This window comes from Candidatus Accumulibacter cognatus (assembly GCF_000584975.1).
In the GTDB taxonomy this organism is placed as follows: domain Bacteria; phylum Pseudomonadota; class Gammaproteobacteria; order Burkholderiales; family Rhodocyclaceae; genus Accumulibacter; species Accumulibacter cognatus.
The window spans coordinates 6,236-62,226 of record NZ_JDST02000033.1 but is presented as its reverse complement, the minus strand read 5'-3'; the positions used below and the strand labels follow the sequence as shown (position 1 = coordinate 62,226).

Annotated in this window: 51 protein-coding genes, 1 tRNA gene and 3 pseudogenes (1 of these 55 cut by a window edge); 36 read left to right on the top strand and 19 right to left on the bottom strand. The window is 65.3% G+C overall.

Going from position 1 to position 55,991, the window contains the following annotated elements:
• Nucleotides 1-95: the end of a ribonuclease HI gene (rnhA, locus tag AW06_RS07530; RefSeq protein ID WP_034948001.1), read on the top strand. Its footprint begins 367 nt before the window's first position; only the last 95 of its 462 coding nucleotides appear in the window; the start codon falls outside the window, past its left edge; its stop codon occupies nt 93-95.
• Between the two features lie 18 nt (nt 96-113).
• On the top strand, nt 114-833 hold the full coding sequence (gene dnaQ, locus AW06_RS07525; RefSeq protein WP_034947998.1) for a DNA polymerase III subunit epsilon: 720 nt from the start codon (nt 114-116) through the stop codon (nt 831-833).
• 553 nt (nt 834-1,386) lie between these two features.
• Here the strand turns inward: dnaQ and AW06_RS20110 are convergent.
• Nucleotides 1,387-1,902: a hypothetical protein gene (locus tag AW06_RS20110; protein ID WP_246148488.1), complete on the bottom strand. Its 516-nt coding sequence runs from the start codon at nt 1,900-1,902 to the stop codon at nt 1,387-1,389.
• Between AW06_RS20110 and dusB the strand changes: the two genes are divergently transcribed.
• The 5 genes from dusB (at nt 1,901) to hemF (ending at nt 7,211) form a co-directional block, all read left to right on the top strand.
• Entirely contained in the window at nt 1,901-2,941 is a 1,041-nt protein-coding gene (dusB, locus tag AW06_RS07515; protein WP_034947992.1) for a tRNA dihydrouridine synthase DusB, read from the top strand. The two genes, AW06_RS20110 and dusB, sit on opposite strands and share 2 nt — an antisense overlap.
• Entirely contained in the window at nt 2,938-3,183 is a 246-nt protein-coding gene (locus AW06_RS07510) for a helix-turn-helix domain-containing protein (RefSeq protein WP_034923434.1), read from the top strand. The genes dusB and AW06_RS07510 overlap by 4 nt, the downstream gene beginning before the upstream one ends.
• Before the next feature lie 40 nt (nt 3,184-3,223).
• A complete protein-coding gene (gene purH / locus AW06_RS07505; protein ID WP_034947989.1) occupies nt 3,224-4,789 on the top strand; it encodes a bifunctional phosphoribosylaminoimidazolecarboxamide formyltransferase/IMP cyclohydrolase in 1,566 nt (521 codons plus the stop codon).
• Between the two features lie 138 nt (nt 4,790-4,927).
• Nucleotides 4,928-6,208, top strand: coding sequence for a phosphoribosylamine--glycine ligase (purD, locus tag AW06_RS07500; RefSeq protein ID WP_034947985.1), 1,281 nt, complete (start codon nt 4,928-4,930; stop codon nt 6,206-6,208).
• A gap of 52 nt (nt 6,209-6,260) precedes the next feature.
• On the top strand, nt 6,261-7,211 hold the full coding sequence (gene hemF, locus AW06_RS07495; protein WP_273704486.1) for an oxygen-dependent coproporphyrinogen oxidase: 951 nt from the start codon (nt 6,261-6,263) through the stop codon (nt 7,209-7,211).
• Here the strand turns inward: hemF and AW06_RS07490 are convergent.
• The 3 genes from AW06_RS07490 to AW06_RS07480 all read right to left on the bottom strand — a co-directional run bounded on the left by AW06_RS07490 (nt 7,206) and on the right by AW06_RS07480 (nt 9,333).
• The gene (locus AW06_RS07490; RefSeq protein WP_034947982.1) at nt 7,206-7,982 is read right to left on the bottom strand and encodes a uroporphyrinogen-III synthase; all 777 of its coding nucleotides are present in this window, start codon (nt 7,980-7,982) and stop codon (nt 7,206-7,208) included. The genes hemF and AW06_RS07490 overlap by 6 nt on opposite strands.
• Complete coding sequence (hemC, locus tag AW06_RS07485; protein ID WP_034947979.1) at nt 7,979-8,926, bottom strand: hydroxymethylbilane synthase; 948 nt, start codon at nt 8,924-8,926, stop codon at nt 7,979-7,981. Before hemC ends, AW06_RS07490 begins: the two co-directional genes overlap by 4 nt.
• Nucleotides 8,927-9,246: 320 nt before the next feature.
• Nucleotides 9,247-9,333: transfer RNA gene (locus AW06_RS07480), tRNA-Leu, on the bottom strand.
• A 126-nt stretch (nt 9,334-9,459) separates the two neighbouring features.
• On the opposite strand from AW06_RS07480, the gene queA reads away from it, so the two are divergent.
• The 3 genes from queA to chrA are packed head-to-tail and all read left to right on the top strand — an operon-like array spanning nt 9,460 to nt 16,107.
• Entirely contained in the window at nt 9,460-10,500 is a 1,041-nt protein-coding gene (queA, locus tag AW06_RS07475; RefSeq protein ID WP_034947976.1) for a tRNA preQ1(34) S-adenosylmethionine ribosyltransferase-isomerase QueA, read from the top strand.
• A 41-nt stretch (nt 10,501-10,541) separates the two neighbouring features.
• Nucleotides 10,542-14,753 carry a DEAD/DEAH box helicase gene (locus AW06_RS07470; protein ID WP_273704484.1) on the top strand — a complete coding sequence of 1,404 codons (4,212 nt, stop codon included), beginning with the start codon at nt 10,542-10,544 and terminating at the stop codon, nt 14,751-14,753.
• 1 nt (nt 14,754) lies between these two features.
• The gene (chrA, locus tag AW06_RS07465; protein WP_034947974.1) at nt 14,755-16,107 is read left to right on the top strand and encodes a chromate efflux transporter; all 1,353 of its coding nucleotides are present in this window, start codon (nt 14,755-14,757) and stop codon (nt 16,105-16,107) included.
• A 197-nt stretch (nt 16,108-16,304) separates the two neighbouring features.
• On the opposite strand, the gene AW06_RS07460 is transcribed toward chrA, so the two are convergent.
• From AW06_RS07460 to AW06_RS07445, 3 genes are all read right to left on the bottom strand, one after another.
• Complete coding sequence (locus AW06_RS07460) at nt 16,305-17,150, bottom strand: DUF3313 domain-containing protein (RefSeq protein ID WP_246148493.1); 846 nt, start codon at nt 17,148-17,150, stop codon at nt 16,305-16,307.
• 171 nt (nt 17,151-17,321) lie between these two features.
• A complete protein-coding gene (gene rlmJ / locus AW06_RS07450) occupies nt 17,322-18,173 on the bottom strand; it encodes a 23S rRNA (adenine(2030)-N(6))-methyltransferase RlmJ (protein WP_034947970.1) in 852 nt (283 codons plus the stop codon).
• A gap of 64 nt (nt 18,174-18,237) precedes the next feature.
• Complete coding sequence (locus AW06_RS07445) at nt 18,238-19,482, bottom strand: nitronate monooxygenase (protein WP_034947968.1); 1,245 nt, start codon at nt 19,480-19,482, stop codon at nt 18,238-18,240.
• 166 nt (nt 19,483-19,648) lie between these two features.
• Here AW06_RS07445 and folE point away from each other — a divergent pair, with 166 nt between their 5' ends.
• The gene (gene folE, locus AW06_RS07440) at nt 19,649-20,293 is read left to right on the top strand and encodes a GTP cyclohydrolase I FolE (RefSeq protein WP_034948069.1); all 645 of its coding nucleotides are present in this window, start codon (nt 19,649-19,651) and stop codon (nt 20,291-20,293) included.
• A 42-nt stretch (nt 20,294-20,335) separates the two neighbouring features.
• On the opposite strand, the gene AW06_RS07435 is transcribed toward folE, so the two are convergent.
• Genes AW06_RS07435 through AW06_RS20105 form a run of 3 tightly spaced genes read right to left on the bottom strand, consistent with a single transcriptional unit; the run spans nt 20,336 to nt 24,014 of the window.
• The gene (locus AW06_RS07435; protein ID WP_046534876.1) at nt 20,336-20,857 is read right to left on the bottom strand and encodes a GtrA family protein; all 522 of its coding nucleotides are present in this window, start codon (nt 20,855-20,857) and stop codon (nt 20,336-20,338) included.
• Nucleotides 20,854-22,104 carry a glycosyltransferase family 9 protein gene (locus AW06_RS07430; protein ID WP_273704483.1) on the bottom strand — a complete coding sequence of 417 codons (1,251 nt, stop codon included), beginning with the start codon at nt 22,102-22,104 and terminating at the stop codon, nt 20,854-20,856. The genes AW06_RS07435 and AW06_RS07430 overlap by 4 nt, the downstream gene beginning before the upstream one ends.
• A complete protein-coding gene (locus AW06_RS20105; RefSeq protein ID WP_273704482.1) occupies nt 22,101-24,014 on the bottom strand; it encodes a glycosyltransferase family 39 protein in 1,914 nt (637 codons plus the stop codon). The genes AW06_RS07430 and AW06_RS20105 overlap by 4 nt, the downstream gene beginning before the upstream one ends.
• A 322-nt stretch (nt 24,015-24,336) precedes the next feature.
• On the opposite strand from AW06_RS20105, the gene AW06_RS07420 reads away from it, so the two are divergent.
• Nucleotides 24,337-24,615 (top strand): DUF1778 domain-containing protein, encoded by a 279-nt coding sequence (locus AW06_RS07420; RefSeq protein ID WP_273704481.1) that lies wholly within the window; start codon nt 24,337-24,339, stop codon nt 24,613-24,615.
• A pseudogene (locus AW06_RS20100) lies at nt 24,612-24,812 on the top strand (GNAT family N-acetyltransferase); the annotation flags it as partial. The gene AW06_RS07420 and the pseudogene AW06_RS20100, both read left to right, overlap by 4 nt.
• Before the next feature lie 309 nt (nt 24,813-25,121).
• On the opposite strand, the gene fumC reads toward AW06_RS20100, so the two are convergent.
• Complete coding sequence (fumC, locus tag AW06_RS07410) at nt 25,122-26,528, bottom strand: class II fumarate hydratase (RefSeq protein ID WP_034947963.1); 1,407 nt, start codon at nt 26,526-26,528, stop codon at nt 25,122-25,124.
• A 103-nt stretch (nt 26,529-26,631) separates the two neighbouring features.
• Entirely contained in the window at nt 26,632-27,309 is a 678-nt protein-coding gene (locus AW06_RS07405) for an MBL fold metallo-hydrolase (RefSeq protein ID WP_034947960.1), read from the bottom strand.
• Between the two features lie 259 nt (nt 27,310-27,568).
• On the opposite strand from AW06_RS07405, the gene AW06_RS07400 reads away from it, so the two are divergent.
• On the top strand, nt 27,569-28,159 hold the full coding sequence (locus AW06_RS07400; protein WP_034947957.1) for a hypothetical protein: 591 nt from the start codon (nt 27,569-27,571) through the stop codon (nt 28,157-28,159).
• On the top strand, nt 28,074-28,895 hold the full coding sequence (locus tag AW06_RS07395; RefSeq protein ID WP_287639765.1) for an SUMF1/EgtB/PvdO family nonheme iron enzyme: 822 nt from the start codon (nt 28,074-28,076) through the stop codon (nt 28,893-28,895). Before AW06_RS07400 ends, AW06_RS07395 begins: the two co-directional genes overlap by 86 nt.
• 129 nt (nt 28,896-29,024) lie before the next feature.
• Here AW06_RS07395 and AW06_RS07390 read toward each other — a convergent pair.
• Nucleotides 29,025-29,318, bottom strand: a pseudogene (locus tag AW06_RS07390) (AEC family transporter); the annotation flags it as partial.
• A 550-nt stretch (nt 29,319-29,868) separates the two neighbouring features.
• Between AW06_RS07390 and AW06_RS07385 the strand changes: the two are divergent.
• Complete coding sequence (locus tag AW06_RS07385) at nt 29,869-30,081, top strand: DUF493 domain-containing protein (RefSeq protein WP_138679005.1); 213 nt, start codon at nt 29,869-29,871, stop codon at nt 30,079-30,081.
• Here the strand turns inward: AW06_RS07385 and AW06_RS21470 are convergent.
• Nucleotides 30,036-30,380 carry a hypothetical protein gene (locus AW06_RS21470; protein ID WP_337958770.1) on the bottom strand — a complete coding sequence of 115 codons (345 nt, stop codon included), beginning with the start codon at nt 30,378-30,380 and terminating at the stop codon, nt 30,036-30,038. The genes AW06_RS07385 and AW06_RS21470 overlap by 46 nt on opposite strands.
• On the opposite strand from AW06_RS21470, the pseudogene AW06_RS20095 reads away from it, so the two are divergent.
• Nucleotides 30,373-30,550: pseudogene (locus tag AW06_RS20095) on the top strand (lipoyl synthase); the annotation flags it as partial. The gene AW06_RS21470 and the pseudogene AW06_RS20095 sit on opposite strands and share 8 nt — an antisense overlap.
• Nucleotides 30,551-30,589: 39 nt before the next feature.
• Here the strand turns inward: AW06_RS20095 and AW06_RS07375 are convergent.
• The gene (locus tag AW06_RS07375; protein WP_034947952.1) at nt 30,590-31,342 is read right to left on the bottom strand and encodes a helix-turn-helix transcriptional regulator; all 753 of its coding nucleotides are present in this window, start codon (nt 31,340-31,342) and stop codon (nt 30,590-30,592) included.
• A 138-nt stretch (nt 31,343-31,480) separates the two neighbouring features.
• Here AW06_RS07375 and AW06_RS07370 point away from each other — a divergent pair, with 138 nt between their 5' ends.
• From AW06_RS07370 to AW06_RS07350, 5 genes are read left to right on the top strand one after another with little or no spacing between them, the layout of a single operon-like run.
• Nucleotides 31,481-31,975 carry a YiaA/YiaB family inner membrane protein gene (locus AW06_RS07370; RefSeq protein WP_034947949.1) on the top strand — a complete coding sequence of 165 codons (495 nt, stop codon included), beginning with the start codon at nt 31,481-31,483 and terminating at the stop codon, nt 31,973-31,975.
• Between the two features lie 26 nt (nt 31,976-32,001).
• On the top strand, nt 32,002-32,448 hold the full coding sequence (locus AW06_RS07365) for a hypothetical protein (RefSeq protein ID WP_034947945.1): 447 nt from the start codon (nt 32,002-32,004) through the stop codon (nt 32,446-32,448).
• Complete coding sequence (locus AW06_RS07360; RefSeq protein ID WP_138679003.1) at nt 32,448-33,323, top strand: DUF2145 domain-containing protein; 876 nt, start codon at nt 32,448-32,450, stop codon at nt 33,321-33,323. The genes AW06_RS07365 and AW06_RS07360 overlap by 1 nt, the downstream gene beginning before the upstream one ends.
• A 31-nt stretch (nt 33,324-33,354) precedes the next feature.
• Nucleotides 33,355-35,229, top strand: a complete 1,875-nt coding sequence (locus tag AW06_RS07355) for an MFS transporter (protein ID WP_034947943.1) — start codon at nt 33,355-33,357, stop codon at nt 35,227-35,229.
• 10 nt (nt 35,230-35,239) lie between these two features.
• Nucleotides 35,240-35,512, top strand: coding sequence for a hypothetical protein (locus AW06_RS07350; protein WP_034947941.1), 273 nt, complete (start codon nt 35,240-35,242; stop codon nt 35,510-35,512).
• A 176-nt stretch (nt 35,513-35,688) separates the two neighbouring features.
• On the opposite strand, the gene AW06_RS07345 is transcribed toward AW06_RS07350, so the two are convergent.
• Together AW06_RS07345 and AW06_RS07340 are read right to left on the bottom strand one after the other, a co-directional pair.
• Nucleotides 35,689-36,627 (bottom strand): AEC family transporter, encoded by a 939-nt coding sequence (locus AW06_RS07345; protein ID WP_034947939.1) that lies wholly within the window; start codon nt 36,625-36,627, stop codon nt 35,689-35,691.
• Nucleotides 36,628-36,644: 17 nt separating this feature from the next.
• The gene (locus AW06_RS07340; protein ID WP_273704480.1) at nt 36,645-37,472 is read right to left on the bottom strand and encodes a crotonase/enoyl-CoA hydratase family protein; all 828 of its coding nucleotides are present in this window, start codon (nt 37,470-37,472) and stop codon (nt 36,645-36,647) included.
• 241 nt (nt 37,473-37,713) lie between these two features.
• Here AW06_RS07340 and AW06_RS07335 point away from each other — a divergent pair, with 241 nt between their 5' ends.
• Together AW06_RS07335 and AW06_RS07330 are read left to right on the top strand one after the other, a co-directional pair.
• Nucleotides 37,714-37,911 (top strand): type II toxin-antitoxin system VapB family antitoxin, encoded by a 198-nt coding sequence (locus tag AW06_RS07335; RefSeq protein ID WP_034947937.1) that lies wholly within the window; start codon nt 37,714-37,716, stop codon nt 37,909-37,911.
• Nucleotides 37,908-38,279 carry a type II toxin-antitoxin system VapC family toxin gene (locus AW06_RS07330; RefSeq protein ID WP_034947934.1) on the top strand — a complete coding sequence of 124 codons (372 nt, stop codon included), beginning with the start codon at nt 37,908-37,910 and terminating at the stop codon, nt 38,277-38,279. The genes AW06_RS07335 and AW06_RS07330 overlap by 4 nt, the downstream gene beginning before the upstream one ends.
• 253 nt (nt 38,280-38,532) lie before the next feature.
• Here the strand turns inward: AW06_RS07330 and AW06_RS20090 are convergent, their stop codons facing one another.
• A complete protein-coding gene (locus AW06_RS20090) occupies nt 38,533-40,044 on the bottom strand; it encodes an SUMF1/EgtB/PvdO family nonheme iron enzyme (RefSeq protein ID WP_138679101.1) in 1,512 nt (503 codons plus the stop codon).
• Nucleotides 40,045-40,525: 481 nt separating this feature from the next.
• Between AW06_RS20090 and AW06_RS07320 the strand changes: the two genes are divergently transcribed.
• Nucleotides 40,526-41,203 (top strand): pseudouridine synthase, encoded by a 678-nt coding sequence (locus tag AW06_RS07320; protein WP_273704479.1) that lies wholly within the window; start codon nt 40,526-40,528, stop codon nt 41,201-41,203.
• 40 nt (nt 41,204-41,243) lie between these two features.
• On the opposite strand, the gene AW06_RS07315 is transcribed toward AW06_RS07320, so the two are convergent.
• Entirely contained in the window at nt 41,244-43,214 is a 1,971-nt protein-coding gene (locus AW06_RS07315; RefSeq protein ID WP_034947932.1) for a TRAFs-binding domain-containing protein, read from the bottom strand.
• A 471-nt stretch (nt 43,215-43,685) separates the two neighbouring features.
• Here AW06_RS07315 and AW06_RS07310 point away from each other — a divergent pair, with 471 nt between their 5' ends.
• The 11 genes from AW06_RS07310 to AW06_RS07255 all read left to right on the top strand — a co-directional run bounded on the left by AW06_RS07310 (nt 43,686) and on the right by AW06_RS07255 (nt 55,822).
• Nucleotides 43,686-44,216 (top strand): hypothetical protein, encoded by a 531-nt coding sequence (locus tag AW06_RS07310; protein WP_273704478.1) that lies wholly within the window; start codon nt 43,686-43,688, stop codon nt 44,214-44,216.
• Nucleotides 44,217-44,298: 82 nt separating this feature from the next.
• A complete protein-coding gene (locus AW06_RS07305) occupies nt 44,299-44,895 on the top strand; it encodes a PEP-CTERM sorting domain-containing protein (RefSeq protein ID WP_273704477.1) in 597 nt (198 codons plus the stop codon).
• 802 nt (nt 44,896-45,697) lie between these two features.
• Complete coding sequence (locus AW06_RS21465) at nt 45,698-45,946, top strand: hypothetical protein (protein ID WP_337958769.1); 249 nt, start codon at nt 45,698-45,700, stop codon at nt 45,944-45,946.
• Nucleotides 45,947-46,025: 79 nt separating this feature from the next.
• Nucleotides 46,026-46,283 (top strand): type II toxin-antitoxin system mRNA interferase toxin, RelE/StbE family, encoded by a 258-nt coding sequence (locus AW06_RS07295; RefSeq protein ID WP_034947928.1) that lies wholly within the window; start codon nt 46,026-46,028, stop codon nt 46,281-46,283.
• A 253-nt stretch (nt 46,284-46,536) separates the two neighbouring features.
• Nucleotides 46,537-47,184: a TMEM165/GDT1 family protein gene (locus AW06_RS07290; protein ID WP_034947926.1), complete on the top strand. Its 648-nt coding sequence runs from the start codon at nt 46,537-46,539 to the stop codon at nt 47,182-47,184.
• 14 nt (nt 47,185-47,198) lie between these two features.
• Nucleotides 47,199-49,622 carry a VIT domain-containing protein gene (locus AW06_RS07285; RefSeq protein WP_273704476.1) on the top strand — a complete coding sequence of 808 codons (2,424 nt, stop codon included), beginning with the start codon at nt 47,199-47,201 and terminating at the stop codon, nt 49,620-49,622.
• On the top strand, nt 49,538-50,962 hold the full coding sequence (locus AW06_RS20085; protein ID WP_273704475.1) for an archaeosortase/exosortase family protein: 1,425 nt from the start codon (nt 49,538-49,540) through the stop codon (nt 50,960-50,962). The genes AW06_RS07285 and AW06_RS20085 overlap by 85 nt, the downstream gene beginning before the upstream one ends.
• 125 nt (nt 50,963-51,087) lie before the next feature.
• Nucleotides 51,088-51,714, top strand: a complete 627-nt coding sequence (locus AW06_RS07270; protein WP_034948020.1) for a CDP-alcohol phosphatidyltransferase family protein — start codon at nt 51,088-51,090, stop codon at nt 51,712-51,714.
• Nucleotides 51,715-51,751: 37 nt separating this feature from the next.
• Entirely contained in the window at nt 51,752-53,500 is a 1,749-nt protein-coding gene (locus AW06_RS07265) for a bifunctional alpha/beta hydrolase/class I SAM-dependent methyltransferase (RefSeq protein WP_034947924.1), read from the top strand.
• Nucleotides 53,449-54,852 (top strand): phosphatase PAP2/dual specificity phosphatase family protein, encoded by a 1,404-nt coding sequence (locus AW06_RS07260; protein WP_273704474.1) that lies wholly within the window; start codon nt 53,449-53,451, stop codon nt 54,850-54,852. Before AW06_RS07265 ends, AW06_RS07260 begins: the two co-directional genes overlap by 52 nt.
• A 4-nt stretch (nt 54,853-54,856) precedes the next feature.
• Nucleotides 54,857-55,822, top strand: a complete 966-nt coding sequence (locus AW06_RS07255) for a phosphatidate cytidylyltransferase (RefSeq protein ID WP_273704473.1) — start codon at nt 54,857-54,859, stop codon at nt 55,820-55,822.
• Nucleotides 55,823-55,991: the final 169 nt, after the last annotated feature.

Here is a 55,991-nt window from a genome sequence, read left to right as displayed (position 1 = left end):
TCAAGGGGCATGCCGGGCACAGCGGTAATGAACGCGCCGATGCCCTGGCCAATCGCGCCATGGACGAGCTGGCTCATACCCGCAAAACGAAATGAACCGCAAGGAAAGCGAGCATGCGCCAGATCTTCCTGGACACTGAAACGACTGGCCTGGAGCACAAGCTTGGGCACCGCATCATCGAAATCGCTGGCGTCGAGATGCGCAATCGGCGTCTAACCAATCGGCACTTCCACAGCTATTTGAACCCGGAAAGAGATATCGATGCTGGCGCCCTCTCGGTGCACGGGATCAGCCGCGAGTTTCTGCTCGACAAACCGCGCTTTGCAGATATTGCGGCGGAATTTCTCGGCTTTGTGCGGGATGCTGAGCTCGTCATTCACAATGCAGTCTTCGACGTCGGTTTTCTGAATGCCGAATTGACGCGGCTCAATATGGCGCCAGTGGAAGAAGTCTGCGCGGGCATATGCGACACCCTGCGCATGGCCAAGGATCTGCACCCCGGCAAAAAGAACAACCTCAACGCACTTTGCGATCGCTATGGGATAGACAACTCGCACCGTACACTACATGGGGCCTTGCTCGATGCCGAGATTCTTGCCGAAGTCTATCTGGCAATGACCCGCGGTCAGGAAAGTCTGATCATCGATCTTGGCGATGACAAAGCGAATGGAAACGAGACTGCCGGAATCACCCCCGCAGGCAGCCAATGTCGGGCACAGCTGATCAGGCGCGCCAGCCCGGAAGAAATCATTCTGCACGAGCAGCTGCTGGCAGCCATAGACCAAGCAAGCAAGGGTCAGTGCTTATGGCTGCAAATCGAGAACAACGGCTAACGCGGTGTCGCAGCGTACTCTGCCAAGGGTTGCGAATGTGTCCTAATCAGCCTTCGTTTGGGGTCTCGGGTGGGCGCCTTGGCCGCCGCACATGCCGCTTGGGTGGTCGCGGGTCGGGCGGGCGCGCATCAGTCTGAGCGTCCAGCGTGGGGTCAGATCTGGCAGCAGATGGGCGCGGGTCAGACCTCTGTGGAGCCGGCCGGGGTCCGGTCTTCCGTTGCTCAGGACGTCGGACCTGACCTGAGGTGCTTGGGCGTTTCTCCGGTTGCCGGTCTAAAGGACGTTCGGACTCACGGTTTCCCGGAGCAAGAGTGATCTCGATCTCAATGAGTTCATCCCATTGTTCGTCGGTTCGATCGCGCTCAGGTATGGCGAGAAGTTCTCGGAGCCGTCGGCGCGGATCCTGGGGAGGTAAGTCATTCATACCGATATTATGACTCACCTGGCCACCATCGTTCAACAAGCATCAACGATGAGGGAACTTCGGTCTGTCGAAAGGGACCAGGCTGTCGGGCCAACAGGCCGGCGGCACGGCCATTAGCGAGACGGATGATCAGTGCTCAACCCGCAGGCTGGCCGCAAAGGTGGTCTGCAAGATTTCAGGGAACTGGAAGCGGGCAAAAGTCCGGTGGATATCCGCCTCGTTCACGCCACGACTACTATCCTGAAAACGAATTCCCAATGGGCGGCCATTGGCGGCCAGAGTAGCAAATGCAAAGCGCCAACGCTGAGCTTCGGCCAGCCGCTCGCGCAACTCGCATTCATTGCTGATTTCCACGCCCGCCTGCTTGAGTGACTCGAGAAACTGGTCAAAAGACTCGCTGCTTAGGCTACCCATTTTTATTCTCCTGTCGAAGTATTGTCGTGCCAACCATGCCGCGAGTAACGCTCTCTGCAAGTAGTGGTTGACAGCCAGCATCAAGAAAACCACGTCGGAAAAGCGATCCGCTCTGAGAAGAACGCCAGAAGCCTTTTGGCGTTTCTGCCCGAGGCAAGAAGTGTCTGTTTTCGCGGCAGCAATCGCGGTAGAATCCGAAACTTGCCTTGCCCATCGGCACTTTACCAGCATGGAATTTCTCGGTTTTTCGCTTCGCAATCAGTTGTTCGTCGCGCCGATGGCGGGCGTTACCGATCGCCCCTTCAGGCAGCTCTGCAAGCGCATGGGTGCCGGTCTGGCCGTATCCGAGATGGTCACTTCGAACTCCCTGCTCTATGGCAGCATCAAGACCCGGCGCCGCGCCAACCATGCGGGCGAGGTTGCGCCAATTTCGGTACAGATTGCTGGCGCCAGTCCCTCGATGATGGCTGCTGCGGCACGTTACAACGTTGAGCGAGGGGCTCAGATCATCGACATCAACATGGGCTGCCCGGCGAAGAAAATCTGCAACGTCATGGCCGGTTCCGCCCTGCTCAGGGACGAGCCGCTGGTCCGGCAAATTCTCGAGGCCGTCGTCAATGCCGTACCGAGCACCCCGGTAACCTTGAAGATCCGCACCGGCTGGGACAAAAACAGTCGCAACGCCTTGAACATCCTCAAGATCGCAGAGCAGTCAGGAATCAGGGCCCTGGCAATGCACGGCCGCACGCGCGCCTGCGGCTACAGCGGCCAGGCCGAATACGAGACGATCCAGGCAGCAAAAGCCGTGGCGACTATTCCCATTATCGCCAATGGCGACATCGACTCTCCTGAACAGGCAAAACATGTCCTTGACACCACCCATGCCGACGCGCTAATGATCGGACGTGCCGCGCAGGGGCGCCCATGGCTGTTCCGCGAGATCGAGTATTTCCTGAACACCGGAACCTACCTGCCTCCGCCACGGGTCATTGAAATTCACGAGGTACTGCTTGAGCACCTTGAGGATCTATATCTCTTTTACGGTGTCGAAACCGGGGTCGGTATCGCACGCAAGCATATTTCCTGGTATACCAGGGGTCTGGTCGGCTCGGCAGCTTTCCGTCACAGGATGAACCAGTTGCCAACCATCGAACTGCAAAGACAGGCAGTCAATGACTTTTTCTGTGCCCTCGCGGATTACCAGGAGCATTTGAGCTATGCCCGCACAACTCCTTCACCGCATGCCAACTTCGAGGACCTTGCAGCATGAAGCGCAACGACGATGACCATATCGCAACTTGCGTCGGCAAGGCGCTGGAAAACTACTTTCAACAGCTTGAAGGCGAGAAGCCGGCTGCAGTTTACGCGATGGTGATCAAGAGCGTCGAACGCCCAATGCTTGAAGTCGTACTCAGACAGACCGGCGGCAATCAGACCCTGGCGGCCGAAATCCTAGGGATCAACCGCAACACACTGCGCAAGAAACTGGTCGATCACAAACTGATCGACTGAACACTCCTATTACCCTTTTAAGAGCTGCCACCCGCCCACCATGAAAATCCGCCAAGCCCTGATCAGCCTCTCCAACAAAAATGGCGCCCTCGAATTCGCGCAGGGACTGATCGCTCATGATGTCAAACTGTTATCCACTGGTGGCACCGCCCGGATGCTCCGTGACGCTGGTCTGCCGGTTACCGAGGTGGGCGATTACACAGGCTTCCCGGAAATGCTCGATGGCCGCGTCAAGACCCTGCATCCGAAAGTACATGGCGGCATCCTGGCGCGTCGTGATCTGCCCGAGCACATGGCCACGCTTGAACGGCACGGCATCCCGACCATCGATCTGGTATGTGTGAATCTCTACCCATTCCGTGAAACCATTGCCCAGACTGGTGTCACACTCGCCGAAGCGATCGAGAACATCGACATCGGCGGCCCGGCAATGCTGCGTTCGTCAGCCAAAAACTACCCCGGGGTGGCCGTGGTCACCGACCCCGAGGACTACCCGGCATTGCTCGCCGAAATGACGGCCAGCGATGGCGCCCTGAGTCTTGACACACGTTTCATGCTTGCCAAAAAGGCCTTTGCGCACACTGCGCGCTACGACGCAGCGATTGCCAACTGGCTGACTTCGCTCGACGAATCGAACCAGGCCGGGACGTTTCCCGTTTCTCTGCAACTCGCCTTTGATCGCGTCGAAACGCTGCGTTACGGCGAGAATCCGCACCAGCAAGCAGCCTTCTACCGCGATCCCACACCTCTTGCGGGTTCGATCGCCAACTATCGGCAGCTGCAAGGCAAGGAACTCTCGTACAACAACATCGCCGATGCCGACGCCGCTTGGGAGTGTGTCAAGACTTTCGACAAGCCCGCCTGCGTGATCATCAAACACGCCAATCCCTGTGGTGTGGCAATCGATGTCAGCCTGCTGTCCGCCTACGAAAAAGCCTTCCAGACCGACTCGACCTCGGCCTTTGGCGGCATCATCGCTTTCAACGGCACGGTCGACGCCGATGTCGTGACCGCCATGAATGTCCGCAAGCATTTCGTCGAAGTCCTGCTGGCACCGGCTTTCAGCGACACTGCCCGGGCGATGCTGGCCACCAAACAGAACCTGCGCGTCCTCGAACTGCCGCTGGCCAGGGGCCAGCATACTTTCGAAATGAAGCGCGTCGGTGGCGGGCTACTGTTACAGACCCCCGATCAGTTCAACGTCCAGGCTTCCGACCTGAGGGTGGTGAGCAGGGTCGCACCGACTGACGCACAGGTCGAAGATCTGCTCTTCGCCTATCGGGTTGCCAAGTTCGTCAAGTCCAATGCCATCGTCTTTTGCGGTCACGGCATGACCCTCGGCGTTGGCGCCGGCCAGATGAGCCGCGTTGATTCGACCCGCATCGCGGCCAATAAGGCGCAGAATGCCGGCCTCGACCTGGCAGGTTCCTGTGTCGCCTCCGATGCTTTCTTCCCCTTCCGCGACGGGCTCGACGTCCTGGCGGCTGCAGGCGCCAAGGCCGTCATTCAACCTGGTGGCTCGATGCGTGATGAGGAAGTGATCGCTGCCGCCGACGAGCATGGTCTGGCGATGGTGTTCACCGGTGCGCGGCACTTCCGACATTGATTCTTTGAATGATGCTGGGGAGAACACGGTGCGGAAGATCATGGTCAGAGTCGTCAGTGCCAGGGCACGGCGCAGCTCGATGGGGGCGCGCCAGCGGGTACGCGCAGCAGCTCAAGTTCTGGTGGTGAAAGGACTGTCATGAAGCTAATGGTCATCGGCTCAGGCGGTCGCGAGCACGCACTCGCCTGGCGGCTGGCGAAGACTCCTGGGTTGCAGAAGGTTTTCGTCACGCCTGGCAACGCGGGCACGGCGCGCGAGCGTGAACTCGAAAACGTCAACCTCACCGACCCCGAAGCGCTCGCCGACTTCGCCGCAAAGCACAAGGTTCATCTCACGGTAGTCGGTCCCGAAGCCCCGCTCGCTGCCGGCATCGTCAATCTTTTTCGCGACCGCGGTCTGAAGATCTTCGGTCCGACCAGGGAAGCCGCCCAACTCGAAAGCTCGAAGGACTTCGCGAAGCGCTTCATGGCCAGGCACAATATTCCCACTGCCCGCTTTGCGACCTTCTCCGATATCCGCGCTGCACACGCCTACGTCGACCAGCAGGGTGCGCCAATCGTCATCAAGGCCGATGGACTGGCTGCCGGCAAGGGAGTGGTGGTGGCCATGCACCTGTCCGAGGCCCATGACGCGATTGACCGGATGCTTCCCGCCAGCGGTGACAGCCCGGCAAGAGATTCGGCCCCAGCACGTGTGCTGATCGAGGAATTTCTCGAAGGCGAAGAAGCCAGTTTCATCGTCATGGTCGACGGCAAGAATGTGCTGCCGCTGGCTTCAACACAGGATCACAAGCGTATCGGCGACGGTGATACCGGCCCCAATACCGGTGGCATGGGTGCTTACTCACCGGCACCGGTGGTCACTCCGGAAGTCCACGCCCGAGCCATGCGCGAAATCATTCTGCCGACGGTACGGGGAATGGCTGCCGAAGGTATCCCCTACACCGGATTCCTCTACGCTGGCCTGATGATTGGCAAGGACGGATCGGTCAAGACCGTCGAGTTCAATTGCCGCCTCGGCGACCCGGAAACACAGCCAATCATGATGCGCCTGAAATCCGACTTGCTGACCCTCCTCGATCATGCCGTCGCCGGCCGGCTCAACCTGGTTGAGGCGAGCTGGGACCGTCGTGTCGCACTGGGCGTCGTGCTGGCCGCAGCCAATTACCCCGGTACTCCGCGCACCGGCGATCTGATCAGCGGACTTCCGCAGGGCAGCGAGGACAGTCATATCTTCCATGCCGGCACCACCGAGCGCGATGGCCGGATCGTCACCGCCGGTGGGCGTGTGCTGTGTGTCACGACACTTGCCGACAATGTCAGGCAGGCCCAGAAACGTGCCTATGACATTATTATCGGTATCCACTTCGACGGCATGCAGTATCGCCGTGACATCGGCCACCGCGCCGTCAGCCGGTGAGCCCGGTCAGGCAGTCACCAACCGCCACGGCACCGGCGGACGCGGACCAGGGATGATCGACCCGACCCGCCTCAAGGCATACTTCACCGACCTGCAAACGCGTATCGTCACGGCCATCGAAACGCTCGAAGGTCGTACCGGCGCGAGCTTCCGTGCCGATCCCTGGGAAAGGGAAGCCCACTCGCTACTCGCTGGCAGCGGCTGCACCTGCATCCTTGAGGGAGGTCGTGTTTTTGAACGCGGCGGCGTTGCTTTCTCGCAGGTCAGCGGCGCCGCCTTGCCGGCCTCGGCAACCGCCAAACGCCCAGAACTGGCGGGCTGCGCCTTCGCCGCGATGGGCGTGTCGCTGGTCCTGCATCCGGAAAACCCCTATTGCCCGACCGCGCACATGAACGTGCGCGCCCTGCTTGCAACCCGGGCCGATCTCGATCCTGCCTGGTGGTTTGGCGGCGGCATGGACTTGACTCCCTACTACCCATTTGCCGAAGACATCCGGCATTTCCACATGACCTGCAAGCAAGCGTTGCAGCCTTTTGGAGCAGACACGCACGCTCGCTACAAGCAATGGTGCGACGAGTACTTTTTCCTCAAGCACCGTAACGAACCGCGCGGGGTCGGTGGCATCTTCTTCGACGACCTCAGCGAGGGCGGCTTCGAGCGTTGCTTCGCGCTGACCCGGGCGGTCGGTGACGCGTTTACGGAAGCCTATCTGCCCATCATTGCAAAGCGGCAGAACCTGCCCTATGGCGAACGCGAACGTGACTTCCAGGCGTACCGACGCGGACGTTATGTCGAGTTCAACCTGGTCTGGGATCGCGGCACGCTATTCGGCCTGCAGTCGGGCGGGCGCACCGAATCAATCCTGATGTCGCTCCCTCCAGTCGTCAAATGGCGCTACGACTGGCATCCTGAAGCCGGCAGCGCCGAAGCCGCGCTCTACGACATGCTGGCGCCACGCGACTGGACGGAAGCCCCGGCTACATGGCCAATTCTTCGCTCATGATCGCTGCCAATCATGGCTGCATAGCGCAGCAATGATTCCGGCATCGGCTGCTCCGGTCAGGATAACCCGCCGCATGGCAAGCGCATGCGCCAGCTCGGCGATGCGCTGATGCGGCACGAACATCGGGGTGCCGCGCAGACAGGCGTTCGCCGGTGCGTCGAGCAGGCCGACGAGATTGCGCAAGCCCTCGCTCGATGAAATCGTCAGGGCGTCGAGCTGGCTACTGCGCCATAGCGCCTGCAGCGGGGCCGCGTCGGCCGGTGCCGAGCGCTGGTAGCAACTCACCGCATCGACTTCGGCGCCCCGTTCTCGCAAGGTATCGGCCAGCAGTTCGCGGCCACCATTACCGCGAAAGATCAGCACACGCTTGCCAGCAACGCCCGCGCGCCGCATTTCCGGAAGTTCGAGCAGTGCCTCCGAATCGAAGCGATCGGCCGGCGCCAGCACGTGGCCGATGCCATAACGGGCAAGCCGCGCGACGCTGCTCTGGCCAATCGCCACCGCGCGCAGACCCAATGGCCACGCCTGTCTGGCAAGAATCGCCGGGACACTGAAATCGACTGCATTCGGGCTGATGAAAATCGCCAGCGAGTAGTCTCCGAGACGCATGATCGCCGCCTGCAAGGGGGCAGGGTCGATGACTGGAGAAATCTCGAGCAGCGGAAAAATCAGCGGCTCGCCACCTTGCTCGGCAATCCAGCCAGCCAGACGCGAAGCCTGCGCGCGCGGGCGCGTCACGACGATTGTCAGACCACGCAAGGGTTGCGTCATTGGCAGCTGGCGAGCTGCTCCAGGATGACCTCGGCCCCCTGTTCACGCAGCCGCTGCGCGAGCAGGCGACCGATCGACTCGCCGTCTTCCGGAGCGCCGTACTGTTCCCCGGCGATCATCTGCTTGCCGTCCGGCGTTGCGATGAAACCTCGCAACCAGAGATGACCACTATCGAGCAACGCGTAGGCAGCGAGCGGGACTTGGCAGCTACCCCCCAAGGCACGCGAAAAGGCCCGTTCGGCGCGCACGCAGTGCGCGGTCTCGCTGTCGTTGAGCGGTTCCAGCAGTGCCATGATGTCAGCGCGCCCTGATGCGGCCTCGATCCCGAGGACTCCCTGTCCTGGTGCTGGCAGTGACTGCTCTGGCGTCAGGATAGACCTGATCCGTGCTGCCAGGCCCAGACGTATCAAGCCTGCGGCAGCGAGGATGATCGCATCGTACTCCCCCGCATCGAGCTTCCTGAGCCGCGTATCGAGGTTACCACGCAGGCTACGGATCACAAGTTGCGGGTATCCGGCGCGCAGGATCGCTTCGCGACGAAGGCTGGAGGTTCCAACCACGGCCTTGGCCGGCAACTCGTCGAGCCCGGCAAAGCGGTTCGAAACAAAGGCATCGCAGGGATTTTCACGCGCTGAAATGGCTGCGATGGCGAAGCCCGCAGGCATTTCCATCGGCAGGTCCTTCATCGAATGAACCGCGAGGTCAGCACGGCCTTCCTGTATCGCCAGTTCGAGTTCCTTGATAAACAGCCCTTTACCGCCGATCGCCGACAGCGGACGGTCGAGGATCTGGTCGCCGCGAGTCGTCATGCCGAGGATCTCGATGCGACTCCGTGGGTATGATTCCATCAGGCATCCACGGACATGCTCGGCTTGCCACAGAGCCAGGCGCGACTCCCGCGAGGCGATGACAATACGCGACTGAACTGGCTCTGCTGGGTTCAAGGCAGGGTTCCGCTAGCGGCACCGGCACGCACGTCGTCACACCGACGCACAGACCCTTTCGATGCCGAACATTGATGAGCGATTCTAAAGGTCATGATTTTTCCAGGCCCCCGATCATGGAAGTCATGACCGTTTCCCTCCCCTGACTCCTCCTCCACGAGAGGGAAGGAGGGATTCGTGAGTCGCCGGCACGACATTCACATTAACATGCCTGCGCACCCCGCTTCTCGCGTCAATCGCCTGAATCGATCGGGCAGACAGCGCCCGCCTACCCGAGGCGTGTTATAATTCGAAGCTTTGCAAGCATGTGCTGTTCTGGATGGTGCCGAGAGGGGGAATCGAACCCCCACGATGTTTCCACCGGCGGATTTTGAGTCCGCTGCGTCTACCGATTCCGCCATCTCGGCTTTGGCTCGCAACTCGCGAGCCGGAAGAAGTTCTGATTATCGCTGATTCTCCACTCAGGAACAAGCAGACTCATCATATTCCGTTCCACGTCGGCGCTTGCTCGACAATTCTCTGCAGACTTACGCATGCTGACGCTCGACGATTTCGACTTCGATCTACCCGGCGAACTGATCGCCCAGCACCCGACCGCAGAACGCACCGCCAGTCGTCTGTTGCAACTGTCCGACGGCATCATCCACGATCGCCGCTTCAGCGAGCTCCCGGAAATCGTTGAAGCCGGGGATCTGCTGGTGTTCAACGATACGCGCGTGTTCCGCGCGCGCCTCTTTGGTCGGAAGGAAAGCGGCGGCCAGATCGAGGTTCTGATCGAGCGCATCGTCGATGCTCGTCATGCCGTGGCACAAATCCGCGCCAGCAAAGCGCCGCAAGCCGGCAGCCGCATCTTTCTCGAAAATGCCATCCTGCTGAGCGTACGCGGTCGTTGCGGTGAACAGCACGAGTTCTTCGACCTGGAACTGCTGGAGCCGGCTGGCGAAAATGACCTCTGGAGCCTGCTCGATCGCCACGGCCGCTTGCCCTTGCCGCCCTACATCACGCATGCGGCGAGCGCTGCCGACGAAGCGCGCTACCAGACGGTTTTTGCCCGCCATCCTGGCGCTGTCGCCGCACCCACTGCCGGCCTGCACTTCGACGAGGCGCTGCTGGCTGAACTCGCACAGCGCGGTGCCGAGATGGCCTGGCTGACGCTGCACGTCGGCGCCGGCACCTTCCAGCCAGTGCGAGTACAGCGCATTTCCGAGCACCGCATGCACGCCGAACGTTTCGAGATCCCGCCCGCGACGGCCGCTGCGATCGCCCGAACGCGTGCGCGCGGCGGCCAGGTCATCGCTGTAGGGACAACCAGCCTGCGTGCGCTCGAAGCGGCTGCAGAGCACGGAGAGCTGCACGCTGGCGCGGCCGAAACCGACATCTTCATCACTCCGGGCTACCGCTTTCGCGTCGTCGACCGGCTGATCACCAACTTTCACCTCCCAAAATCGACGCTGCTGATGCTCGTTTCGGCTTTCGCCGGACTGGATGCCATCCGCGGCGCGTATCGGCACGCGATCAATCAGCGTTATCGCTTCTTCAGTTATGGTGACGCCATGCTGCTGCACCGTGGCTGATTCATGCACAAGCCTCCACTCCCTTTCCCGAAACCGCCGCCATGCTCAAGAACCCCTTGAACAAAGCAGCCATCGAGCGACTCGACCAGCATGGACTGACTGCCGACACGCACAAGGTGGCCCTGGCCTGCGCACTACTGTGGACCGCCCGTACGCAGACCGACGTACACCACCTGCTTGGTTTGAGTGGTCTGACCACCAGCACCGGCAGAGCGTTTACCTTCAACGATGTAAAGAGCGCGGTCGAGGAACTCAAGGACAAGAAACTGCTGCTCGGCGATGTGGCGCACCGCCCCAACGCCTTTCAACTCGTGGACGCTTTGCGTGCGCCGCTCTACCGGCAGTTGCTCGAGACCCGGCCAGGAAACTGCCTGCCGAGTCTGATCGCCGAACTCGATGGTTTCGACCTCACGCGCTTCGGCTACTACTGGCCGAGCAGCAGTCTTCCGGCGACCATTGCCTATGTGCGCGCCAAGTTCTTTTCCGGCACACCGAGCGAAGAGCTAGCAGCGATCCGGCAACGGGTCGCACGTTCGATGGACTGGAACTCCATCCTCACGCAGGCACTCCTGCTCGGTTTCGATGGCCCCAGTTTCGAGTACATCGATCCGGCCGAACGCTCGTGGCTCGCTTGCCTGGGTGTGGCATCGATAGGTTTGAACTGGGCGGAGGATTTCAACCCGATCGCGGAGTGGGCTTTTGACCAGCTCAGGCGGCAACCCGACCAGGTGTCCAACGATCTGCGTTCGGCGCTTGCCGAGCTGGCGTTGCAACGCAGTGACGCCGCCTTGTTGCAGGAAGCCCTGCAGGGGCTCGACAACGGCCTCGCTGCCGCCATTGGGGCCGCAGCCCTGGTCGTTGACAGCCAGTGGGCAGCCGGACAAGCCGCTTTCGAGGCAGCCCTGAAGCAGCGCAAGGGCGAAATCGGCAGCAGCAAGAACCTCCTGCCCGTGAGTATCGGATGGCTCTACCCACTCGCACTGCTCGCCCAGTCGACCCCGAAGCATCTGGAACTGGCGCGCAAGTTCTGCATTGGCGAAGCCGGCCAGCGCGATCCGAGTGCATTCTCCGCATGGGGGCGCTGGGTCCATGCCATCGACGTTCGTCTTGGCAAGACAGCGATCATCCATGCCGCTTTCCAGCCAGCGCGCGACCAGGAACAGCGCTGGGGACTGGGTTCGCTCTGGGCCATTCTGCTCTCGGCCTGGCTGGGTAGCGAGACGATCGCTGCGCCAGGTACGCAGCCTACACCGCATACGGCTAGCGGTTGGCATGAGACGATCATCGCCCTGCGGCGGAAGCTGCTGAACTGTCATCTGAAGTTGCCGAGCCGCATGCTGCGTGGCGCCGAGGAGCTACTTTCCGGACGCGATCCACCGACCGGTTATTTTGTCGCCGCTGCTGGCCAACAATGGCGCACGATTCTCGACGCCCTGCAATCGCTCGGCAGCGAGCAAACTGCTGCCGAGGCCGGCAGCGAAACGACGCGCCTGCTCTGGGCCATCGAGATCGGCAAGGAGGGTCAGTTGCTCGGCATCAAACCGCTCGAACAGAGGTGTGGTCTGCGGGGCTGGGGACGACCCCGCGCGCTGAGCCTCGTGAAGATCTTTGGCAACGAACATCTGCCAGCGTGGGATGCCAAGGTGGCGCGCGCGCTGCGCCCCGAGCGCGGCTACAGCAACCGCTATCGTATCGACCTGCCCACGGCGATCGTCGCCCTGGTCGGTCATCCGTGCATCGTCCTGGCAAATGCGCCAGAGCAATTCGTCGAACTCAGCGAAACGCAGCCAGAGCTGGAACTGGTCCGTCAGGGCGAACATTTCGTGATGCGCATCGAGCCACCGTTGCGACCAGTCGTCGAAAGCCCGTACCACCATGTCGAAGATGCCGACGAGCGTCGCGAGAACGAAGCGCTGCGCTTGCTCACACTCGTCCAGGACGGCCCGCAACGTCTTCGGCTGGTGCGTTTCTCGGCGGTGCAGCAGCAGGCCGCACAGCTCATCTCGAGGCGCGTTGCCATTCCCGCCAATGCGCCAGGAGCGCAGACCGAGGTCGAAAAGACCTTGCGTGCGCTGTCCGGACGTTTCCAGGTACACGCCGACTCGGCACAGGCCTCCCGGCAGGTGGCCAGCGATTCGCGCCTGCGTGCCGAACTCTCGCCGGTTGGCGAGCACCTGGCGCTACGCCTGGTGGTGACACCGCTGGGCCCCGACGGCCCACGCCTGCCGGCGGGCAGCGGCCGACTTCGCCTGATGAGCGTGCGCGGAAGCGAGAGCGTCGGCACCGAACACGACCTCCAGCGCGAGCGCCAGCATCTCGAAGCGGTACTCGATGCCCTGCCCTTCCTCGACGGCAATGATGGCGTCAGCGAATGGCTGATCGAAGATCCCGAGCAGGCACTCGGGGCGGTCGAAACGCTGCCGACGCTGGCCGCGATTGCCGCGGTTGAATGGCCCAAGGGCAAGGCCGTTCGCGTCGTCAGCGTCGATACGCGGCAGCTCGGCGTCAGCGTCAGCCGCGAGCACGACTGGTTCCGCCTCTCCGGGCAGGCGACGCTCGACGAGGGCCTGGTGCTGCAGCTCGAAACCCTGCTGACGGCGGCACGCGAAAAATCCCGCTTCGTCCCGATGGGGGACGGTGTGTATGCTGCGCTGACGCGCTCACTCAAACAAAAGCTCAGCGAACTCGCGGCGGTTATCGAAACCGACAAGCAGGGAGGCAAGGCACCGACGATCGCCGCCGCCTGGCTCGACGAGATTCTCGACGGCACCCGGCTCGACGCCGGCAAGGATTTTCGCGAGGCCATCGAGCGCCTGCGCAGCGCCCAGTCCTCCGAACCGAAACCGCCGAGCCTGCTGCAGGTCAGGCTGCGGCCCTATCAGGAAGACGGCTACCAGTGGGCGATGCGTCTGGCGACCGCCGGCATGGGCGGCTGTCTGGCCGACGACATGGGCCTGGGCAAAACGCTGCAGGCACTCGCCGTGCTGCTCGAGCGCGCCGCCGGCGGGCCGGCGCTGGTCATCGCACCGACCTCGGTATGCGGCAACTGGTTCGCCGAAACACGTCGTTTTGCACCGACGCTCAACGCCCGCATCTACAGCGACGCCGGCGACAGCGAACGCGAGGAACTGGTCAGCCAGGCCGGGCCGCAGGATCTGCTGATCGTCTCCTACACGCTGCTGCAACTCGCGCAGGAACGCTTCGCCGGGCGCAACTGGCACACGCTGATCGCCGACGAAGCACAGGCGATCAAGAATGCAGCCGCCAAGCGCTCGCAGGCGGTGTTCGAGCTCAAGGCCGATTTTCGCCTGGCACTGACCGGAACGCCGGTGGAAAACCGCCTCGCCGACCTGTGGTCGATCATGCGTTTTGCCAATCCCGGCCTGCTCGGCACCGTCAACCGCTTCAACGAGCGCTTCGCGGGTCCGATCGAACGTAACCGCGACCGTGACACCCAGCATGTCCTCAAGCGCCTGATCGCTCCCTTCGTGCTGCGACGAAGCAAAGCGGAAGTACTGCAGGAACTGCCGCCCCGCATCGAGCTGATCCTGACGGTCAGCCCGGAGAGTGCCGAAGCCGCGCATTACGAAGCCTTGCGCCGCGAAGCCGCAAACGAGATCGGCAGCATGCTCGACAGCACGCCGGAAACGCAATCCCGCTTCAACATCCTCGCGCAACTGACGCGCCTGCGGCGTGCCGCCTGCGACCCGCGCCTGTGCAACCCCGAGTTCGGGATCAGCGGCGCCAAGGTACAGGCCTTTGGCGAACTGGCCAGCGAGCTCATCGCCAACGGCCACAAGGCGCTGGTCTTCAGCCAGTTCGTCGATTTCCTGAGCATCCTCCGCGAACCGCTCGACGCAGCCGGAATTCGCTATCAGTACCTCGACGGCGCCACCCCCGCCGCCGAGCGAACGCGCCGGGTCGCCGCATTCCAGGCCGGCGAAGGCGAGCTTTTCCTGATCAGTCTCAAGGCCGGCGGCTTCGGCCTCAACCTCACCGCCGCCGACTACGTGGTGATCACCGACCCGTGGTGGAACCCGGCGGCCGAGGATCAGGCGATGGGACGTGCGCACCGCATCGGGCAGCTCAGACCGGTCACCGTTTACCGGCTGGTCACCAGGGGCACCGTCGAGGAACGAATCGTCGACCTGCACCATGAGAAACGCGCGCTCGCCGAGAGCATTCTCGCCGAAGGCGAAGCCAGTGCCTTGCCATCGACCGAGGATCTGGTGGCGCTGATCCGGGGGAAATGACATGAACCGCGGCCTCGCAAACCCTGCAGCTCCCCCCTCAGTCAGCTTCTGGCAGGCGTTCGCCTTCTGGCTCAAGCTGGGATGCATCAGTTTCGGTGGCCCGGCAGGACAGATTTCGATGATGCACGCGGAACTGGTGGAACGTCGTCGCTGGATTTCCGAGCGACGCTTTCTGCACGCACTCAACTATTGCATGCTGCTTCCCGGTCCCGAAGCCCAGCAACTGGCCACCTACATCGGCTGGCTGATGCATCGCACGCCTGGCGGCGTGGTCGCCGGAACCCTGTTCGTGCTGCCCTCGCTGCTGCTTCTGATCGGTCTGTCCTGGGTCTATATCACTTTCGGCGAGACGCCGTTGGTGGCTGGTCTGTTTTACGGCATCAAGCCGGCAGTCACCGCCATTGTCGTCCAGGCGGCGCACCGAATCGGAATGCGTGCCCTCAAGAACCCGTTCCTCTGGGCGATCGCGGCGGCTTCCTTCGTCGCCATCTTCGCGCTCGCCGCACCGTTTCCCGTCATCGTCGCCGTCGCCGCACTGCTCGGCTACATCGGCGGACGGGTCGCACCCGAGAAATTCCAGCTTGGCGGCGGCCACGGCCCGGCCGAAGCCGCGTTCGGTCCGGCCTTGATCGACGACGACACCCCGACTCCGGAGCATGCCCGCTTCGGATGGAACAGACTGATCAGGGTGCTCATCGTCGCGGCTCTTCTGTGGGCCATCCCGATGGGCCTGCTGATTGCGACCCACGGTTGGCAGCACACGCTGACGCAGATGAGCTGGTTTTTCACCAAGGCCGCGCTGCTGACCTTTGGCGGTGCTTATGCCGTTCTCCCCTACGTTTACCAGGGAGCCGTCGAACACTACGGCTGGCTGACCGCGACCCAGATGATCGACGGCCTCGCGCTCGGCGAAACCACCCCTGGGCCGCTGATCATGGTGGTCGCTTTTGTCGGCTTCGTCGGTGGCTACCTCCAGGCCGTTTTCGGCCCGGACAGCCTGCTCCTCGCCGGCGCGGTCGCGGCTTCGCTGGTGACCTGGTTTACCTTTCTGCCGTCATTTGTTTTTATCCTGCTCGGCGGACCGCTGGTCGAGACCACCCACAACCAGTTGAAATTCACCGCACCACTGACCGCCATCACCGCGGCGGTGGTCGGGGTGATTCTCAATCTGGCGCTGTTCTTCGGCTATCATGTCCTCTGGCCGAGAGGTTTCGCTGGCAGCTTCGACTGGATCTCCGCGCTGATCGCTCTCGGTGCCGCGGTCGCGCTGTTTTACTACCGGCAGAATGTCATTGCCGTCATCGCGGCCGGCGCCGTCGTCGGCCTGCTGGTTGAAATGCTCATGCTGTCCTGACCACGAACTGTCATGACTTTGCAAGAGCCCCCCGGTGATGAAAGTCATGACCGTTTCCCTCCCTTGCAGGGCGCATGCCGGCTTGCACGCCGGAATCGTTCGATGGGCGCAGAGCATGCTCCGCGAAACCCCGCCTTCGCCCCCGCAAGTGGGAGGGGAGATTCGTGAGTCGCTGACGCGACTTTCACATTAGCGGGCTACCGGGGTTTCACTCCGCGCAGCACGGCCAATCGATCGGCGATCAGCAGCGACCATTTGTCGAAAGCGTCGCGTGCGTACGACCAGCTCTGGAACGAGCTCATGTAGCCCTTGATCCAGGTATTGGTGGCAGCGGCCGCGCCGGCATCGATGTCGGCGGCGTACTTGCGGCCGATCTGCGCATCGGCGCACTCACCAAGAACAACGTTGCTGGCGCCGTCGAGAAACTGCATTTCGATGCCGGTCTCGCCGAGATAAGGCGTCGAACCCGCAGGCCTCCCCGATGCCGGACCGGAAGCAGCCTCGGCGACGAAACCGTAGGGGATCGCGGTGCCTGCCAGACTCCGGCTGACCTGCGTCGGCACCAGGTTGGTGAGCTCGATCCGCAACACCAGGACCCCCGGCCCAGGTTGCGTGACGATCTGCATCTGCGGTTTCAGGGACTTGCTCAGGGCATTGTGGAAATAATCGACCAGTGCCTTGAGGTCGGTCGGGTCGACCGCCTCCTGCTGATCCGCCTTGAGGCTGACCAGAATGCGGGTGATCAGCACCTTGTCGTAGCGTTTGAGGTCGACATCGGTGTTCCGCCAGCACAGCGCTCCGTCGCCACCGGGCGCTTTCGTCAGGCGCTGGTAGTCACTGAGAAAGCCGCTGCGCGTGATCCGTGTCGGATCGCTGACCGTCACGTCGCCCGATGGGCCCGTCAATTCGGCACAGCCGCCGAGCAGCAGGGTGCCGGCAATGCCGCCGATGAGCGCGACCTGGTGCGACGACCGACGGGGTCTGGTGGATACGGCCAGTTGGCCCGTGGCCGGATCGGAATGTCCCTTTGTCGCAGTCATCATCGCTTCTCCCATGGTTCAAAGCGGTCATTGTACACGGTGATGATGCCGCACCTGCTGTCGATGTGCCCAAGCATGCCGACACCTTTGCCCAGCTCTGCCACGACAGAGTCTGGGAGCGCGATGAAGCCTTGCGGTTCCAGTCCCCTGGGCCCGACCGGATGCTCGGCATCCCTAGCGGGCTGAATCCTGACTTTCAAGCGTGTAACCTGCGCCTGCATCCTGCCCGAGTCGCTCGACCAGGCAGGGCATCACTGCCTGCAAGGTCGCTTCCAGGGTCCAGGGTGGATTGATCACGAACAGACCGCTGCCGTGCATCCCGAAACCGTCGCTGGCCGGCGTTCTGACGCGCAGCGTGACCTGCAGCCAGCGTCTTGCCGGCAGATGCTTCAGGCGCGGCGGCAAATGGTGCGCTTCGAGCCGGGTCAGTTGGGGATACCACAGCAGATAGGTGCCGCCAGGAAAGCGCGACAGGCTCTCCCTGAGGGAATGCACCACCCGATCGTAATCGCGCCGCTCCTCGTACGACGGGTCGATGAGAACCAGTGCTCGCCGCGGCGGCGGCGGCAACAAGGCCTTGAGGGCCGCGAATCCGTCGCCCTCCTCAACGATCACGCGTTTGCCGCAGGCCGCGAAATGCTCCCGCAGACGCACTACGTCCCGGCTGTGCAGCTCGAAAAGCCGTAGGCGGTCCTGTGTCCGCGTCGTCGCCATCGCCAGGGAAGGCGAACCAGGGTAGATCTTCAGGCGGCCATCGGGATTGGCTGCGCGCACCAGACCGAGATAGTCCTGCAGGGCCGACGGCAGATCCTGCCTCCCCCATAACCGTCCTATGCCGTCCCGGTACTCGGCAAGCTTGGCTGCCTGCCCGGAATCAAGTGCATAAGCTCCCGCCCCGGCGTGCGTATCGACGTACCAGAAAGCACTGTCCTTCTGGCCGAGGTAGCGCGTCAGTTGCACCAGTACCAGATGTTTGAGGACATCGGCGTGGTTGCCGGCATGGAAGGCATGACGATAGCTCAGCATCGGCCAGAACCCTGCGTGGTCGTGGCGGCGGTCACTGGGGTGGCAACGCCCGGCGGCACGCGCACTATGCCGGCACCGCGATCTTGCCGTCGGTACTGAACTGATAATCGCGGAAGATATGCTCCGCGCTCAGCAACTGATAGCTGCCATCCGGCAAGCGCCTGGAGGTGTCCTTGAGGCGGTACGCATAATGGCCACAGGTCCAGCAATCGAAGTTGCGCATTTGCGTACACAGACAGGTCTTGTCGCGGACCACAATCTTCTTGACGCCGGGATTCGCTTCCACCTCCCGGTTGTACGCACTGATGTAGGAACAATTGCCGGTACTGTCGAGAAGATAGCCGTAGGCCTCACAATTGGGCCGAATCCCGTCGCCAATCGCCGGACTGTTGCTCAACATGCGCATCGGGTAGCCGGTCGGGGATATCTGGTTGACCTCGATCTGATCTTCGCTGGCTTCGAAATAACGCTGCTTGACGTCCTCCGGCAAGCCGCACTCCTTCGACACGGTAAAGCGCGTCGCCACCTGGACTGCGGCTGCACCGCCTTCGAGAAACGACACGGCATCGCTACCGGTAAAGATCCCGCCCGCCGGAATCAGGGGAATATCGAGCTGCTCGTCCTGCAGATAGCGATGAATCTCGGCGAAGATCGTTGCCAGATCGTAATTTGCCCAGTCCATGCCGAAACCCAGGTGTCCTCCGGCCAGCGGTCCTTCGACCACCACGTAGTCGGGCAATCGCCGGCAGCGGGCGGTCTTGCGCAGGAACAACTGCAACGCGCGCAGAGAGGAAACGATGATCCCGAGCTTGGCATCGCGGAAACGCGGATGATCCTCGATCAGCGCGAAGGAACCGAGGTGCAGGCCGGCCGCCAGCGTGATACCGTCGACGCCGGCGTCGAGCGCTGCGGCCATGCGCACGCGCAGTGTCTCGCGCGGGGCGTTCATGGTCAGCTTCTCCATGCAGTTGACGAAAATCAGGCCCTCGCCTCGCTTGGCTTCCATGGTTCTGCCGACGTGCATCTGGGTGGCCTCGGCGAGCTGCCCGAGATCGAAACGAACCATCGACTTGTCGGTATTGGCGACGTTGAATTTGTACTGCCGGAGCTTGTCCTTGACGAACTTGGCGTTGAACCGCCGATCGGCAACGGTATTGACCATGGCATCGGAAATATGTCCGACGCCGCCGAGTCGGGCGGCCTCGAGCGCCAGTTCGGCGGTCGAAATATCGACGCCCATGCCGCCGATCACGATCGGTACCAGTTCCTTCTTGCCGAACTGCAGACGGAAATCATCAACGCTCTTCATGCCGGTCCTTCCCAACCGAAGCAGCGACGCCAGCGCCAGCACCGGCAATCGCGAAAATATCCCAAGCCCGGCATTATCGCTCATCAACCGCCTGGATGGCCTGCTGCGTCAAACGAAATCACGCGTGTATCATCCCCCTGCCCGCCATGCCAAAAGGAAGCAAGCCATGTCCGACTGCAGCCACCCCGACCCAGCGCCCGCATCCACAAACGAGATCGGCATTCCACGCCAGCATGCCTTCGACCCGGCCGCTTTCGAGCGCGCGGTCGGCGATCTGCTGGCCGCCTGCGGGATTGCGCCGGATACCGCGCACATCGGGCGAACCCCGCAGCGCGTCTGCGAACTCTGGCAGCGCCGCCTGCTTGGGGGTTACGACCTCGACCCGGCGACCGCGCTCGGCGATGGCTTTGCCGATCAGCGCAGCGATCTGGTAGTGGTGCGCGGCATCGCCGTGCATGGCGTCTGCCCGCACCACCTGGTGCCTTTTCGCGGCGTCGCGCACGTCGCCTATCTGCCCGGCGGTCGCCTGCACGGCTTCGGTCGCATCGCCCGCCTGGTCGACGCGATTGGTCATCGCTTCACCTATCAGGAATGGATGACCCGCGATATTGCCGACGCGCTGATGCAGCACGGCCAGGCGCGCGGAGCGGCCTGCGTGGTCGAGGCCGAGCAGTTGTGCCTGCTGCTCGGCGAAGACCGGCGTGGTGACGAACGGGTGATCACCCAGTCGTTCAGCGGCGAGTTCGAACACTCGCCGCAGTTGCGCAACGAGTTCCTGCGCGCCATCGCCGGCGGCCGCCGCAACGACTGAAGCGTGCGGAGCAACTGGGCTTGGTCGATGAAAAGAGCTTCTTCATCGTCGTGGCGGCCCGAGCGAATCGCCATGCTGCGGGTGCTGGCGACGCCAGCGGCGGATCAGCAGGCGCAGGCGGCCGAAGGTCCAGTGATCATTGAGGACGAAGTTGGCGATGCTGGCGATGATGATCGCCAGCACGTTCGCCAGCAGATAATGCAGGTGACTGGTGAAGGCGTGTGTCAGCGCGAACTGCAGTGCGATGCCCAGCCAGCAGGCGATCGTGTATTGGCCGAACTGCAGGAGGATCGGGGTGTGCACATGCGGCCGCCGATCGAGCCAGGTCCAGGCGCGGTTGAGCAGGAAGTTGTTGATCGTGGCGAAGAAGATCGCGACCGCGAGCGACAGGTTGAGGCGCAGCGATGGCGGCGTGATGGCCACCAACAGGGTTTCCTGTGCGAGGTAGAGGACGGCCACATTGACCAGCGTTCCGGACGCGCCGACGATCCCGAACTTGATGAATCGGTGACGCAACAGACGGCCCAGCAGCGGCAGTTGCCGGAGCCTCTCGCAGCACGTCATGCCGCATCCCTGTCGGCCGGCGGATGGGCACGGGTGACGACGATGCGTGCTTCGGCGAGCACCTGCGCCGGCGCAATCCGCTGCAGGCACTGGTTGTCTCCGTCGCAGGGCGAGTTGCGATGGTTGTACGCAGTCAGGCAGGGCGAGCAGGGAAGTGCGAGGTGCAGGCAGCGCGCGTGTTCGCCGAGCGGGCCGTAGAGCAGCGGTGTCTCGGGGCCGAACAAGGCCACCGTCGGCACCCCGGTCAGCGAAGAAAACTGCGCCGGCCCGCCGTCGTTGGTGACCAGCAACGCGGCGATCCCGAGCAGCGCGACGAGTTCGCGCACCGATTTCGTGTACCCCGTGAGGTCGATGCAGTCGGGATGCGCGACCGCTTCGGCGAGCGCCCGACCGAGCGCCTTGTCGGCGGGCAGGCCGATGATCGCCACGGCGTAGCCCTCGGCGAGCAGACCGCTGGCCACCTGCCGCCAGTTCGCCACCGGCCAGGCGCGGATCGGCAGGATGCCGCCGCTCGGATAGAGCAGCGCCAGCCGGCGTTCCGCGATGCGCGGAAAGTCTTCGCCGAAGCGCGTTCCGAAGGCTTCGACCTCGCCCGTCCGGAATGCTGGCAACAGCGCCGGCAAGGGCAGCGGGCCCTCGTCGAGGCTCTCCTTGTCGAGCGGATGGGTCTGCGACTCGATCGCCCGCGCCAGCGTCAGGAACTGCAGCGACAGGTGGCGATACGGGTTGTAGAGCACCGGCCGGTTGATGAACGAACCGCGGTACAGCCCTTCCTGCGTGTGACGGTGAAAACCGACCCGCAGCGGCGCTCCGGACAGCCACGACAGCAGACTGCTGATGCGTGCGAAGAGTTCGCAGTCGAGCACCGCATCCGGTTGCAACTGGCGCAAGCTGCGGATCGCGGCGAGGAGTGTGCGCAGCAGCCCACCCAGCGAGCGGTCGTCGATGGCGATGACGTTCTCCGGCGGGACGCTGGCCATCAGATCGAGAACCTCGCGATTCTTGCCGAACAGCAGGACATGCAGCGAAGCTGCCGGGTAACGTGTGCGCAGCAGCGCGAACATCGGTTGTGCGAGGACCAGGCTACCCATTTCGGAGAGCAGGATCACGACGACGCGCCGCGGTGGCGATACGGGTCGTTGCGGCACGGCACGCCACGCGCGCAGCCGTTCGAGCAGCGACGCGAACGCGCACAGCGGCACGCCGAGATAGCGATCGATGGCACGCTGAAGCTTGATGTTCATCATGGCAGCGGCGCCGGGCGATAGCCATAGACCACCCGCGCATGGTAAGTGGCGACCGCGACGCCGCCTTTCCTGGCAGTAAGCGCCTGCACCGGGCCGAGGCGCGTGGCCGTGGCGAGCAGACGCGGATCTTCGAGGTTGCCGCGCCAGCCCGAGACCGCGATCAGATCGCGCCCGGCAAATGCCGAACGCGGAAACCAGAATTCGTACATCACGGCGTTTTCATTGAAGAAGAGGTGCCGGCTGGCGGTGTCGCGGGCACCGTCTCCACGCGGATCGTAAAAGGCCATTTCGTCGGCGGTATTGTGCCTGTCGAGACCGACGACGGCGGGACGGCGGCCGGTTTCAAGGAGTACCGCTTCCTCGATCCCCTGCACCTGTCGGCGCAGGTCGCGCCAACCCATTTCCAGATAGTCGTGGTGAGCGCGCAGGCCGGCCAGCCCCCAGACCGGGTAGTAGAACAGGCCGTAGGCGTAGACCAGCATCAGCGCCTGCAGCAGTGGTACCCAGCCGCGGGCGAGCAGGCGATCGAGCCTGCCTTCGCCGAGTCCCGGCCGGGTCATCGTCGCCGCGAGCACCGGCAGGATCGCCAGCCAGATCGGCCCGGTCCAGTGAAACTTGGTCTCCGCGCGCAGGCTCGATACCGCGAAGACGAGCAGCGGCAGCAGAGTGAAGACCAGCATGAACAGGCGTCGCCGTCCGGTCAGCAAGTTCCGCTGGTCGTTGGCCGGCGTCGCCTGGAAAGTGGCACTCATGTCGCCGCGCGGTCGCCACAGCCGCCACAGGGCCAGCACGCCAAGCGGCGTCAGCAGCAGGAGCGCAGCAGCCAGGAACTCTGGCAGGCTGAACTGTGGTGCCCGCGCCGCCAGTCGTCGTGAACCTTGAAAGGCGAACGACGCCCAGTCGTGCTGGAGGTTCCAGACGATGACCGGCGAGAACACCAGCAGCGCGATGAGCACGCCCCCCCAGGCCCAGACCGACAGCAGGCTGCGGCGCGAACGTGCATCGACGAGCATGAACACGAAAGCGGCTGCCGGCACCAGCACCATCGAGTACTTGGCGAGCATGCCGATGCCGATCGCCAGCCCGGCGCCGAGCCAGGCCACCCTGCTTTCGCCGAGCAGTGCGCGCTGCAGGAAAAACAGCGCGGCCGCCCAGGCGGCGGCGAGGGGAGCATCGGGCGTGACCATCACCCCGATGCCGAAGCAGAACGGCAGCGTCGCGGCCAGCAGGGCGGTACGCAGGGCGTTGCCGCGCCCCGCCATGTCCTGCGCGTAGGCAATCGCGAAAGCGAGCATCACCGCCCAGGAGAACACTGCCGGCAGGCGCACGAAAAACTCGCCATCGCCAAGGGCAAGGGTGGCGGCGATCAGCCAGGCGACCAGCGGCGGATGGTCGAGATAGCCGATGTCGAGATGCTGCGCATAGTTCCAGTAGTACGCCTCCTGCGGAGCCAGCTCGATCTGCCCGAGGTAGACCAGGCGCAGCACCAGCAGATAGATGACCGCCAGCGGCACCGCAATCGCGAAATCCTGGCGGCGCGTCCCCGCAGCAATCACCCTGCCGCCGAGCAGCAGGGTCAGCGCACCCGCCAGCGCCGCTGGCACGATCGCGACGAGAGGCGACCCCTGCGCCGCCAACAGCGAGAGCACGCCGGCGCGCAGCGGATAGGCGAGTGCGACGACAAAGCACAGCGTCGTCCAGCGATGCTCGCAGGCGAAGTTCTGCAACACGCCGAGCGCGGCTAACAGCGCGGCGGCAAAGGCCAGCGCCTGCGCAGGCTCGAGCGACAGGCCGGCACGATCCAGGATCACGAAAATCAGGACATCGGCGAGCGCGGCGGCAATGGCGGCCAGGCACCAGCTCCGCACGGGCGCGCGGTCGATGTTAGCGGGTGCAGCGAACAAGCTCATGCCGGTCGTCGCGGCATGTGCTTCTGCGGAAGAGCCCGGCGAGAGGCGGTTTCGATGGTTTCCAGTTGACGCTCTCTCTCGGCGGAGCAATGAGTCAGCAGCCGTAGCGCAGCACAATGGCCGCAGGATCACGGACCAGGATCAGCGTTGCCAATCCCTGCAACGCAAGGGCGCGAATGTACCCAAAACTCCGGCATAAGACAACCTCCCGATGCGTTGCGGGTTCATTTCCTTGGTGGCCTGGACAAGGCTGCGTATTGACGACAGCTACACACGACCTACGATGGAGGTGTTCTTTGTGTAGATGCCCAAGGAGGATCGCATGCGTGCTGCCGCCATCAACCTGCGTGCACTTCCCGAGCAGCGCGACTTGATTGATCACGCGGCCCGCCTATTGGGCAAGAACCGGTTCGACTTCATGCTCGAAGCCGCCTGCGACAGAGCTCAATCGGTGGTGCTCGACCAGCTTTTCTTCAATCTGGACGCCGACAAGTTCCGACAGTTCACCGCTATGCTCGACGCACCACCCGCCCACAATCCGGGACTTGAGCGCCTGATGGCCGTCAGGGCGCCTTGGGAAGCAGCAGCCAACCAGGCATGAACCTTCAACTCGGCGCGCCGGAGCCACTGATGGCGGCGCACCGCACGGATGAATTCGAGTGCGGCGAAGGTGTGCTCGATGAGTGGCTCAAACGACGGGTCATGGCCAACCAGTTGACCGGCGCCAGCCGCACGTTCTTGGTCACCGATCAAGGCCTTCGCATCCACGGCTATTACGCGATGGCTGCCGGCGTCTTGTGGTGGTCGGTGACGCGCAAAGTTTCATCAAGAATCTGTTTATCCAGAAGGTGCTGGCGCAGCCGCACTGGCTGGACAAGATGACGCGGCGCGACAACGCCGCCCTTACGCCGCGGAGCTGGGTGCACGTCAACCCGTATGGGCGTTTCGAGCCCGACATGAACACCCGGCTCGATCTGCCCTGTTCGAAATGGCAGCCGGTGACACGACTGTTTCAGCGAGTCGTCATCGGCGACATCGCGGAAACGGGTGATCGGCTTAAAACGGCATTCAGGTATGCAGCCCCGGCAAGCACAGCTGATCGGCGAGTCAGGGCGCCTCGCCGTCGTTGACCGACAGCATCGCTGCCGGTCTGAGCCAACGGTCGAAGTCCTCCGCCGTCACCTGGCCGAGCGCCAGCGCCGCTTCGCGCAGCGTGCTGCCCTGCTGATGCGCGTGCCGCGCGATTTCCGCCGCGCGGTCGTAGCCGATATGCGGTACGAGCGCCGTGACCAGCATCAGCGAGCGTTCAAGCAGTTCGGCAATACGCTCGCGACGCGCTTCGATGCCGCGCACGCAATGCGCCTCGAAACTCGTCGTGCCGTCCGCCAGCAGCCGGACACTTTGCAGAAAATTGTGGGCAATCAGCGGCTGGCAGACGTTGAGTTCGAAGTTGCCGGCGGCACCGCCCAGGCCGATGGCGACATCGTTGGCCATCACCTGGTAGCACAACATCGTCAGCGCCTCGCATTGCGTCGGGTTGACCTTGCCGGGCATGATCGAGCTGCCGGGTTCGTTTTCCGGCAGGCTGATCTCGCCGATTCCCGAGCGCGGCCCCGACGCCAGCCAGCGCAGGTCGTTGGCGATTTTCAGCAGCGCGACGGCAAGCGTCTTCAGCGTGCCGTGCGCGGCGACCAGGCCGTCGCGTGCCGCCAGCGCGGCGAACTTGTTGGTCGCGCTGTAAAACGGCAGCCCGCTGCGGCGAGCGAGTTCGGCCGCCACGCGGGCGCCGAATTCCGGGTGCGTGTTCAGCCCGGTGCCGACCGCCGTACCGCCGATGGCGAGCGGATAGAGCGACGACAGCGCGCCGTCGAGCAGCGAGTCGACGTGCTCGAGCTGCGCGACGTAGCCCGAGAACTCCTGGCCGAGCGACAAGGGCGTCGCGTCCTGCAGGTGCGTGCGGCCGATCTTGACGATCTCGGCGAAGGCGGCCGATTTCGCCGCCAGCGTCGCCCTGAGCCGGACCAGTGCCGGCCGAAGCACGAGAGCGATGCCGGTCGCGGCTGCCAGATGCGTGGCGCTGGGAAAGACGTCGTTCGAAGACTGCCCGAGATTCACCTCGTCGTTGGCATGGACGGCGCGCGCCTCGCCGCGCTCGCCGCCGAGCAGCTCCGAAGCCCGGTTGGCCAGCACTTCGTTCACGTTCATGTTGCTCTGCGTCCCCGATCCGGTCTGCCAGACCGAAAGCGGGAACTCCTGCGCGTGGCGGCCGGCGAGCACTTCCTCGGCGGCGGCAACGATGGCGCCCGCCTTGTCGGCCGGGAGCTGCCCGAGCTCGCCGTTGACCCGGGCGGCCGCCGCCTTGACCGCGACGAGCGCCAGAACCAGGTCCTCGGGCAGGCGTTCCCTGGAGATCGAGAAGTGTTCGAGCGAGCGTTGCGTCTGCGCTCCCCAGAGCCGTTCGGCCGGCACCTCGATGCCGCCGAAGGAATCCCGCTCGCGGCGCGTGGCGCTCATCGTCCGCCGCCGGCCGGGAAAGCCCGTCTTCCGTCAGTGTTCATGCCCGTTCTCCTGTCCATGTTTCGGTAAAACCGCCGACGCCTTCCCGACCGCGGAGCAGTCAGTCTTCGACAAAGCGCTCGATGAAAGCGGCGACCGCCGCTCGTCCGACGAAGACCCCGTAGTGCCCCTCGCAGAGGATGTCGGCCTGCAGCGCCAGGAGCTTGCGCAGCGACGCCTGATAGTCGCTTCGTTTGGACAACAGGTCCGGGTGCAGAGGTCCATGCACGTCCTGGGCGAAAACGACTCGCCGACCGTCCGATTCGACCAGATAGGCAACCGAGCCGGGCGAGTGCCCCGGCAGGTGGAGTGCCTGAAGCGATCGCTGGCCAAGAAAAAAGCGCTCGCCGTCGGCGAGCCGGACATCGACCGGGCAGGCTGCGAGATGTTCGCCGTACCACGCGGCGGCGCTCACCCGATCGTCGCCGCTTTCCAGATACGGCGCCTCGAGCGCATGCAGCGCCACCGGCCAGCCGAAGCGCCGCCGCAGGCCGGCGGCACCGCCGCTGTGGTCGTAGTGGCAATGGGTGAGCAGCAGGTGCCTGATCTGCTCCGGCACGACGCCGGCCGCTTCGATGTTCTGCAGCAGCCGATCGGTCGCCCGGCCACAACCGGCGTCGACCAGCGCCGCAAGCTCGCCGAAGTGGACGAGGTAGACCGCCGCATCGTTGCCGTGCGTCAGGCCCGGCCCGCCGACCTGGCTGATTTCCGGGGTAATCGCCAAAATCCGAGGTCCCATTCCCGACTCCTCCTGTTACTGATGCGTTGCCCTTGCCCACCGAGCGGAGCGGCGGCGCTCGCGCCCGAACGCATGCCCTTGGCGCAGGCGAATGACGGGCCGGCATGGGAAGCGACGCGGTGCAAGCACCTGGCGGCGTTCCACCTACCCGCCACGAGCGGGCGATGGTGACGCATTTTTCCACAATGGTCCATCCTGCGCGGGCGCCGGCGTGGCATCATCGGAGTCACCATCAACTACCCACTACCGGATGACACGGATGACGCCGCCGTCCAGCCCGTCGCGTGCCTTCATCTCGAGCACCTCGCTCGACCTGGCGGAGTATCGCCAGGACAAGCTGAAGGCGTTCAAGCAGCGCATCGAGAGCGAGCGCGTCAGGAGCACCTTCACTACCGCACAACACCTGGGCGGCTGGGTGTTGCAGGCGCTCCGCAAGTACGCCGGTGAAGCCTTTGCCGGCAGCGGGGTTCCCCTCGCCGGCGACCAGGACTCGCCGGCCCGCCGCGCGGTCGGCACTGAAGCTGACGAACTGGCGAAGGGTTCGGCCGGCGGCGGCAAGGTTGGCCTGCTCCACCTCGTACAGGTCATCCTGGCCAGGTATCTGGACCGCCGGTGCCTGCTGCTGCTCGTGGACCAGTGGGAGGAACTCTATACCTACAAAGAAACTTCCGCCAAAACCGCGCGGCGAATTGCCGACGTGCTCGAAGGCAACCAGGATACGTGCCGGCGCGCGCCGCTTCCTGGGCCCGACCGCGGAAGACGAAATGCGTGCACTGCTCGACGACCCGGCGACGACGCCGGCACGACGCGCGGCCATCGACGACCGGTTGGCGATGCTGCCGGAGGGTGACCGCCGGCCCGGCGTCGGCTTGCGGGCCGACGGCGTGCCGGACATCGTATGGCACGCGATTCCCGGCGGCGAGGTAAGGCTAGAAATCGAGGCCAAGGGACTGTGGAAGCGGCTGTGCGGTCGCCCGAGTTTCCGGGTCGAGCCCTTCCACATCGCCCGCTACCCGGTCACCGTCGCCCAGTGGCGGCCCTTCGTCGCCGCGCCTGACGGCTACGACGCCCTGGTGCGCCAGCCGCTCGGCTGGGACCCGGCGCCGCAGCGCGGGCACGACAACCAGCCGGCGACCCTGCTCACCTGGATCGAGGCGATGGCCTATTGTCGGTGGCTCAGCGGACTTCTCGGCTATCCGGTACGCTTGCCGACCGAATGGGAGTGGCAGCAGGCGGCCAGCGGCGGGGAGCCGGCGAACGACTACCCGTGGGGCGACTGGCAGGAAGGGCGTGCCAACACCTACGAAAGCAGACTCGGTCGCCTGACGGCGGTCGGTCTCCATCCGGCCGGTCAATCCGCGCAGGGCGTGCTGGACCTGGCCGGCAACGTCTGGGAGTGGTGCCTCAACGAGTCCGAGGCTCCGAAGAAGGTGGCGGAAGGCGGTGACGCCCGGCGCGTGGTGCGCGGCGGTTCGTGGATCTACGTTCGTGACTTCGCGCGTTGTGCCTACCGCCACCACGTCCACCCTGGTGCCCGCTTCGACGATGTCGGCTTTCGGATGTGGTGTGACTCCCCCATCTTTTGAAGCGCTGCTTACCGCAACGCTGATCCCTGTTGCCTCTGATTTGCCGTTCCTCCGACGCCGCGCAGCGGGGTGGACAGCGAGCGCGGGGCGCAAGCTCTGCCGGGGCGTCCTGCCGGCCGCCCCGGCAACTCAAGCTACCGTCAGCGCCAACGCCAACGGCGTCGTCAGTGCCGCCAGCGCGGTGGACAGCACCAGGCTGCTCGCCACTGGCGCTTCCAGGGTGTTGAACTGGCGCGACATCAGATAGACGTTGACGCCGACCGCCGGCGACGCCAACAGCACGACGACCCGCGTTTCCATCGGCGGCAGGCCGAGCAGCCGCGCCAGCAGCCAGACGACCAGCGGCTGGATGATCAGCTTCGTCAGCGTCATGGCGACGCTGATCCGCCCACCGTCGCGCACCCCGTACTCGGCGAGTACCATGACGTCGAGGCGATCGGCGAAGCACGCCAGTTCGATGCGCAGGCAGGCATCGACGTGTTCGATTTCATCGCCGAGGGTGCGATTGAGCGAGGAAAAACTTCCGTTTGGGTTCGTAGAGCGTTCTCGTCCCGAAGAAGCGGTTCTCTTCGCCACGCAGCGGGATGACCAGGCAGGCGCCGAGCTTGTGGTCTTTACAAGGAACAGGCGCTGTCCCAGCTCCAGGTGTTCAAGGGCACGGCCAACACCGTGGCCACCGGCTTCCGTGAGGATTTCATCGCCTCCCCGCCCAAGGGACTGTGGCGGACAAGGCCCGCGTCACTCTGGGAAACGTGCGCCCGCTGATCGCACCGGTAGCCGCCGACAGCCGCGTCGCCTCCCTGAAGCGGACGGTCGACGGCCAGCCCAGGGGCGACTACCCGCTGGTGGCGCTCGCCGACGTGCCGCCGGCGGGTGGGCTCGGCCGCGCTTGGGACAGCCTCCGGATCCATTTCCCGTCAAGCCCAACCGCGCCACGCTGCTCGAATTTCCCTGCGGCTTCTCGCTCAAGATCATGGGCGCCGCGGTCGACGGCTTCGCCCAAACCATCGCCGCCGTGGTGCGCAGGCACGCGCCGGATTTCGATCCGGCGACCACGGGAATGCGCCCCTCGCGCGCCAGCACCTACCTCTCGCTCACCTGTACCATCCGCGCCACCTCGCAGGCGCAGCTCGATGTCACCTACCGCGAACCGAGTTCGCATTCGTGGGTCAAGGTCGTGCCGTGACCGCCTTCGTCGTCAAACACCTCGGTCGCGTCGAGTACGCGCCGACCTTCGCCGCGATGCAGGAATTCACCGCCCGCCGCGACGCGACCACGGCGGACGAAATCTGGCTGTGCGAGCATCCGCCGGTAGTCACCCTGGGTCTGTCGGGCAATATCGAGCACCGGCTGGCCGACGCCGGCATTCCCATGGTGCGCATCGACCGCTGCGGCCAGATCGCCTACCACGGCCCCGGCCAGGTCGTCGCCTATCTCCTGCTCGACCTCAAGCGCCGCCCCTACAAGGTTCGAGGTGCTGACCATCGGCCAGTACCTGGTACCCTCCGGCCACCATCTGGCGGTGCAGCGCTCGGTCCATCCGGACACCCTCGCCCGCTGCGCCGCCCAAAGCCGGCGAGATGGGCTTCGCCAACGGCGCCAGCGCGCCCATGGTGCGCTCCAGCTACCACGCCGACCAGCAGGCGCACGAAGCCGGCGTCGGTCGAAAACTCGGCGCTGGCGGGACGGCGCGTTTAGATTTCCAGGCGGCCCGCGCGCCGCATCTGCGCCAGCGCCTGCATCAGCCAGGAGCGCATGCCGATGACGATGGTGTAGGGCCGGCGCTGCTCGGCCGGCAGCTTCTGGTCGGCCAGGTGCTGGTTGGCGAAATCCTGGCCGACGCGCATCAGCCGCTCGCGGAACGAATTCGCCAGGCCGCGGCCGATCTCGCCGTGCACCACCATCAGCATCTCCGACTCGCCGTCGAAACCGCCGGCGAAGTAGTCGTCCAGCACCTCCTTGCGGAAGAACTCCATCACCGGCCCGTGCGGCCGCCAGCGGAAGCCCTTGGCCACCTTGAGCCGGTAGCGATTGCCGGGGCGCAGGTCGATGATGCCGATGCGGTCGAGCTGGGTCAGCGCCTTGACCAGCCTGGCCTCGGAGAGATCGTAGGTGGCGAGGATCTCCTTGGCCGGCACCTGGCTGACGACGCAGATCGCCACCACCAGCAGCGTGCGGTCGGCCACCACCGCCTTTTCCTGCGCCAGCGTCAGTTCCAGCATCAGCGGCGCGGTATCGGCGACGCGCCGGGCGAGATCGGCGAAATCGAGGTTGATGACACGGCAGATGTCGTCGATGCGCGACACCGGCATGTCGCCGCCCTTGGCGAACATGCGCTTGACGCTGGACTCGGCCATGCCCAGACGCTCGGCGACCACGGCGTAGGTGACGCCGGCGGCCTTCAGTTCGGCCTTGAGGTGGGCGATCAGGTCGGCGGTAGTACTCATGGCGGCATCTCCTGAAAAGTATCTCGACACGATACTACGGGTGGCAGCATCAGCGACATCGTCGCTGATGCTTGTACCGTCGTCCGGCCGCAGCCACCATTCGCTTCGTCATTCGACACCACCGAAAAGGAGCGCATCATGGAAACCATCCCCCGCATCGTGCAACGCGACACCGGCGCCTGGCGCCTTCAAGTCTGGGTCTCCTTCGGCCTCGCCTTGTTGATCTGCGGCACCGGCCTCGCCTGGCTGCCCGGCGACGACCTCGACCGCGCCTTCATGGTCATGGGCTACTTCTTCTGCCTCTCGTCGGCCTTCGCGCTGGCCAAGTACGTGCGCGACAACGCCGCCGCACCGGCGGACACGCCGCTGTGGTCGCTGGTGGTCTGGGCCGGCTTCGGCCTCGCCATGGCGCTCACCGCCTGGGGCCTGTGGCGCATGGCGATCAACCCGACCTGGAAAGCCTATCTGCTGGTGAGCTGGCTCTACCTGATCTCCTCGGCCTTCACCTTGGCCAAGACCCTGCGCGACGCCTACGAGGCCGACCGGCTGGAGCGTGCGGCAAGCGCCGCAGAACCGGTCGCCGCGCCAGTCGCCGTCGTCCGTTCCGAACCACAAACCGCCGTCAAACCCTGATCTCCCAACCATCCAAGGAGAACGCCATGAAACCGATCCTGTCCCGCCGCCGCACCCTGAGCCTGTTCGCCGCCCTCGCCCTCGCCCCGGCCGTCGCGCTGACGCCGGCCGTTGCCCGCGCTCACGGCGGCATGGAGGCCAGCGCCGCGTCCAGCCTCTCGCTCGCCTTTCCGGTCGCCGTGCTGAGCGTGGCGCCGGTCGCCATCCTCGGCGCCGGCGCGGTGCTCACCGTGACCGCCGTCGAAGCCTCCGCCGGCGGCACCGTCTGGCTGTTGCGCCGCGCCGCCGACGGCGCCACTGCCAGCCTGCACTTCTCAGGCAAGGTGGCGACCTCCGCCGCCGTCGGCGCCGGCACCGTGCTTTCCGTCACCGTGGTCGCCGCCGGCTGGCTGCTGTCCGCCGCCGGCGAAGTGATCTGCCTGATTCCCAATACGCTGGGCGAGTCCCTGGTGTACAACGAGAGGCTGCGCTGATGAACACGTCCGCCCTCCTGCGCCGCGTGCTGGCCTTCGCCGTGGCGATCCTCCTCGCCGGCGCCGCGTTCGCCGGGCAAACCTGCGAACCCCGGCGGCCGAGCGTCGATTCCATGCGCCGCGATCTCGAGCTGGCGGCCAGCGTCGCCCGCCAGCTCGACGACCTGGCCGCGCGCGACGGCGTGCGCGTGGCGCTGATCGCCCGCGCCGGCCAGGATCTCGGCAAATGGGGCGAGCGCTATTCGCACCTCGGCATCGTCTACCGCGACGCCGCCGCGCTCGGCGGGCGCGGCGCCTGGCGCGTGGCGCACAAACTCAACGAGTGCGGCAGCAGCCGCAGTGCGCTGTATCGCCAGGGGCTGGCGGAGTTCTTCGGCGACGGCCTGTTCCTCCACGAGGCCGGCGTGGTGGTCTTGAAGCCGGACTTCGCCGCGCGCGTGGCCGAGGGCCTCAAGGACGACGCGCTGCTCGCCACGCTGCACGAGCCCAACTACAACATGCTGGCCTACCCGTGGTCGGGCGGCTACCAGCAAAGCAACCAGTGGGCGATCGAAACCCTCGCCCTGCTCTCCAACCCAGGCGTGACGAGCCGCGGCACCGCGCGCGACTGGCTGCGGCACCAGGGCTACCGGCCGGCCACGCTGCGGATCGACGCGCTGACGCGCCTGGGCGCGCGCATCGGCACCGCCCACATCGCCTTCGACGACCATCCCTTCGAGCGCCGCATGGCCGGGCAGATCGACACCGTCACGGTTGAATCGGTGTTCGCCTGGATGGCGCGCGCCGGCCTCGGCGAGGCTCCGCTGCGCCTGCGCACCCAGGCCACGCCCCCCGCGCCGCCAGCTCCGCGCCGCGCCGTCATGCAAGCGACGTAGAATCGGCCACGCACGAATGAGGAAAACACCCATGAGCCATCAACCTGGCCTGTTGCGAACCTCCTGTTTCGCTCCGCTGTTCGTCACTCAGTTCCTCGGTGCGTTGAACGACAACGTGCTGAAGAACGCCATGGTGGTGCTGCTCACCTTCCAGGCGGCGAGCTGGACCACGATCGCGCCCGAGCTGCTGGCCAACCTGGCGGCGGGCGTCTTCATCTTGCCCTTCTTCCTTTTCTCGGCTACCGCCGGCCAGCTCGCCGACAAGTACGACAAGGCGGCGCTGGCGCGGCTGGTCAAACTGCTGGAGATCGCCATCGTGCTGGTCTGCGGCGCCGGCTTCTGGCTGCACAGCCTGGCCGTGCTGTTCGCCGGCCTGTTCCTGCTCGGCCTGCATTCGACGCTGTTCGGCCCGGTCAAGTACGCTATCCTGCCGCAGCACCTGAAAAGCGAGGAACTGGTCGGCGGCAATGCCCTGATCGAAGCCGGCACCTTCGTCGCCATCCTGCTCGGCACCCTGCTCGGCGGCCTGCTCGCCTGCGCCGGCGACGGCACCGCCTGGATCACCGCCGTCGGACTGGCGATCGCCAGCGCCGGCTATCTGGCCGCGCGCGCGATTCCCGTCGCCGTCCCGCCTGCACCGAGTTTGGCGATCAACCCCAATCCGCTGACCGAGACCTGGCGCAACATCGGTTTCGCCCGCGAGAAGCCGGCCGTGTTCCTCTCCATCATGGGCATCTCCTGGTTTTGGCTTTTCGGCGCGCTGTTCCTCGCCCAGTTCCCCGCCTACACCAAGAACGTGCTCGGCGGCAGCGAAACGGCGGTGACGCTGCTGCTCGCCACCTTCACCTTCGGCATCGGCATCGGCTCCCTGCTGTGCGAAAAGCTTTCGGCCAGGCGCGTCGAGCTCGGCCTGGTGCCGCTGGGTTCGATCGGCCTCACCGTGTTCGCCTTCGATCTGGCGCTGGCCTCGCCGGCCACGCCCGCCGCCGGCCTCGGCGCACTGGGCCTGATGCCGCTGGCCTCGACCTGGCGCGTGCTGGCCGACCTGCTGCTGATCGGCACCTTCGGCGGCTTCTTCATCGTGCCGCTCTACGCGCTGGTGCAGCAGCGCTCCAAACCCGAGCACGGCGCGCGCATCATCGCGGCCAACAACATCATGAACGCGCTGTTCATGGTGGTCGGCGCGCTCGCAGCCGCCGGCATGCTGGCGGCCGGCCTCTCGATTCCCATGCTGTTCGCCGTCGCCGCCGTGTGCAACGCCGCCGTGGCGCTGTTCATCTACGGCCTGGTGCCCGAGTTCCTGCTCCGCTTCATCGTCTGGATGCTGATCCATTTGGTGTACCGCCTGCGCGTGCGCGAGTTCGACGCGATTCCCGAGAACGGCCCGGCGCTGATCGTCTGCAACCACGTCAGCTTCGTCGACGCGCTGGTCATCATGGCCGCCTGCAAGCGCCCGATCCGCTTCGTCATGGATCACCGCATCTTCCGCTGGCCGTTGCTCAAGTTCGCCTTCCGCACCAGCCGCGCCATCCCCATCGCGCCGGCCAAGGAAGATCCGGCGATGATGGAGCAAGCCTTCGCCGAAGTCGGCCGCGCGCTCGACGCCGGCGATCTGGTCGGCATCTTCCCCGAGGGCAAGATCACCGCCGACGGCGAGATCAGTCCCTTCCGTTCGGGCATGAGCCGGATCCTCGCGCGCAATCCGGTGCCGGTGGTGCCGCTGGCGCTGCGCGGGCTGTGGGGCAGCTTCTTCTCGCGCAAGAACGGCCCGGCGATGACCCGCCCCTTCCCTCGCGGCGTGTTCTCGAAGATCGAACTCGTGATGGGCGCCGCGATCCCGGCCGCCGAGGCGACGCCGGAACGCACGCAGGCGGTAGTCGCCGGGATGCGCGGCGACTGCGTCTAGGAGCGAAGCAATGTCGCTCCTCGGCGGCTTGATCGGGCTGCTCTTCGGTGGCGCGGTCGACGGCGTGTTCGGCACCCTCGTCGGTGCCTGGCACGGCAACGAACGTCAGGCCGCCGCCGCGAGCAAGGCGGCCCTGGAACCGCGCCTGATGGAAATCGAAGCGCAACAGGCTCTCCCGCGCCTGGAACTGGACGCCTTGCCCAAGACGGCCTCGCCTTGCAGGGTGGCGGCTTCGCGCTGCCCTACCTGGTCGCCTACTTCATGCTGGCGCGCTAAGCGATGATCGGCCAGGCGCTGGCATTCGCCCCGTTCGCCCTGCTCGGCGTCGTCTGCTTCACGCTGGCGGTGCTCGGGCTGTCCGACGCCTTCCTCGCGCTGCTGCTGGCCGACGGCGACGCCGGTCACAGCGAACGCAGGGCGCAAGCCCCGCCGGACCGTTCCGCCGGCTGCCCCGGCAACTCAAGCCCCCGTCAGCGCCAACGTCAACGGCGTCGTCAGTGCCGCCAGCGCGGTGGACAGCACCAGGCTGCTCGCCACCGGTGCTTCCAGGGTGTTGAACTGGCGCGACATCAGATAGACGTTGACGCCGACCGCCAGCGACGCCAACAGCACGACGACCCGCGTTTCCATCGGCGGCAGGCCGAGCAGGCGCGCCAGCAGCCAGACGACCAGCGGCTGGATGATCAGCTTCATCAGCGTCATGGCGACGCTGATCCGCCAACCGTCGCGCACCCCGTATTCGGCGAGTCCCATGCCCAGAGCGACCAGCGCCATCGGCGCCGCCGCCTGGCCGACCATGGCCAGCGGCTGGGCGACGAGAGCGGACAGCGGCACGCCGCTCAGTCCAACGAGCGTGCCCGTGAGAATCGCGGCGACGATCGGATTGGTCAGCACGCCGCGCGCCGTCTGGGCGAAACCGTGCAGCGAGAAGCTGCCATGCTGCGCCCACTCGATCGACACCGTCAGCAGCGTCCACAGGATCAGCGCGTTGAAGACCAGTACCAGCGCCACCGAAGGAACCGCCGCGTCGCCGAGGGCGATCTTCGCCAGCGGCAGACCGAGCAGCACGTTGTTCGAGAACACCCCGCCCAGGGCAAAGACCGATTGCCCGACGCCATCCAGCGAAAAGAGTTTCCAGGCGAGCAGACGGCCAAGCACGAAGACGATCAGGCAGCCGCCGAAGAAGGCGATCAGCAGCCGCGCATCGACCGGCGGCAACCGCGAAAGGTCGCTCATCAGGTGAAACAGCATCGCCGGCAGGGCAACGGAAAACACGAAGCGCGACAGGTGGTCGGACATCGCCTGCGGCCAGGCGAAGCCGCGCATCAGCACATAGCCGACGAGCACCAGGACGAAGAGTGGTGCCGCCAGTTCAACGTGATGGACGAACGTCTGCATGCCGCCGGCAGCGCCGGTCAGTCGAGGAAGCGTGGCGGACGCTGCTCGCGCATCGCGGCCAGCGTTTCGTCGAGGTCGGCGGACATCAGCATCGCTGCGTTCCAGGTGGCGACGTAGTTCAGCCCATCGGTCACCGAATGGTCGCGGCCGTAGTTGAGCATCTCCTTGGTGCCGCGGATGGCCAGCGGCGATTTCGCGGCGATGCGGGACGCGATCGTGCGCACTCCGTCGAGTAGCGCCTCGGGAGTCGCGTAGACCTGATTGACGAGCCCGATCGCCTTCGCCTCGGTGCCGTCGACGCTGCGGCCGGTGTAGGCCAGCTCGCGCGCGACGCCATCCGGGATGAGCCGCGGCAGACGCTGCAGCGTGCCGACATCGGCGGTCATGCCGACGTCGATCTCGCGCACCGAAAACTGCACCTCGGCGGTTGCGTAACGCATGTCGCAGCAGGTCACCAGGTCGATCGCGCCGCCGATGCAGGCGCCCTGAATCGCCGCCAGGACCGGCTTGCGGCAACGCTCGACGGTCGACAGGCAATCCTGGAGATCGAGGATCAGCCGGCGCAGCGCCTCGCGGCTGCGCGCCGGGTCGCGATGTGCGACCGCCTGACCGACCCCGGCCAGCATCGCCAGATCGATCCCGGCACAAAAATTTCGCCCGGCGCCGCTCAGGATCGCGGCGCGCACCTCGGCTGTCGCGTCCGCCCAGTCGAAGGCCGTGCGCAGTTCCTGCCACATCGCCTCGTTCATCGCGTTCGAACGTTCGGGACGATTCAACCGGATCTCGGCGATCCCGTCCGCGAACTCGATGGCAATCGTCGTCAAGGGGGGAATGGCGATACTCACGTGCTTCTCCTGTAGAGATTCGTCAGCGACGCCGACGGAATGCGCAGTGTAATGGAATTGCCGGGTGCTGCGCCGGTCGGCCCGTGGCGCGAGCGGCGGGTCGCTGCTCCCGAGTTCCGCCGCCGAGCCAGTCCAGGGTGCTCCATTCCGCACACCCTCGCCTATGCCCCCGCCCGACACAGCATGAACATCGACATCAAACGATGCTAAACTGCGCACAAACCACCCAGGGAGCAATCGCATGCGCACCACTCTCGCCCTCGATGACGCGTTGATCGCCAAGGCCCAGGTGCTGACCGGCATTTCCGAAAAGTCCGCCCTGGTCAAGGAAGCACTGAAAGCCCTGGTCGAGCGTGAAAGCGCTCGTCGCCTGGCGCTGCTCGGCGGTAGCGAACCCGCACTGTCCGATGTGCCGAGGCGACAAACGGAGCCGGCGTGATCCTGGTCGACACTTCGGTCTGGATCGATCACCTGCGCAGCGGCGACGCCGGGTTGAGGGAACATCTGCAGGCCGGGCGCGTCCTCAGCCACCCGTTCGTCATCGGCGAGCTGGCGCTCGGTAACTTGCGGGGGCGGCAAGTCATCCTGGTAGCCCTGCAGGATCTGCCGCAGGCCAACACGGCCACCGACCCCGAGGTAATGCGCTTCATCGCAAGCCACCAACTGTACGGACTCGGCATTGGCTACGTCGACGCCCACCTGCTCGCCGCTGTGCGTCTGACGCCGGGCGCCTCCCTGTGGACACGTGACAAGAGGCTGCGGGAGGTGGCGAGTCGCCTGGGAGTTGCCGGCAATCCGCCGTACTGACCGGTTCGTGCGCCGAAGCATGGCGGAAAATGCGCACCGCGCGGCATCATCAGGGGTGGCAGATCCTTCCCGCCGGCTACCTGCGCTGGATCAGCGTTGCCGCCTGGCGATTTTCCTGCGCCGCCCTCGCCGCCTGCCATGCCGCTTCGCGCGGTCACGAAAGAATACCGACCAGCGAGGACAGTGTCTGGCTTGCCCGCATCGTCTCGCCACACGTTGGCGGCAAGAGGTCAAGAGTCCAAGAGGCAGGAGATCAGAACTTCCTGGCGAGGCGGAAACCCAGGATGATATCCCGGTCTCCGGGCACGACCCAGCTGCGGAAGGCCGCCCGCGCGTCCTCAGGTTGGAGGTTCCACGAGCCGCCGCGCACCACCCGCCGGCCACAGTCGCCCTTCAGCCACGGCGACCCTTCGGCTGGCGCGCCCGAATAGCTTTCGTTCCAGCAATCCTGTGTCCATTCCCAGGCGTTGCCGATCATGTCGTACAGCCCGAAACGGTTGGGCGCAAAGCTGCCGACCGGCGCCGTCTGCTTGCCGCTCCACTGGCTGCCCGAACCCTGGAAGTTGGCGCGGCCCTGACCGGCTTCGTTCCCCCACGGGTAGGAGCTCGTCGTCCCGGCGCGCGCCGCGTATTCCCACTCGGCCTCGGACAGCATACGGTAGCCCTTGCCGGTCTTCTTGGCCAGCCACGCGACGTAGGTCCGCGCGTCTTCCCAACTGACGTTGACCACCGGCCGTCGGCTGCGACCCCAGCCCGCGTCGTCGGGCCTGTGCCGGCAGCCGCCGGCAGCCACACAGGCATCCCACTCGGCGAAGCTGACCTCGTATTTCCCGACCGCGAAAGGCTGTGCCATCGCCACCTCGTGCTGCGGCCCTTCGTCATTGCTTCGCCCCGATTCGCCCTTGGGCGAACCCATCAGGAATCGGCCCGCGGGAATGACCACCATCTCCGGACAGTCGCTGCAGTCGCGGAAGACTTCGCCGGCTTTCCTTGCCGGACGGGCTGTCTCCGTGGTCTCCGCCTCAGGATGTAGATCAGGCTCCGTCCGCGGCGCCGCCACCGCTGGCCTGGCGGTGGGCGGATCGGTTGGCTTGACCACGGGCGGATCGGCCAGCTTGGTCACGCGCGGACCGGCGGGATCCCGGGAAGAGGACCACCAGTAGCCCAGCGCGGCCAATACGGCAACGGCGACTCCCGACCACCGCCACCCCTTCCCAGCGCCGATCTTCCTGAGCCAGTCCACGAGCCCGGTCACGCGTTGCGGCCGATCGAGCCCCGGCACCCGCCGCAAGTGCTCGGCCAGTTCCGCAACATCCTTCGGCCAGTGGCGGACGGTCAGCGGAAACGCCTGCCTGCGGGTCAAGGGCTGCAGTTCGACCGGCAGATCGGCGACGCCGGGCATGTCGGCGCCGCCCACCAGCACGGGAAAGACGCGCACACCCGGACGCCGCAGGCTCTCGCCGACCTCGTGCCTGACCCAGTCTTCCGGAAGGTCGATGCGCCGGCGGCCGCTACGGTCGACGACCTTGAGCCAGTCTGGTCCGATGACCACGACGACCGCGGCGCAGGTATCGAGCCCGCGCTGCACAGCTTCGACAAAATCGGCGCCCGGATCGATGCTGGAAAAGTCCTGGAAAACCTGCTCGTCAGCGAAGTGCCGGCGCAGGTCTTCGGCCAGCCGGCTCGCCGCCGCCTCGCTATCCTGGCGACGGTAGCTGATGAAGATGCGTGCAGCGTTCCTTGACGCGTTGCGGGTACTCGTCACCCTGCGGTCCCCCCTCCGGTTGGCGACATGGTGTGCGCCGGATTATGCCATAGCAGCGATCCGTCCCCCGGTTCCTGTCGGCGTGGGGTGTGATTGAAAGTGTTGGTCAAAGTCCCTTGTTCAATGGAGATGCGTTGACATCGGTGATCACCCCTCCCCCGCGAGGGGGGAGGGACATATCGGGACCTCCCAACACTTTCATTCGCACCCTCGGCGTGTGAAGGGTTATGGGTTGCTTGCATGCGCAGCACCCGATCGGTGACAATGCCGGACAGTCCATGACGCACTCTGCGGCGCCAGCCAGGCGCTGCGGATCGGCCGAGGAATGCCGACACCGACATCCTGAGGCGCTCCGGCCGAGAATCCCGGCCAGGACCATCCCGTCGCCGGCAATGCACGCGCTGTGCCGGGCTGGGTCCGCCGCCGTCTTCCGGCGGAGGCGCGACGATTCGCTTACTCAGTCTGACCCCTGCCCGCCGCCATGAGCCTCGCCCGTACCCCCACCCTTGCCGCCCTCACCTGCCCCGCGCCACGCGACGACGGACTCGCCATCGTCTACTTCGACGCATCATTGCTGGTGGTCAACAAGCCCGCGGGTCTGCTCTCGGTTCCCGGCCGTGGCGAGGACAAACAGGACTGCCTCGCCGGACGCGTGCAGGCCGAGTACCCGGAAGCGCTGATCGTCCATCGTCTGGACATGGCCACCTCCGGCCTGCTGGTCCTGGCACGCGGCAAGACGATGCAGCGAAGGCTGGGCACCCAGTTCGCCAATCGTCAGGTCGACAAGCGGTATGTGGCGGTGGTCAAGGGATTGCCGCCGCTGGCCGGCGAAATCGACCTGCCGCTCGCTGCCGACTGGCCCAACCGCCCCCGCCAGAAAGTCGACCCGCTGGCCGGCAAGCCCTCCCGGACGCGTTACCAGGTGCTGAGCCATGATCCGCTCACCAACACCACGCGCCTCGCGCTGTGGCCGGATACGGGTCGCACCCACCAGCTGCGCGTGCACCTGCTGGCGATCGGTCACCCGATCATTGGCGACGAACTCTACGCCCAGGCTGGCGGCGCCGGCCAACGCCTGCTGCTGCACGCCGAGTCCCTGGCCTTCGCGCACCCCGAGACGGCCCGGCCGCTGGCGTTCTGCTGCCCGCCGCCGTTCTAGCGAATGCCGCGTCGAGCGGGTGCCGGTACGCGCGGTTCGCTCACCACAGGGTGCGCGTATCGAGCCAGGTCACCCGGCCGGTGCGGCGCTTCACTTCGTTGTACATGTGCGCGGTGCCGCCCGGCCCGTCGCCGCCGCCGCCATTCCACAGGCAGAGAAAACGCACCTTGCCGGCTCCCCAGGCCAACGCGGTGTACAGCAACCAGAGATTGCAGCGTTCGAAGGCGTTCGCCGGCTCGCCGCTTCGGCTTTTCGGCAAGGGACCCAGTTCGTCGGGCATGAGGCGGCGCGTCACCTCGGCGGCGGCGGTCACGGCGAAGTAGCGTTGGCGCCATTGCTCGCCATTGCTGGCGGCCAGGATCGAACGTTCGATGAACTCCGGTTCCGCGAAGGGAAGCAGCAGTTGCAGGCGAACGCCGCGCGCCTGGCAGGCTTCGAGGAAGAGCAGGTCGCCACCGCTGGCAGCCTGCGCCAGCGCCAGGTCGCCGGGCCCGGCACCGAGCTGGTCGAGCGCCTGCCCGATCCGCTCGGCCGCCAGCGCCTCCCGTTCCGCCGGAAAGCGCGGCGGAACGCGCTTCGGGCCGTCGATCATGTGGCCGCTGAACAGCAGCACCTGCCGCGGCTCGAACGGCGGTGTGATGCGGGCGATCTCGCGGTCGACGATGGCCAGCGCGACGGCGGTCTCGTCCGGACGAAAGCCGAGGTCGCGCAGCAGGGTCAGGGTCTGCCGGCTCGAGTCGAGGGCAAACCAGTCGCGGTTGGCGGCCGCGACCATGTTGCCGTACTCCTTGCGGACACTGTCGAGCGGGTTGACCAGCAGGCACAGTTCCGCGTAGCTGGCGCGCGCCCAGTAATCCTTGCGGTCTCGCTCCTGGGCGGTCAGGCTGGCCCACAGCACGCCGCCGATCAGATTGTCGATCACGCTCTGGTTGGCCTCGCCGCCGCAGTGCCGGCGCAACACTTGCAGCGTCAGCGCGTTGATTCCCGAGTAGTGATGCGTCGGGTCGGTGACGAAAGCCCGGTAATAGGGATCGATCGCCTCGCCCAGGGTGGCGTTCTCGTCCCGCGCCAGCGCGTGCATCTCTGCCGGCGTCAGCCCCGGCCGGCGCCAGCGGGCCAGCCAGCATTCCTTCTCGACGCGACCGGCGAGCCCCCAGGATTCGGCGTCCCGCGGATGGTCGTTGGTGAGCTGGCTGACGCATTCCCGTGCATCCTCGAAACGTCCGAGGCGGCCCAGACAGACAGACTTCTTCTCGCGACTGGCCTTGTCGTCGGCATCGATCTCGAGCGCGAGTTCGAACTGCTCGAGCGCCAGTTCGTACTGCTTGAGCTTGAGCAGGGCGTTGCCGGCGCTGCGCCTGGCTTCGATGTGCAGCGCGCGCATCGGCGTCTCGTCGGCGAGGACCAGGATGTCGCCTGGCCGGTTTTTCTGGCGCGCGACTTCCATGCGGCTCGACCAGTTGTCGTACGCATCGGAAAACTCGTTGCGCTCGGCGAGCAGTAGCCGGCGCCATTCCGGCTGTTCCAGGTTGGGAATCAACTGGAACACCGGGCTCACCTTCCGCCGGGTCGAGGTCGCCATGCTCGCGCGCACCATCGCGGTCAGCGCGTCACGCTCGGCCGGCAGCTTCGCCGGGTCGGGAGCACCGTCGAGCAGCGAGTAGTTGAGCTTGCTGTCGGTGTAAATGTCGAACGGCTGGTTCGGCCGCGGCCCCTGCACCAGGACCACGCCGCGTGCGCGCAAGGCGTGCCGCACCCCCAGTTCATACCAGACGTTGGCGTTGTCGAGCGTCAGATCGGCAACTACCAGATCGGCGACCAGCAGCTCCTGGAACATGTCGGTCCGGATATCGCCGGCGCGGCTGTCCTCGTCAGCCCGGAAGACCTCGAGGCCCGCCGCCTCCAGCGCCGGCCGGATGTATTCGGCATAGACGCGATTGAAGTCGATCGGCCGGCCGTCGTGACCGGGTTTGCTGCCGAACGGCATGGCGATGAAAGCGTGGGGTTTCATGTCGGGTTCCAGTCAAAAGGCTGGGCGCAGGCGCGTGCCACATCGTCGGGCGCCAGTTGCCCCGCATCGTCAAGCGGCAAGAGGCGGCGGTCGTGATGTCGATGCAAAGTGCGCGTTTGCTGGTCACTGCCTCTCGGGGCTTGATGATGGAGCGGGAGTTGGGGATCGGGGAGTGCGACGGCAGTCTAGCAAGGCTTCAGTCAATACGGAACCTGCGCGAATTAGGACAATCCGGCGACGCCGCCGCTCGCCTCCTACCGGGCGCTCGCCGAACAGGCGCGCGTTCAGGCGGATCAGGACCGCCGCCTCCAACTGCCGGCGTTTCCCGAGGGCCCGCAGATCGAGGCGCTACGGCGGTGGCTGGAGGCGCTCGAAAACTTCACTGCCGTACCGCGGGTACTGATCTGCATCGACGAGTTCGAACGTCTGGCGAGCCTCTTCCCCGGCCACGGGCAGGATCTGCGGCAGTTCATGGGGCTGCTGCGCGCGACGATCCAGCACCGCCGCCGCGTCCGCCTGCTGGTCGCCGGCGCGGCGCCGTTCGACGAACTCGACGCGCTGTGGAACGACCACTTCATCAACCTGCGCGAAATCCGCCTCGGCTACCTCGACCGTCCGACCGCGGTCGGCCTGCTGACCCGCCCGATCGACGAATTCCCACCGGCAACGATCCCGCTCGCGATCGCCGAAGCCGCCGTCGACCGCAGCGGCGGCCAGCCCTACCTGACGCAGCTCTACGGCTCGCTGCTCGTCGACCGCCTCAACGACGACAAGCGCCAATCGGCGACGCCGGCCGACCTCGCCGCTGTCGAGGAAGACGTTCTCGACCAGGCCGGCTATTACTTCATCAACGTCTGGGGCGACCTCGGCCCGGCGGCACAGGCCGTCGTGCTGTCCGCCGCCCAGGGGCAGGCCCCGCCACCGCGCACAAGTCGGCACGCTACCCAGTGTCGGATTTTTTTACAAAGGCCTGCTCAGGAAAATACATCATTTGTTATATAACATAGAGTTGAATTGCTGGCCCATAATTTGCTTGATGGAAGATAGCCAAATTACCCCCCAAACCATTTTCAGAGGAACGATCATGAAACGTAATGCAATGCTTCTGGCAACTCTTTCAATCTTCGGTGTGCTGGAAGCGAACGCGGCATCCGTAACGCGCGACTTCGATGAGTTCACCTCGCCCCCCGTCACCTGTTGTTTTGTCGACAGCGGTGTCGGTCCAACGATCACCTATTCCGACCTGACGGTGAGTTCCGGATCGTCGGCCCGGGTGATGAATTCGGGCGGCTGGGCTAACATGCAGACTTCCGGCGATAACCTGTACGGAACCTTGGACGGCAGCATTGACCTTACCTTCGTATCTCCGGTCAATTCTTTTGCATTCGACCTCATAAACGGATCATTCGCACCCGGTTTCACCGTGAATTTCTTCGATGTCTTCGGTACCTTACTCGACAGCGACGCCTTTTCCTTGGACAGTTTCGGAAGCCCTGGCTCGGTGGCACATGTGGTGGCAAGCGTGAGCGGGATCGGGCGAGTCCAGATTGTCGGCAACGATGATTTCGCGATCGACACCATCGTTTATGACACCAACGGGCACGTTCCGGAACCGGGTTCTCTCGCCCTGGCTGGCCTGGCGCTGACAGGATTCGCTGGTCTTCGTCGACGGAAGGCTTGAACTGCATCGCCACCACTACATGCGTGACGGAAATTCGGGAGCTTCGGCTCCCGTTTTTTTCGCCAATGATTTCCCGGCCAGCCGTCGCCGCAAGTCGGGACAATCTCCTCGCTCCTGGCGCCGTGGTGCGGCAGCCCCCCGCACAGTGATCGCCCATTCCGGTGGTCGAGCGGGTTTTCCTGTCCTTGCGGCGAGAAGACGGAGCATTTGCGTTCTGCGCAGAGGCGCCGGCAAGGTGTCGGTGCTGCCGGAAAGACTGACTTGGTTCAACAATGTCCATAGACATCAGCATACGGGCAGTCGACACGGGAATTGCCTGCCATGCTTTAGCCGACAGGGAAAACCAGCGACTTTTCCGTGAGAATACGCCGATGGGCAGCCAGATCTTCATCAGCCCGTAGGTTGGGCTGAGGCACGAAGCCCAACGATCTGGGTTGACCGTCTTGCTGTTGGGCTTCGTGCCTCAGCCCAACCTACTCCGCTTGACGCGCGGCGGCTCCGCGGCAAAGCGCCTTGGGTGCGCTTGGAGAATGTCGTCGGCGCTTGCAATTTGTCTATCAAACCTGCAAATTTGTTTCTATGTTGTCACTCAAGCGATCGAGAAACCCATCATGAAAAGCATGACTCTGGCGGAGTTGCGGGCGACCGTCGGCGCCTGTGGGGTTGTCGGGGTCAGCTTGAAAGGGCATGGTGGTGGCTTCTTCCTGGAAATCGCCACACGCGTAGCGGCCACGACGCCATTCTGTCCAAAGCCCGCAGTACCGAGCCGCGCTGCTTCGGCAATCCGTCCTCCGCGCTGGTCGTGTTGCGTGATCTTGGCATTGCCGTTGCCAAGATCGACGCGACCGACTGGAACCCCGACCAGAAGAACATGCGCCAGAGCCGACAAGAACGCGCCCAGGCCATGCGCAACGCGCACGCAGCCGCCGCCTATGGCAAATGGGTGGCCGCCGAACTTCAGGCCTCGATTGACGACCCACGGCCGAGCATCCCACACGAAGAAGTGATGGCCGAGATGGACGCCGACCCGGCCACCTTTCTGTCGGCCTAGAGATCGCAGGCATGCGCCACTCCATCCGTGACGAAACCAAAACGTGGCGGACACGGCCTAGCGCATTGAATGACGGACGATGGCACGCGAGGATTTGCGGGCCATCGTCCAGTACATCGGCAAGGACAACCCGACGATCGCCAGGGTCTTCGGCAAGCCGCTACGCGACAAGACGACGCTACTGGCAGATCACCCAGCACTCGGCCGGCCGGGTCGACTGCCAGACATCCGCGAGCTGGTCGTGCATCCGAACTACATTGTCTTCTACCGGGTTCTGGACGAGGCGTGCACGGTGCAGGTTCTGCGTGTCAAGCACGCCGCGCAACCAGTGCCCTGATCCGTGCCACGCGCGCTCATCGCAAGACGGGTGAATGGCGGGAATCTCGTTGCTAGGACCTGGTCGGCCGGTGACAACGGCCAGGGAGTTCGACCCGCAAGCTCGGCTGGAATAAGTTTGCAAGTGTCGCTGGATCACCTCCGATCCTTTCCCGGATCGTTCCTTGCCGAGCATGCAGGCTATAATTGTGGGCTTTTTGCCGCATTGCTCAGCCACGTCGCTTCCTCTCGGCGACACTTTTCCGGAGAACAGAATGGATGATCCACAGGGTCTGCTGCCGCACATCTCATCCCTATTGGGCACTGGCGACATCGTCGAGCTGTCGGCGGCGGCGGCCACCAGCTTTGCCTTGATCGCCGCCGCCGAAATCGGCGACAAGAGTCAGCTGGTGTGCATGACCCTGGCCTCGCGGCATCGGCCGATGCCGGTGATGCTCGGTGCGCTGGCGGCCTTTTCGCTGCTCAACACCCTGGCCGTCGTTTTCGGCGCCGCCATTGCCAGCTGGTTGCCGGAATACGTGGTCAGCGCGACGGTGGCCATCCTCTTCGCCCTCTTCGGTATGCACGCGCTGCGCGCCGAAGAGGACGACGAGGATGAGGAAATCGAGGAAAAGAGTGGCCATGGCATTTTCTTCACCACCTTCGTCTTGCTGACGGTGGCTGAATTTGGCGACAAGACGCAGCTCGCGGTCGTGGCCTTGAGCAGTGTGCACGCACCGGCCGCGATCTGGCTCGGCGCCACCCTGGCGCTGGCCACCACTTCGGCATTGGGAATCCTGGCGGGCCGCACCATCCTGCAAAAAATTCCGCTGGCTCTGCTGCATCGGATCAGCGGCGCCTTCTTTCTGGTCCTGGCCGTGTTTGCCGCTTACCAGGCCTACACCGCCTACCAGGGTGGCTAGAACGAGAGAAACCGATGAGCGGCGAAGCGGATCGGGCGTCGAATGGCGATCGGGAGACCCTTGTCCGGCTACCCGCGCGCGATCCTTACCTCGCGTCCAGAGGGTTCATCCTGCTGGCGGGCGTCATCCTGCCGGCCCTCACCCTCGCTTTCGAGGCCTATACCCAGGCCAGCGCAGAGTCGTTCTTCGACCCCATTCCAAGCCTTCCGCATGGCTTGCTGATTGCTCTGGTGCCGCTGGCCAATGCCTGGGTGCTGGTCGAGCTGGCACAGCCGTGCGTGCGCGCCAGCGCAGCGCTGGCCTGGCTGCAGTCGGTCGCGATGGGCATCGCCGCTTTCTACGCGCTGCTCTATCTGCCGCTGACGCCCTTCGCCCCGTTCATGGCCCTGTACTTCGGCATCGGCCTGCTGCCGCTAGCGCCGTTGTTGTCACTGCTGGCGGCCTGGCGGGGACGCGTGCTGCTCAAGCGCCGCCTGAGCGATCAGGGCAGCGCCCGGTTGCCGGCGGCGTGGCGGGGGTGGGTCCTGGCCATGCTGGCCCTGATCGTCATCGACCTGCCGTTCACCCTGACGCGCCTCGGTGCGCAGATGGCGGCCAGTGCCCAACCGGAAACCCGGCAGGCTGGCCTGCGCTGGCTGCGCGCGGTCGGGAACGAAGAAATGCTGCGGCATCTGTGCTATGCGCGCTCCGGCTTGTCCGCCGACCCGATCGGCCTGTTGCTCATCCTCGGCGATCCGGTCAGCCCGATCGAGGCGAGAAAGGTTTATTACCAGGTCACCGGCCAGGCCTTCAACGACCTGCCGGAACCGGCCATCCGGGGCTTGCGCGATTGGCAGCGGGGTTTCGACCGCGACATCGGTGGCCGCGTCGTGGGTAGCCGCCTGACCGGCGTCAGCCTGACGGCTTCGCGCATCGACGGATCGGTCGATGCCAAGGCCAGCCTGGCCTATCTGGAATGGACGATGGTCCTGCAGAACGATACGGCGAGGCAGCAGGAAGGCCGGGCGCAGATCGCGCTGCCACCGGGAGCCGTGGTATCGCGCCTGACGCTGTGGATCGATGGCGAGGAGCGCGAGGCGGCTTTCGGTACCCGTGCACAGACCCGGCAGGCCTACGAAAAAGTGGTCCGCCGCCGCCAGGACCCGGTGCTGGTCACCACCGCCGGCCAGGACCGGGTGATGGTCCAGTTGTTCCCCATCCCGCCCAACGCTGGCGAGATGAAGGTCCGCCTGGGCATCACCGTGCCGCTGCTGATCCGCGATGGCCAGCCGGCCAGACTGCAATTGCCGGCTTTTCGCGAGCGCAATTTCGACATCGGGCCGAAGCTTTTCCATTCCGTCTGGCTCGAAGCGGACTCGCCGCTGACCGGCACCGGGCCCTTGCGCCCGGAACGGGTCGCCGATGCCGGCCACGCCCTGCGCGGCGAGATCGACAATGAAAAACTGGGCAGCCGGACGACCTGGATCGACGTTCCCCGGAATCCGCTGCTGCGCACCGTCTGGAGCGACGATGCCGGCGCTGGCCCCGGCCGGGTGATCGTCCAGCGCTACCAGGAACAGCCGGTGCAGCCGCCGCGGCGGCTGGCGCTGGTGGTCGATGCATCCGGCTCGCTGGCGCCCGCCGCCAGGGAAATCGCCGCCGCGCTGGCGCGTCTGCCCGGTGCGCTGGAGCTGGGCTTCTTTCCGGCCACCGACATCGCCAGTACGGCCAGCGGCGCGATGACTGCGGAACAGGCGGCCAAGGCCCTGCAGGGGCTCGAATTCGCCGGCGGTCAGAACAACCTGGAGGCCCTGGCCAGGGCCTGGGACTGGGCGGCCGCAGGATCTCCGGCGGCCGTCCTCTGGCTGCATGGCCCGCAGCCGGTGCTGCTGGGAAGCGTCGAACCGCTGTTGCAGTACGCCGAGCGACGTCCTGGCCGGGTGCGCCTGTATCCGTTCGAAGTCATCCCGGGCCCCAACCGGGTCCTCGAAGCCCTGGATCTGCTGCCGGCGGTGCGGCCGGTATACCGCAACGACGGCCTGCAGGCCGACCTCGAGCGGCTCTTCGCCCGCTGGACGCCGGGCACCACCGAAACGCTCGTCCATCGCGAGCAACGGGCGTCCGCAGGCGTCGTCCACGACCCGGCCACGAAAACCTCCGGGCACCTGGCGCGCCTGTGGGCCGCCGATCAGATCGGGCGTCTTCTCGAACAAGGAGAGTCCGGGCGGCAGGCCGCCACCGACCTCGCCCTGCGCTACCATCTGGTCACCCCGGTCAGCGGCGCCGTCGTTCTCGAAACCAGCCAGCAATACGATGAGGCCGGCCTGCGGCCGGTCGAGAAGGGCAGCGTCCCGACCATTCCCGAACCCGAGGAATGGATGCTGATCGCCACGGTGCTGCTCCTCCTGGCCTGGCTGCTGCTGCGCCGCCGGCAGGCCAGGCCGACCCGCCGGGCGTGATGCTACGCAGGCACGCCGGCGTCGCGCTCTTCGCTGCGCTGGCGATTGCCTGCTGGCCGGTTCTCGTCTGGTATGTCCGGGGCAGCTTCGACGATTCCAACGATCCCTGGGGCTTGCTGGCGCTGGCAACGGCGATCGGCGCCTTGTGGCGAGCGGCGCCCGCGTCGCCACCCGACCGCCCCCTGGCCCTGCCAGCAGCCTTGCTGCTGCTGTATACCGCGGCTACCCTGGCCGCTTTGCCGATGTCCCTGCGCGCGCTCCTGGCCGCCCTCGCCCTGGCCGCACTGGGCAGTGCCTGGCGGCTCGGCCGGCGCCTCGATTTTCCGGTCGCGCTGCTGGCCTTGCTGGCGCTGCCGCTGACGGCTTCGCTCCAGTTCTATGGCGGCTACCCGCTGCGGGTACTGGCCGGATCGCTGGCCGTCGCGCTCTTGCGACTCAATGGCCTCGCTGTCGAGCTGGAAGGCGCGGTGTTGCTCTGGGATGGCCGGCAGATCGCCATCGACGCCCCGTGCAGCGGCCTCCGCATGCTTTGGGCGGGCGCGTATCTGATGGCGGCGGCCGCCGCCCTGTTCCGCTTTTCGCCCCGGCAGACACTGGCCGCCGCTGCGCTCACTGGAAGCCTCGTCATCGCCGCCAATGCCGTCCGCGCCGCCGCCCTGTTCTACCTGGAGACCGGCCTGCTGGTGCTGCCTGTCTGGGCACACACGGCCGCCGGCATGTCCGTGTTCGTCACGGCCGGACTGCTGATCATGCACGGGCTGTACCGCATCGACCGGACGCCATCCGCAGAGCCGGCATGCCCTCCCGTCAGGGGGTCGGGTGACCTTGCGCTGACCCGACCTGCGCAACTGCTCTGCCTGCTCGCCGCCCTGGCCCCTTTGGCCCATGGGGTCGGCCGTGCCGAACCGGCGGCCGTGCCCTTCCCCGGCTGGCCGAGCAGCTTCGAGGGTCGTCCGCTGACCGTCCTGCCGCTGACGCCCCTCGAAGACCGCTTGCAGAAGGATTTTCCCGGCCGCGTCGGACGCTTCACCGACGGCCAGCGGGAGATCATTCTGCGCTGGGTGACGCACGCCAGCCGCCAGCTCCACCCCAGCAGCGACTGCTTCAAGGCCAGCGGCTACGGCGTCGAAGCCCTGGCCATCAAAATCGTTGGCGACCAATACTGGTCGAGATTCCTCGCCACCCGTGGCGCCACCCGGCTCGAGGTGGCGGAGCGGATCGATTCCCTGGACGGCCAGCAATGGAGCGACGTTTCCGCCTGGTACTGGGCCGCGCAGCTGGGCCGCACGCATGGCCCCTGGTGGGCAGTGACGGTGGCCGCGTCCAGTCCCCCGCGGTGAATCGACGCCAGCGCGCATCGTTTGACCGGCGCATCACTTTCCATGAATCATGAATCACCCCCGCTCACAGCAATCTCCTTGACACATTGGGCTATCATCCTGACCATTCACTCTCCGTGCCTGTGTTGATGAGTCTTTATGCCCTGAAACCCCGCTTCCAGGCCTTGCTGCGCCCGGCCGCACGCGCCCTGTACGGGCTTGGTCTGAGTGCCAACCAGGTGACTGCGGGCACCTGCGCCGCTTCGCTGCTGCTCGGCGGCGGTCTTGCCCTCGCCGCGCACAGCGGGCAACGGCAATGGTTTCTGCTGCTGCCGCTGTGGTTCCTGCTGCGTATGGCGCTGAATGCGATCGACGGCATGCTTGCCCGTGAATTTGGTCAGGCCTCGACACTCGGCGCCTACCTCAACGAACTGTCGGACCCGCTCTCCGATGCGGCACTGTACCTGCCTTTTGCCTTCCTTCCCGAAGTCGGCACCGCGCTGACCGTGGGGGTGATCTGTCTGGCGAATGCCTCCGAGATGGCCGGGGTGCTGGGAGCAGTCAGCGGCCATGGTCGCCGCAACGACGGACCGATGGGCAAGAGTGACCGGGCGCTGGTTTTTGGTTTGCTCGGACTGCTGCTCGGCGTCGGCGTCGCACCCGGCGCCTGGTTGTCGGTCGTGATGGCGCTGCTCGTGCCGTTGTTGCTGATGACCATCGTCAACCGGGTCAGGTACGGCCTTGTCGCAGAAAGTACCGGCAAGGGTTCATAGAAATATCGATCGGCATACCCATCGGAGGCCCATCAGAATGCGTGTCGCGCAGGAAAAACAATTCACCACTCACGATGGCACGACGCTGTTCTACCGCTACTGGCCACCGGTCGGTGCCGCCAGCGCCGACCGGGCGGTGTTGCTGCTTCACCGCGGCCACGAGCATTCGGGGCGACTGCAGCATGTCGTCGACGAACTCGGACTCGATGATTTCGCGATGTTCGCCTGGGACGCGCGTGGGCACGGCCGCTCGCCGGGCAAACGCGGCGACAGTCCGAGCTTTGCCGCCCTGGTCAAGGACCTCGACCGTTTCGTCCGGCATGTCAGCGACGGCTACGCCATCGCCAGCCGCGATCTTGCCGTCGTCGGCCAGAGCGTCGGCGCCGTCCTGGCCGCGACCTGGGCGCACGACTACGCTCCACAGATCCGCTGCCTGGTGCTGACCGCTCCAGCGTTCCAGGTCAAGCTCTATGTTCCCCTGGCCCGGCCGGGGCTGACGCTGCTGCAGCGACTGTTCGGCAACTTCTTCATCACCTCCTATGTGAAGGCCAAATTCCTGACCCACGATCTGGAGCGCGTGCGTTCCTATGACGAGGACCCGCTGATCACCCGGGCCATTTCGGCGCGTGTTCTGCTCGGTCTCTACGATGCTGCCGACCGGGTCGTCACGGATGCCGCCGCCATCCGCCTGCCGCTGCAACTGCTGATCTCCGGGAAGGACTGGGTCGTGCAGCGCGCGCCACAGGAGCGCTTCTTCGAACGGCTGGGATCGCCGGTCAAGGAGCGCCACCTGCTCCCCGGCTTCCTCCACGACACACTCGGGGAACGCGACCGCAAGCTCGCCATCGACCGGATCCGCGCCTTCATCGAGCGCATGTTCAGCGCCTCCCTGCCCAGCGATTCGCTGCTGCAGGCGCATCGCGACGGCCATACGCGCGACGAGGAGATCCGTCTTCGCCAGCCGCTGCCGCCCTTTTCGCCGCGCGCCCTCCATTTCGCCATGACCCGCCTGGCGATGCGCACCCTGGGTCGCCTCTCGGACGGTATCCGGATCGGTCTGACGACCGGCTTCGATTCCGGCAGCAGCCTCGACTATGTCTACCAGAACCAGGCCAGCGGCCGCTTGATGATCGGCCGGCTGATCGATCGCGGCTACCTCGATTCGATCGGCTGGCGTGGCGTGCGGGTGCGCAGATCCCACCTGCTGCAAGCGATTGCCCTGGCGGCAAACGGACTCCGGGACGACGGCCAGGCACTGTGCATTGCCGATCCCGCCGCCGGTCATGGACGTTACGTCCTGGACGCCATCGCGCAGTTGCCGGAGCGCCCGCAATCGATCGTCCTGCGTGATTTCAGTGACCTCAACGTCCGCCAGGGGCGGGCCCTGATCACTGCCAGGCAACTCGATGACATCGCCCGCTTCGAAACCGCCGACGCTTTCGACGAAGCGGCACTCGCTGCACTGACGCCAAGACCGAATCTGGTCATCGTTTCGGGCCTCTACGAACTCTTCTCCGACAACGAACGGGTGATGCGTTCGCTGCGCGGCCTGGCCCAGGCTGTCGACACCGGCGCTTACCTGGTCTACACCGGCCAACCCTGGCATCCGCAGATCGAGCTGATCGCGCGCACGCTCACCAGTCATCGCGGCCACCAGGCCTGGGTGATGCGCCGCCGCACACAGGCCGAACTGGATGAACTGGTGCGCGCCGCGGGATTTACGAAGATCGAGCAATGGATCGACGACTGGGGGATGTTCACGGTCTCACTCGCCCGCCGGAATTGAACTCGCACCGCAGCGAAGGCGTCGCCGGACCCGTTGCCGAAGCCCGTCCCTGGCGCAGGGCTCTGGCCTGGCTGCTGTTCCTGGGGCCATTCTTCTTTGCCAGCTACGGCTTTGCGACCTGGGTCAGCAGCCAGCGATCCGAGGTCGGATTCATCGTCTTCGCCTGGGAGCGCCATATTCCGCTGCTGCCCTGGACCATCGTTCCGTACTGGCTGATGGACCTGCTCTATGGCTTTTCCCTGCTGCTGTGCACGACACGGCGTCAGCTCGACACACATGCCTGGCGTCTGCTGCTGACGCAACTGATCGCCGTCGGCTGTTTCCTGCTCTTCCCCTTGCGCTGCACTTTCGAGCGTGGCGAAGTGAGCGGCGCATTCGGCTGGATGTTCGCCGCCCTGATGCGCTTCGACCAGCCCTACAACCAGGCGCCATCGCTGCACATCGCCCTGCTCGTGGTGCTGCTCGAACCGTATCTGCGCGCCGTGCCACGTGCCTGCCAGGGGCTGGTCGTGGGCGTCGCCCTGCTGATCGGGGTGTCGGTGCTGACCACCTGGCAGCACCACTTCTTCGACATTCCGACCGGACTGTGGCTCGGCTGCTTCGTGCTGTGGGTGTTTCCGACCGACGCCAGATCACCGCTGCGCCGTGCCGCTCTGCGCCGCGAGCGATCGCGGTGGCATCTGGCGCTGGCCTACGCGATGGCGGCGCTGTCCGTGGGCGGCCTGGCGGCCTATGGCGGCGGCGCCTGGCTGTGGCTGCTCTGGTTGTCCGGCGCGCTGGCGCTGGTCGCTGCGATCTACCTGCTGCTCGACGCCGAGGCCTTCGGGAAACGCGCTGACGGTTCGCTGCCTCTTGCCGTGCGCTGTCTGCTCGGACCCTATCTGCTCTGCGCCTGGCTGAACTCGCGCGGGTGGACCCGTCAGCTCGCGATGGCCGATCCGGTCACGGCAGGTGTCCTGCTCGGCCGGCTGCCGACATCCGCCGAAGGGCAGCGTCTCGGCATTACGGTGATCGTCGATGTCTGCGCCGAACTGCCTTGTCCGACGCCGGCCTTGCGCCATACGGTCATCCCGATGCTCGATCTGGTGCCGCCGAGCCTGGAACAGATCGAGCATGCTTCGGCGGCCATCGCAGAAGCGCGTGCCGCCGGACCGGTGCTCGTCTGCTGCGCGCTGGGCTTTGCACGCAGCGCGCTGGTGGCTGCGGCCTGGCTGCTGCGTGCCGGGATTGCCGCAACCACTGAAGAAGCCGTTGCACAGGTGCAAAAGGCGCGTCCGGCCGTGGTCCTCGGTCCTCCCCAGATCGATCTGCTTCGCTGCTGGCAGCAGCAGTATCTGCAGCCGAAATCGTGAGCGGATGACCAGCCCCCCGCTCCCGACACTTCCAGACGATGCCTGGCCACTGATCGCCGGTATCGGCACGGTCCTGATCGTCGCTTCGCTGCTCGGACAGGTGCTCAAGTTCACGGTCGCCCGGCGCCAGGCCCATGCCGCCATCGATAACCTGAACAGCCGCATCCATGCCTGGTGGGCGATGGCCATCCTGTTCGGACTGGCCATGTGTGCGGGCCGCAGCGGCGTGGCCCTGCTGTTCGGCCTGGCTTCCCTGGCCGCACTGCACGAATTCCTGGCCGGCGAAACCCCCGGCATGATCCCGCAAACGCTGCAAGTGGGCAGTTTCGTGTTCGTCGTGCCGCTGCAGTATCTATTGGTCTGGAATGGCAGCGACGCGCTCTACGGCAGCTTCATCCCCTGTCTGGTGTTCATCGGCCTGCCGCTGCTGGTGGCTCTGCGTGAGGCCAACGGCGGCGACTGCCGGCGGCACGTGCGCACGCTGCAGGGCGGACTGCTGATCTGCGTGTTCTCGGTCTCGCATATCCCGGCGCTGCTGAACTTGCCGATCAGCGGCCATCCGGATCGCAATGGCTACCTGCTGGTGTTTCTGTTGCTGGTCGTTCAGTCGAGCGACGTTCTGCAATATCTCTGGGGAAAGCTCGCTGGCCGGCACGCGATCGCCCCCAGGCTCTCGCCGGCGAAAACGGTCGAAGGGACTGTTGGCGGCATCGTCACCGCCAGCGTTCTCGGCATCTGGCTGGCACCGATGACGCCGTTCACGGTTCCCGAGGCGGCGCTGATCTCGCTGCTGCTGACCCTGCTCGGCTTTCTCGGCGGCCTGGCGATGTCGGCGATCAAGCGTCGCCGTGGCATCAAGGACTGGGGCAGCCTGCTTCCCGGACATGGCGGAATGCTGGATCGACTCGACTCGCTCTGCCTTTCGGCGCCAGCCTTCTACTACCTGTTGCAATTCGGCTGGGCCAGTTGAGGTGAAGGTCGCGTCAGCGGCTCACGAAGGCGGATATCCGTTAATGTGAAAGTCGCGTCAGCGACGCACGAATCTCCCCTCCCCACTTGTGGGGAGGGGTCGGGGGGTGAGATGGGGAATTCGCAGAGCCTGCTCTGCGCCCATCGAACGATTCCGGCGTGCAAGCCGG

Bases quoted from the DNA above. Each gene is read 5' to 3' on its own strand.
- AW06_RS07320 (WP_273704479.1), top strand. From the start codon at position 40,526: ATGAGCCTCGCCCGTACCCCCACCCTTGCCGCCCTCACCTGCCCCGCG.
- chrA (WP_034947974.1), top strand. From the start codon at position 14,755: ATGAACCGCGGCCTCGCAAACCCTGCAGCTCCCCCCTCAGTCAGCTTC.
- AW06_RS07435 (WP_046534876.1), bottom strand. From the start codon at position 20,857: ATGACGTGCTGCGAGAGGCTCCGGCAACTGCCGCTGCTGGGCCGTCTG.
- rlmJ (WP_034947970.1), bottom strand. From the start codon at position 18,173: ATGCTGAGCTATCGTCATGCCTTCCATGCCGGCAACCACGCCGATGTC.
- purD (WP_034947985.1), top strand. From the start codon at position 4,928: ATGAAGCTAATGGTCATCGGCTCAGGCGGTCGCGAGCACGCACTCGCC.
- AW06_RS07355 (WP_034947943.1), top strand. From the start codon at position 33,355: ATGAGCCATCAACCTGGCCTGTTGCGAACCTCCTGTTTCGCTCCGCTG.
- AW06_RS07430 (WP_273704483.1), bottom strand. From the start codon at position 22,104: ATGATGAACATCAAGCTTCAGCGTGCCATCGATCGCTATCTCGGCGTG.
- AW06_RS07470 (WP_273704484.1), top strand. From the start codon at position 10,542: ATGCTCAAGAACCCCTTGAACAAAGCAGCCATCGAGCGACTCGACCAG.
- AW06_RS07295 (WP_034947928.1), top strand. From the start codon at position 46,026: ATGGCACGCGAGGATTTGCGGGCCATCGTCCAGTACATCGGCAAGGAC.
- AW06_RS07265 (WP_034947924.1), top strand. From the start codon at position 51,752: ATGCGTGTCGCGCAGGAAAAACAATTCACCACTCACGATGGCACGACG.
- AW06_RS07350 (WP_034947941.1), top strand. From the start codon at position 35,240: ATGTCGCTCCTCGGCGGCTTGATCGGGCTGCTCTTCGGTGGCGCGGTC.
- AW06_RS07255 (WP_273704473.1), top strand. From the start codon at position 54,857: ATGACCAGCCCCCCGCTCCCGACACTTCCAGACGATGCCTGGCCACTG.
- AW06_RS07370 (WP_034947949.1), top strand. From the start codon at position 31,481: ATGGAAACCATCCCCCGCATCGTGCAACGCGACACCGGCGCCTGGCGC.
- AW06_RS07490 (WP_034947982.1), bottom strand. From the start codon at position 7,982: ATGACGCAACCCTTGCGTGGTCTGACAATCGTCGTGACGCGCCCGCGC.
- AW06_RS07395 (WP_287639765.1), top strand. From the start codon at position 28,074: ATGCGTGCACTGCTCGACGACCCGGCGACGACGCCGGCACGACGCGCG.
- AW06_RS07365 (WP_034947945.1), top strand. From the start codon at position 32,002: ATGAAACCGATCCTGTCCCGCCGCCGCACCCTGAGCCTGTTCGCCGCC.
- purH (WP_034947989.1), top strand. From the start codon at position 3,224: ATGAAAATCCGCCAAGCCCTGATCAGCCTCTCCAACAAAAATGGCGCC.
- AW06_RS20105 (WP_273704482.1), bottom strand. From the start codon at position 24,014: ATGAGCTTGTTCGCTGCACCCGCTAACATCGACCGCGCGCCCGTGCGG.
- AW06_RS07285 (WP_273704476.1), top strand. From the start codon at position 47,199: ATGAGCGGCGAAGCGGATCGGGCGTCGAATGGCGATCGGGAGACCCTT.
- AW06_RS07510 (WP_034923434.1), top strand. From the start codon at position 2,938: ATGAAGCGCAACGACGATGACCATATCGCAACTTGCGTCGGCAAGGCG.
- AW06_RS20110 (WP_246148488.1), bottom strand. From the start codon at position 1,902: ATGCTGGTAAAGTGCCGATGGGCAAGGCAAGTTTCGGATTCTACCGCG.
- AW06_RS07335 (WP_034947937.1), top strand. From the start codon at position 37,714: ATGCGCACCACTCTCGCCCTCGATGACGCGTTGATCGCCAAGGCCCAG.
- hemF (WP_273704486.1), top strand. From the start codon at position 6,261: ATGATCGACCCGACCCGCCTCAAGGCATACTTCACCGACCTGCAAACG.
- fumC (WP_034947963.1), bottom strand. From the start codon at position 26,528: ATGAGCGCCACGCGCCGCGAGCGGGATTCCTTCGGCGGCATCGAGGTG.
- AW06_RS07360 (WP_138679003.1), top strand. From the start codon at position 32,448: ATGAACACGTCCGCCCTCCTGCGCCGCGTGCTGGCCTTCGCCGTGGCG.
- AW06_RS07310 (WP_273704478.1), top strand. From the start codon at position 43,686: ATGGGGCTGCTGCGCGCGACGATCCAGCACCGCCGCCGCGTCCGCCTG.
- folE (WP_034948069.1), top strand. From the start codon at position 19,649: ATGTCCGACTGCAGCCACCCCGACCCAGCGCCCGCATCCACAAACGAG.
- AW06_RS07290 (WP_034947926.1), top strand. From the start codon at position 46,537: ATGGATGATCCACAGGGTCTGCTGCCGCACATCTCATCCCTATTGGGC.
- dnaQ (WP_034947998.1), top strand. From the start codon at position 114: ATGCGCCAGATCTTCCTGGACACTGAAACGACTGGCCTGGAGCACAAG.
- AW06_RS07400 (WP_034947957.1), top strand. From the start codon at position 27,569: ATGACGCCGCCGTCCAGCCCGTCGCGTGCCTTCATCTCGAGCACCTCG.
- AW06_RS07345 (WP_034947939.1), bottom strand. From the start codon at position 36,627: ATGCAGACGTTCGTCCATCACGTTGAACTGGCGGCACCACTCTTCGTC.
- AW06_RS07315 (WP_034947932.1), bottom strand. From the start codon at position 43,214: ATGAAACCCCACGCTTTCATCGCCATGCCGTTCGGCAGCAAACCCGGT.
- AW06_RS07460 (WP_246148493.1), bottom strand. From the start codon at position 17,150: ATGATGACTGCGACAAAGGGACATTCCGATCCGGCCACGGGCCAACTG.
- AW06_RS07385 (WP_138679005.1), top strand. From the start codon at position 29,869: ATGGGCGCCGCGGTCGACGGCTTCGCCCAAACCATCGCCGCCGTGGTG.
- AW06_RS07445 (WP_034947968.1), bottom strand. From the start codon at position 19,482: ATGAAGAGCGTTGATGATTTCCGTCTGCAGTTCGGCAAGAAGGAACTG.
- queA (WP_034947976.1), top strand. From the start codon at position 9,460: ATGCTGACGCTCGACGATTTCGACTTCGATCTACCCGGCGAACTGATC.
- dusB (WP_034947992.1), top strand. From the start codon at position 1,901: ATGGAATTTCTCGGTTTTTCGCTTCGCAATCAGTTGTTCGTCGCGCCG.
- AW06_RS07260 (WP_273704474.1), top strand. From the start codon at position 53,449: ATGGATCGACGACTGGGGGATGTTCACGGTCTCACTCGCCCGCCGGAA.
- AW06_RS07305 (WP_273704477.1), top strand. From the start codon at position 44,299: ATGAAACGTAATGCAATGCTTCTGGCAACTCTTTCAATCTTCGGTGTG.
- AW06_RS21470 (WP_337958770.1), bottom strand. From the start codon at position 30,380: ATGGTCAGCACCTCGAACCTTGTAGGGGCGGCGCTTGAGGTCGAGCAG.
- AW06_RS07375 (WP_034947952.1), bottom strand. From the start codon at position 31,342: ATGAGTACTACCGCCGACCTGATCGCCCACCTCAAGGCCGAACTGAAG.
- AW06_RS20085 (WP_273704475.1), top strand. From the start codon at position 49,538: ATGGATGCTGATCGCCACGGTGCTGCTCCTCCTGGCCTGGCTGCTGCT.
- AW06_RS07405 (WP_034947960.1), bottom strand. From the start codon at position 27,309: ATGGGACCTCGGATTTTGGCGATTACCCCGGAAATCAGCCAGGTCGGC.
- AW06_RS07420 (WP_273704481.1), top strand. From the start codon at position 24,337: ATGCGTGCTGCCGCCATCAACCTGCGTGCACTTCCCGAGCAGCGCGAC.